Genomic DNA, 57,671 nt, shown 5'->3' on the forward strand with positions numbered 1-57,671 from the left:
TCGCTCACGCATTTTGACCAAAAGGGCGACGCCCATATGGTGGACGTCTCCGACAAGGATGTGACCGCACGGATCGCCGTGGCAGAAGGTCATATCAAAATGGCGAAAACCACTTATGAGACCATCGCCGAGGGCCGCGCCAAGAAGGGCGATGTCCTTTCTGTGGCGCGTCTGGCCGGGATCATGGGGGCCAAGAAAACCGCCGAACTGATCCCGCTTTGTCACCCGCTGCCCATCACAAAGGTCGCAGTAGAGCTGACCCTGGACCCCGACCTTCCGGGCGTGCGTGTCGAGGGTACAGTCAAAACCACCGGCCAGACCGGCGTCGAGATGGAGGCCCTGACGGCAGTCTCGACCGCCTGCCTTACGGTCTACGACATGGCCAAGGCAGTGGATAAAGCAATGGAAATCGGCGGCATCCGCGTCATGTTGAAAGACGGCGGCAAATCCGGTCGTTACGAGGCGTAGATGGCAACCCTTGGCCGCTCACTCGAACTCTATTTTGTAGATGGGCACCCGGATGGAATGCTCACTGCCGAAGTCTTCAATTGGACCGGCCATGTCCTTCGCATCCCTCGCACCCAGCTGGCCGAGGGGCTGTCTCGCCCGCAAGCGAAACAAACAGGGGTCTATCTGCTTCTCGGTCAGGGTGACACAGGCACAAAAGGCTACATCGGCGAAACCGAAAATATGAGCCAGCGCATTGCCCAACACGCCAGAGAGAAGGATTGGTGGGACATCGCGGTTTTGATCACGGCATCCGGCGACGCGCTACACAAAGCGCATGTGAAGTACCTCGAAGCGCGCCTGCTGGAGGCTGCATCTGCCGCGAAAAACGGGGCTGTGGAGAATGGTAATACTCCCCTTGGTGCCTCTCTGAATGAGGCCGCAACCGCAAATATGGAGAGTTTCTTAGAGACCCTTCACATGATCCTGCCTGCGATCAAAGTCGATTTCTTTCAGTCGCGCACGCGCCCGGTCTTGCAAACATCGCAAACCCCTAGAGGGCTAGAAACCGAGCCTAGGTTCTTTCTGTCGCTCCCAAAACACGGGATTGAGGCTAGCGCAGTCCTCGTGGATCAGGAGCTGGTGGTTCAGGTGGGCTCTGGTGTCAGGGCCAAATGGGTCGGGGATCGAAAACACGCTTCAAACTATCGAAAACTTCATGAAGAGCTTTCTGACGGTGGCATAATTTCCTCCAGGGATAACGGTTGCGCGACATTCACCCAGAATTACGCTTTCTCCAGTCCTTCCGCTGCGGCCGCAATAATCTGCGGTCGTTCTGAAAATGGGCGAACAGCTTGGAAAACCAAGGATGGCTCTACTTACGCCCAATGGGAATCCAAGAAACTAGAGGAAACTCAACCGTGATCTCCGTCTCTGAGGCCCGCGCGGCACTGCTTGATCTTGTCTCTGCCGTGGATGTTGAGACCGTCCCCTTGGCGCAAGCGGCGGGCCGTGTGTTGGCACAGCCCGTCACCGCAGGACGCGATCAGCCACCCTTTGATGCCTCCGCCATGGATGGCTATGCGGTGAATGCCGCCGAGGTGGAGCTGCATGCAATGTTCAAGGTGATCGGCGAGGCCGCTGCCGGACACGGGTTTCAGGGCCGGGTCGGTGCCGGTCAAGCGGTGCGGATCTTTACCGGAGCGCCGGTGCCGGAAGGCGCGAGTTTTGTGGTCATTCAAGAAGATGTGGACCGTAAGGGCGACCTCATCACCATCACTGATGATCCGGGGGGCAACGCCAATATCCGCGACCGGGGCCGTGATTTTCGGGCCGGACAAACCGTCGACGCCCCGCGCCTGTTGCGCCCTGCTGATATCGCGCTCTTGGCGGCGATGAACATCGCGGAGGTGCCGGTGCGCCGTCGCCCCGTGGTGGCGCTGATGTCCACCGGAGACGAGTTGGTGATGCCCGGTGAGACGCCCGGCCCGGATCAGATCATCGTCTCCAACACCTTTGGCCTCAAGGCGATGCTCAAGGAGCACGGTGCCGAAGTGCGCATGCTGCCGATCGCGCGCGACACCGATGCCTCGCTGCGCACCGCCTTTGGGCTGGCACATGATGCAGATCTGATCGTGACCATCGGCGGTGCCTCGGTCGGTGATCACGATCTGGTCGCCGGTGTGGCTGAAAGTCTCGGGATGGAACGTGCGTTCTACAAGGTTGCCATGCGCCCCGGAAAACCGCTGATGGCGGGGCGCTTTGGCGCAGGTGCCATGGTCGGGCTGCCGGGCAATCCGGTCTCCGCCATGATCTGTGGTCGGGTCTTTGTGGTGCCGATGCTCTTTGCCATGCTGGGTCTCCCAACAGCGGCAGAGAACCTGATGAGCGCACCGCTTGCAGCCCCTCTGCCCGCCAATGGCCCACGCCAGCACTATATGCGCGCCATGTGGAAGGACGCGGGTCTGCAGGCCTTTGACAGTCAGGACAGCTCGCTATTGTCGGTTCTGGCGCAGGCCGAAGCACTGATCGTGCGCCCGCCGCATGACCCTGCCCGCGATGTTGGTGAGCGTGTAGATTACCTCGCGATCTGAACCTCCACGAGCTGTACCCAACGGCGCACTCAGCAGAAAACCTAGCCTCTACTGCCACTTGATTGAGCATTTTATGTTCTCATTATGATCGGGACCGTTGACACAAAACGAGAACATGAATAGAACATAAACAAAAGGCATCGTGCAGAGGGGACAGCTATGCTGACGAAAAAGCAGCTTCAGCTTTTGGAGTTTATTCACAAGCGTCTGCAAAAGGACGGCGTCCCGCCCAGTTTTGACGAGATGAAAACCGCGCTGGATCTGCGCTCGAAATCCGGCATTCACCGCCTGATTACAGCGCTTGAGGAACGCGGCTTTATCCGCCGCCTCGCTCACCGCGCCCGCGCGATTGAGGTGATCCGCCTGCCCGACAGCCTCGGCGGCAATGCAGATAGTTTCCAGCCCAAGGTCATTGCAGGCGGCAAGGATCAAAACGCTCCAAAAGCGGAATTAAAACCCGTGGCGGACAACGGCGCCACGGAACTCGCCGTGATGGGTCGCATCGCCGCCGGTGTCCCGATTGAGGCGATCAGCCAGGCCTCCGCCCATGTGGCGGTGCCCAATGCCATGTTGTCCAGCGCAGGTCAGCATTACGCATTGGAGGTACGCGGCGATTCCATGATCGATGCGGGCATCAATGATGGCGATGTGGTGGTCATTCGTGAAACAGACGCGGCTGATAACGGTGATATTGTCGTCGCGCTTGTTGAGGGGCATGAGGCGACGCTCAAACGTTACGAGCGTAAGGGCCGTATGATTGAGCTGCATGCCGCCAACCCGGCCTATCCAACCCGCAGCTATTCCGAGGATCAGGTTAAGGTGCAGGGGCGCCTTGTTGGTCTGATCCGTACCTACTGATCCAAACGATCACACCAAAACACTATATGACGCCCGGCTGTACTGCTGCAGCCGGGCGTCTTTGGTTAGCGCGCAGACCATAGGCGGCGCGCGCCCGCATTGGCTGTGATCATTTCGCCCCGCTGCGTATAGGCGATGCTGCCTGTGTCGCGCAGCGCTTTCGGGGTGAGCCAGAGGCATTCCCCATCTGGGGGCTCCGCCTCTACGGAGAGCACGATCACCTCATGCGGCGCGCAGCTCATTTGCCATTCGCTCAACCCGGTTTTGCCCACGACATGCACAAAATGGCGTTCAACGGCCTGAAACGTCTGCACCTTTCCCTGTTGTCGCGCGGGCACGCGATCAAAGGCCTCGACCTGATCCGCGCCATCACCGTCGTTTTCCAGCCAGATACCCGCGACAAAACTCTTGCCGCGCGGTCGAGACAGGGCGCGTCCCTCTGATGTCATGACCCCAACCAACCCACCATCGGCAGAGATCAGAACCTCCGGGCGCGGCGAAGACGGCCAGAAGAACAGCGCCACGCCGATGGGCGCAAGTCCGACCCAACGCAACCGCCCCTGCCACAGCAGCACCAGCAACGCGCTCATGACCAGCACCGGCAACATCCATGGCTCTGGTGCGACCACCTGACCGCGGGCACCGGGCCAGCCGGCGACAGTGTCGGCGACGGTCAAAATCCAGCTGATCCCTTGTGACATGATCCAGAATCCAACCGCGCTGCCCCCAAAAGGCGCAAGGCAGATCGCCAGAACCGCGCCCGGCACCACCACCGCGCCCATCACAGGTACTGCTGCGAGATTCGCAATCAGCCCGTAATGCGAGACCATGTTGAAATGGGCCGCGGCAAACGGCGCTGTCGCCACGCCCGCTACCAGCGAGGACACCACAAGTGCCCCAATCCAGCGCAGCGCGCCTCCCAAGTGACCGCCGCGTCCCGGTCGAAACATCGGCTGCACCGCCCGAAACACCACCACCAGCGCCAGTGTCGCAGCAAAGCTCATTTGAAACCCGGCGCTCAGCAGGCTTTCGGGGCGGCGCAGCAGTACCAGCACCGCCGCAAATGCCACCGCCCGCACGGATATCGCGCGCCGGTCCATCAGCACCGCCACCAGCATCACCGCCACCATCAAGAACGCCCGTTCGGTGGCGACGTTTGCCCCGGACAGCAGCAGATAGCCAAAGCTTGCGACCAGTGCGACGGCGGCAGAGATTTTCTTGACCGGCCATCGCAACGCGATTCTGGGCCAAAGCGCAAAACCTCGGCGCAGGCTGGCAAAGATCACGCCAGCAAACAGACCCATGTGCAGCCCGGATATGGCCAGAAGATGCGCCAGATTGCTGGCGCGCAGATCTTCGCTCACATGTCTTGGCACATGGGCGCGATCCCCGGTGATGAGCGCGGTTGCAACGCCGCCCGTCCGCTCTGGCATCGAAGCGCGCACCCAATCGGAGAACCGCGCCCGGATGGTGGCCACCGGCAATACCTCTGGCGGGCCGCTGCGCAAAACGGGCACCCGGCTATAGCCGACCGCCCCAAGCCCTAAAAACCATGCGTGCCGCCGAAAATCGAACCCTCCCGGCTCTGCCGGACCTTGCGGCGGGGACAGATGCGCGGTGGTCATCACCCATGATCCCGGCTCTGGTGGGGCGCCGTCAAACAGTGAGATCCGCACCCGATTTGGCGTGCGCGCAGGTGACATATCCCTTAGACGCACCTGCCCCAGCGTGATCCGCATTGCGTCCGAGGCCGAACGATCCACCGAAAGAACCTGCCCCTCGACGGGACCATAGTAGCGAAACGTCAGCACAGGCGCACCCACCTGATGCGCCCTCAGTCCCATGTAGCAAAAGCCCATTCCGACCAGTACCAGCGCCCCCGCCAGTAGCCCCAGCCCATCACCGCGCCGCGCGCAGAAACCAAGCACCAACGAGACCACAAGAACACCTGCATAAATCTGCAGAGTTGGTTCGTTCGACACGAGAAAATAGAGCCCGATGCCCAGGCCAAAACACACCGGAACCCAGGGAAACAGATGTCCCCGCTGGGCCTGTAGCATTGCATCAAGAGCGCCTGAGATGCGCACGCTTGCTCCCTGCCTTCTGGCTCGGTACACAGGCGTCAAACGTTGAACCCTCAAGGTTTCCAAAAGGTAAATGCCCCACATGTCCCAACCGGTCGTCACCCGCTTCGCTCCCTCGCCCACCGGCTTTCTGCATATCGGCGGTGCTCGCACCGCGCTGTTCAACTGGCTCTATGCACGCGGACGTGGCGGCAAGTTCCTGTTGCGCATTGAGGATACCGACCGGGCGCGTTCCACCCCCGAAGCCACTGCTGCCATTCTGCAGGGCATGGCGTGGCTGGGTCTGGATCATGACGGCGAGGTGGTAAGCCAGTTTGAAGGTGCCGCGCGTCACGCCGAGGTCGCCCATCAGTTGCTCGCCGAGGGTAAGGCCTACAAATGTTTCTCCACACAGGACGAAATCGCGGCCTTCCGCGAAGCCGCCAAGGCCGAGGGCAAATCCACCCTGTTTCATTCGCCGTGGCGCGACACCCCCGAATCTGAACACCCGGACGCGCCTTTTGCGATCCGCATCAAAGCTCCCAAAGATGGCGAGACCACCATCCGCGACGAGGTTCAGGGCGATGTGACCATCAAAAATGCGCAACTGGACGATATGATCCTGCTGCGCTCGGATGGCACGCCGGTCTACATGCTGGCCGTGGTGGTGGACGATCACGATATGGGTGTGACCCATGTGATCCGCGGTGATGACCACCTGATGAATGCCGCGCGCCAGATGATGATCTACGAGGCCATGGGCTGGGATGTCCCGGTCTATGCCCATATCCCGCTCATTCATGGCTCTGACGGTAAAAAACTCTCCAAACGCCACGGCGCACTCGGGGCGCAGGAATATCAGGCCATGGGCTACCCGGCAGCAGGTATGCGTAACTATCTTGCGCGTCTGGGCTGGTCACATGGCGATGACGAATTTTTCAGCGATACGCAGGCCAAAGAGTGGTTCGACCTGAGCGGAATCGGCAAAAGCCCTGCCCGCTTTGACACCAAGAAGCTGGAGAACCTCTGCGGCCAACATATTGCAATTGCTGAGGATGCTGCATTGCGGCAGGAGATTGAGGCCTATCTGGAGGCTGCAGGTCAGCCCGCGCTAAGTGACGTACAGTCACAAGGGCTGGAACGCGCAATGTTCTGCCTCAAGGACCGGGCAAAGACTTTCCCTGAACTCCTTGAAAAAGCCCATTTTGTGCTTACTTCACGTCCATTGGATCGCGATGCAAAGGCAGAAAAAGCACTCGATTCAGTATCCCTTGGTATACTGGGCGAATTGACGCCGCATCTGCAAAATGCTAGCTGGTCGCGAGACGAACTAGAGGCCGCCCTGAATGAATTTGCCGCGGCCAAAGACACGAAGTTTGGCAAATTGGCTGGCCCCCTTCGGGCCGTGCTTGCAGGCCGCGCGGTAACGCCTTCGGTCTTCGATATGATGATTTGCTTGGGCCGCGAGGAAACACTGGCCCGGCTCAAGGACGTAACAGGCTAAGCGCCCGCAAAAGATCTGTCGTTAAGGTCTGGGTAAGCCCGTTCGTATAGGACTGCGCCTGCGTCGCCAATGACGCGGGCGCCCCGCTGCGCGGGACGGGCCACCCGCCCTCTCTGCGCCTGTAACAGGAAGGGACATCTATGACCGATACACAGAAAACTGCCCAGCTCAGCCTGAATGGTGAGACTTACGATCTTCCCATCTTCTCGCCGTCTGCAGGGCCTGATGTTCTGGACATCCGCAAACTCTACGCGCAGGCCGGAGTTTTCACCTATGATCCGGGTTTCACCTCGACCGCGAGCTGTGACAGCACCATCACCTATATCGACGGTGACGAAGGCATCCTGCTGCATCGTGGTTACCCCATCGACCAACTGGCGGGTAAATCCCATTACCTAGAGGTCTGCTATCTGCTGCTCTACGGTGAGCTGCCGACCGCGACCCAGCTTGAGGATTTTGAGACCCGTGTGACCCGTCACACCATGGTCCACGAGCAGATGCACAACTTCTTCCGTGGCTTCCGCCGTGATGCGCACCCGATGGCAACGCTCGTGGGTGTTGTTGGTGCCATGTCCGCGTTCTACCACGATTCCACCGATATCGCCGATCCGTGGCAGCGCGAAGTGGCGGCCATCCGTCTGATCGCGAAGCTGCCGACCATCGCGGCGATGGCCTATAAATACTCCATCGGCCAGCCGTTTGTGTATCCGCGCAATGATCTGGATTATGCCGCGAACTTCCTGCACATGTGTTTCTCGGTTCCGGCAGAAGACTACAATGTCGACCCGATCCTGAGCCGTGCGATGGACCGCATCTTTACCCTGCATGCGGACCACGAGCAGAACGCCTCAACCTCGACCGTGCGTCTGGCATCCTCCTCCGGTGCCAACCCGTTCGCCTGTATCGCCGCTGGCATCGCCTGCCTCTGGGGTCCCGCACATGGTGGTGCCAACCAAGCCTGCCTTGAGATGCTCAAGGAAATCGGCTCGGTTGATCGCATCCCTGAGTTTATCGCGCGCGCCAAGGACAAGAACGATCCGTTCCGCCTGATGGGCTTTGGTCACCGTGTCTACAAAAACACCGACCCGCGCGCCAAGGTGCTGAAGCAATCCGCCGACGAGGTGCTGGAGCTTCTAGGTGTTGAGGACAACCCGCTCCTGCAGGTTGCCAAGGAACTGGAGCAAACCGCGCTCAACGATCCTTACTTCATCGAGAAGAAACTGTTCCCGAACGTGGACTTCTACTCGGGCATCATCCTTGAGGCGATGGGCTTCCCGACCTCCATGTTCACCCCGATCTTTGCGCTGTCGCGCACCGTCGGCTGGATCTCCCAGTGGAAGGAAATGATCGGTGATCCACAGAACAAAATCGGCCGTCCGCGCCAATTGTATCTCGGTGAGACACAGCGCGATTATGTCGACATCGAAAACCGCTGATTACATTTGGTAATCTGCACGCCGCGCCGCCCGATCCCTTCGGGCGGCGCAATTCATTAAAGCACTGAAAACAAACACATCTAGACATTCTGAATTATCAATTCGAAGAGATTGTTGTCAGTTTGGAAACTTTTCGTTTTCTTAAATGAAGCATAAAATTGTCCGCGCATCAGAGTTTTGCCGTAAACAATTCATGAATTTGCCAGCTATGCCGCAGCGACGCGGTGGACCTGGGCACTGATTTTTCTTGAACCGGCCGGATTTGCGAATAGGCCAGTGGAGTAAACCAATGTTGATGCTTGCAATGATCGGCACGCTTGCCGTTGTGGGCGCGTTCATCGCGCTGGATGACGATGGGGATGACCTCAACGAGGATAACACCCCCGATAACATCTTGAACGGGACCGCAGAAGGCGAACAACTTGACGGCACCGAAGGGCGGGATCTGATTTCGCTCGGTGAAGGGGATGACCGCAGCTTTGGCGGTGATGGCAATGACACCATCAACGGCGAAGAAGGGGCGGACGCGCTTCACGGCGAGAACGGGGCCGATGACCTGTACGGCGGCGAAGGAACCGACGATCTCTATGGCGGCGCAGGCGATGACTTCATCTCTGGTGGCGCGGATGCCGATATCCTCGAAGGTGGGTCCGGCGATGACCGGATGACCGGTGGCGGCGGCCTTGATGTGCTGCGCGGGGGCGAAGGAAACGACACCATGAACGGTAGTCTCGGTCAGGATCTCCTCACTGGCGACGAAGGCAACGACAGCCTCAGCGGTGGCTATGGTTCCGACGGTCTCTATGGCGGCACCGGCGCCGATACGCTCGATGGCGGTGCTGGTAATGATCTGTTGAATGGTGGGGACATGCTGATCGATCCAGCAAGCGCCTCCTCAATCACATTGCGCCAAATGTTCCTTGAGGGCGGCGCACCAAGCCAACTTGGCCTCGCGATTGAAGACGATGGCGAGAGCGACGTCCTGACCGGTGGCGATGGCGACGATACGCTGATCGGTGGTGCGGGTGACATCCTCACAGGCGGTAGCGGCGTGGACGAGTATCGGCTTGGCGATTGGATGGACGCCGGAGAGGCTGCCATCATTCGTGACTTCGACGTGGAAGAGGAGGTTGTGTATTATGAATTTTCCGGCAGAGCACCGGATTTGGACTATACCCGTGTCGTTAATTCCGACGGGACATCCGATATCGAAGTGACCGTGAATGGCGAGGTTGTTGCCTACCTCGAAAACGCGGCTGAAGGCTTTGATTTGGCGTCCAATGTTCGCTTGGTTCCGGCTTGATCCAAACGCCTGATTTCAAAACAAAAGCCGCCCTCAATCGGGGCGGCTTTTTCGTTGTTTTATAAAAGGTGGCTCAGCGCCCCTCAAAATCCGGTTTGCGCTTGTCCACAAAGGCGGTGACGCCTTCCATAAAATCCCGACTGCGGCCCAATTCACCCTGCAAATGCGCCTCCAGCGACAATTGATCAGGCAGGCTGTTGTTGGTGGATTGACGTAGCGCTTGCTTGATCGCGCCAAAGGCCTTTGAGGGCCCGCTGGCCAGATAGGATGCGCGCGCGCGCCAATGCGCCGCAAACTCCGCATCAGGCACCGCTTCCCAGATCATGCCCCAGTCGCTGGCCTGACGGGCCGAGATCTTATCGGCAAACAGTGCCGCCCCCATGGCCTTGGCCAGTCCCATCTGGCGCGGCATGAACCACGTCCCACCTGCATCCGGCATCAGCCCGATCTTGGCAAAGGCCTGCAGGAAATAGGCGCTCTCATTGGCGATCACCACATCTGCGGCCAGTGCCAGATTGGCGCCTGCACCAGCGGCGGGTCCGTTTACCGCAGAAATCGTTGGCACCGGACAGTTGTAGATCGCCTCCAGCATGGGGGTATATTCATCGCGCAGGGTGCGCTCCAGATCGATTTGGTTGCCGCTGGAGGATGCATCTTTAAGATCCTGACCGGTGCAAAACGCATTGCCCGCCCCGGTCAGCACCACCGCACGCGCCTCGGCTGCGGCCGCTTTCATCGCATGGGTGATCTCCGCCCGCATCTGGCTGGTGAGCGCATTCATGCTCTGCGGGCGGTTCAAGGTCACGGTCGCCAGCCCGTCTGCAAGCGAATACTGAATGTCGCGGTAGTCCATGCGTGAAATATCCCTGTTCGAGTTATGCGCATGTTGACCTAAGCATCCGCCTGCGAAAAGACAAACGCCGCGTCAGGCAATCTGTGGCTTTTCTTGCGCTTTTTGCCGCTCTGCGAGGACTGACAGCAGCGCCGCGCCATGTGCATCCATCGGTGTTTCGACTCGCGCATAGTCTGACCCATCGCGATTGCGGGTCAAAAGCTGCATCTCGATCAGGCTGCGCCGGATCTGAGCCGCATCGTGAAAGCTACAGTTCTCGTCAATCAGCGCCGAGATTTGCCGCTCGCTCCAGCGTTCACGGGCCGGCAGTCGCGCCCAGATCACCCAGAGGCATAACTCTCGCACCCCGCGCCGTGTCGGCCAGCTTTCCCAACGTCCACGACTGTCGAAATAGCGCGCCGCCCGCGCGATGCGCTTGTGGTCAATCTCTGGCGTGGGCGGGTTCTGGCTGCGCAGGTGCTGGAAATTGCGATACCCTGCAGCGCGGGCCACATGGTTCAGCATCTCCACATGGCCTGGTGCCTCGGTGAGGGCGTTGCGCAGCTGTTTGGCAAAATCTGACACATCGGGAATGGTCAGACGGATCACATCCTTGGACATCATGTCCTCCATTTATGCAGGATGCCGGGTATGGCTCAGGCCATACGGATGTCCGCCCTTGTCCAAAGGCACCCCGATCAGGAGTCCAATGACATGATGTTTAACGCAGGTTTAGCGCGTGGCGGAGCCTTGGTGAACTGCGGACCAGGTTCTCTTTAGCAAAGTGTGCCGATCGAGGCAATCCGCCCGCGTCCCGCTATCAGATGTCAGTCCTTGAGGATTTCCTTGAGGCGCGCCTCTTCGTCCTCTGTCAGGCCGTTGGACTCTGCCCCGCCCGCCGCCGTGGCGCGTTTGCGCAGATATAAAAGTGCGATCAGCAGCGCCAGCACCAGCATCATCGGTCCCGCCGCCCAGAGAATCCAGTTGGCCCCGCGCACCGTCGGTTTCAACAGCACATATTCGCCGTAGCGATCAACGATGAAATCTACGGCCTCTTCGTCGCTGTCTCCCGCCACCAGACGCTCGCGCACCAACAGGCGCAGGTCGCGAGCCAGATCGGCGTTGGATTCATCGATGCTTTCATTACGACACACAAGACAGCGCAGCCCTTCCGAGAGGGAGCGTGCGCGCTCTTCCAGCACCGGATCCTCCAGCACCTCATCCGGCTGCACCGCGTATGCAGGCGACAGGCTAAGGAGCAGGATTGCAAGACTTGCCTTGATGAAACGTATCATTCGGCGGGCACTCCCCGTGCGGGGGCTTTGCGTACACCGGCGGCGACGCGGAACCGGCGATCTGAGAGGCTTAGCAACCCGCCAAGCGCCATCAGGAGACAGCCCCCCCAGATCCAGTTGGCAAAGGGTTTGATATAGGTGCGCATGGTGAAGCCGCCGCTGTCCTGCGCATCGCCCAACACCACATAAAGATCACGGGTGAACCGGTAATCAATCGCCGCCTCGGTGGTGGGCATCTGCGCCACTGGGTAGACCCGCTTTTCAGGCCGCAGAGTGGCCACCTTGCTGCCGTTTCGCGATACCTCAACCACGCCCATAGTGGTAAAATAATTGGGGCCTCGCCCCTCTTCGACCGAGGTCAGCACCATATCGTAAGAGCCAACACGGAAGGGTTCATTCAGGTTGGCGACACGGATGTCCTCGGTCTGCCATGCTGTGAGTCCCGCGATTGCAAAGATGGTCACACCAAGCCCCGCATGGGCGACGGCCTTACCCCAATCCGCGCGCGGCAGACGCATCAGGCGCGACAGGCGATCAGAGCGCCCTGCCCGCTGCAACAGATCCGTTGCCGCTCCGCTGACGATCCACGCACCAAGCATCGCGCCAACCGGGCCAAGCAGGCTCTTTTCGGTTTGCATCGTCCACGCCAGCCCGGCAACCGCCAGCGCCAGCGCAATCCCGTAGCGCAGGGTCCAGAGCGTCTTGGCCCCTTTGCCCCGTTTCCACGGCAGCATCGCACCAATCGGCAACAGCACCCCAAGCGCCACCATGAAGGGTGGGAAAGCCGCATCAAAGAACGGCGCACCAACAGAAAGTTTGCGGTCAAACGCCATCTCGGCCACCACTGGCCAAAGCGTGCCAACAAAGACCACAAAGCAGCTCACCGCCAGAAGCAGGTTATTGGCCACCAGCGCGCTTTCGCGGCTCACCATGGAGAAGACACCCTTGGCCTCCATCGCCTGCGCGCGCAGTGCAAAGAGCAAGAGCGCGCCGCCGGTGAAAACAGCAAGGATCGCAAGGATCACCACGCCGCGCTCCGGGTCATTGGCGAAGGCATGCACCGAGGTCAGCAGACCGGAGCGGACAATAAATGTCCCGATCAGCGAGAACCCAAAGGCGAGGATCGCCAAGAGGATCGTCCAGCTCTTCAGGCTCTCGCGCTTTTCCACCACGATGGCCGAATGCAGCAGGGCCGCCGCCAAGAGCCACGGCATGAAGGAAGCGTTCTCGACCGGATCCCAGAACCAGAAGCCCCCCCAGCCGAGTTCATAATAGGCCCACCACGATCCCAGCGCGATGCCGATGGTCAGGAAGATCCACGCCGCCAAGGTCCAAGGCCGCACCCAGCGCCCCCATGCCGCATCAACACGCCCCTCGATCAAGGCCGCGACCGCGAAGGAAAACGCCATCGAGAGGCCCACATAGCCGAGGTATAGAAATGGTGGATGGAAGGCGAGGCCCGGATCTTGCAGCAGCGGGTTCAGATCCTGCCCGTCAAATGGTGGATTTACCAGCCGCAGGAACGGGTTGGACGTAAACAGGATAAAGCCGAAAAACGCCACGCCAATCGCTGCCTGCACACTTAGCACGCGCGCCTTCAGCGTCGGCGGCAAGCCTCCGCCAAACACCGAGGCCGTGGCGCCAAAGAGGCTCACAATCAGCACCCACAGCAACATGGAGCCCTCGTGGTTCCCCCATGTGCCGGAAATTTTGTAGAGCATGGGTTTGGCGGAATGGCTGTTGAGCGCAACAAGCCGCACCGAGAAATCCGAGGTTACAAAGGCCCACATCAACGCGCCAAAGGAAAAGGCGGTAAACAGGAACTGCGCCTGCGCGGCGGGTTCTGCGACAGCCATCCATCCGGGCCAGCGGTTGTGCGCGCCAATCAGGGGCACGACCATCTGAACGATGGCGATCATGAAGGCTAGGATAAGGGCGAAGTGACCGAGCTCTGTAATCATACCTGCTTCTATATCCGTCTCTCAGATCATCGCCAATCACATTCGCCCGCGTCCCCGCGCCGCAGGGGGTGGGCTTCATGCACCGCGATTTTGATGCCATTCCACGAGCGCGGGATTATCAGCACTGTCGTTTTCTCTTTTCTTATCAGAAGACCGCGCGACTGTTTTCAACTGCTCGATATTCTCAACCGCCTGCGGCACCCGCGCAAGGCTGCGTGCGATGCCTTCTTGAAAGGCTTGTGTCTTGGCCTGACTGCGCGCGCCAAAATAAAACGACACCACGATCCCCAAGAGCCACCAAAGGGGTTCGGGCACTAGGGCCACGCCCTGCATGCGGGCCGCAAACCACAGCGGGTCCACCATCGCCGCCACCATCAGCCCCAGCGTCCCCAGCGCCAGCATCGGGCGCGGCAGACGGTTGACCCCATCCATAAAGCGATCAAAGCCGCTTCTCTGCCCTGTAAATTCGGCTGCGAACTGCGCCAGCGCTGCGCCTTGCAGGTCATGCGCCCGCACCGCCGCCTGTTCGCTGTTTTCGCGAAAGACCTCTGCGGTCTCGCGGATCACATTGCGCCGATTGCCAAAGAGCATCTCCCAAAGTGTTGAAAACATGAAACCTCCTTCACGACCAATGCGCTGTGCGGGACTGAAACTCTGCCGAGGTCATGTGATAGCGCGGCGCGATGAAGTCTTCGGCGCGACGAATCCAGCCGCCCTTGCCGCCCGCCCGGGTGCGGGCATATTTGCGGCTGCGTGGGCGGCGATCCGCAAGATCAAAGTAGTAGTTCCGGCGCGCAATCCCATAGGCATTGACCAACGCCTCCATATTGACTTGCCCTGCGGCCTGCGCCGCCTTGGCCGTCTGCGGCCCCATGGCGCCATCAACCCGCAGGTCATAGCCCATCTCGCACAACAGCTCTTGCAGGATGCGCACCGCGTTGGCGCCCGCGTTGACATGCATGTCAAAGACGCTGGCCTGAAGCGGCTCTGGCAGCAGATGCAGACGCGGGCGGCGGAAGTATTCGCGCAGGAAAATCTCTTCGGCTTGCGCGCGATCCAGCGCCTTGACGTCACGCCGATCCACCGCGCCGTCACCGGTCAGATCAAGGCCAAGCCGGCGCAGCGTGTGAATAGTCACGCCATGTTTGGTCGCCCCGCCGGGATCGTCGGGGTCATTCACATAGCCGCCTTCACGGGCGACAATCTCTCGGGTGATTTTTGCGACATCCATGCAAGATCCTCCAATCGGGAACTGGCAGGAAGACTAGCATTGGGGCCTTGAGAACAGGTGCGGTCGGCGTGCGCCAGATACGCAACGCGCCCGTGCGAAGACCGCCGGACGCGTTATAAAACCAGAGGCATGCATCGAGAAAATCAGCTCTCGTCTTCGCGGTAGACACCCTGTTCCTTCAGGGCATCCACCACTTCTTTGGGCATGTAGGTTTCATCATGTTTTGCAAGGATTTCAGAGGCTTCGAAGACACCGTTGATATAACGCCCGGTGCCCACCATGCCCTGGTTTTCCTCAAACAGATCCGGCAACACCCCGGTGAATGTCACCGGCACGCTGGCCCCGCCATCGGTCACGGAAAACAGCACCGCCTCACCTTGACCGCGTTGCAGGCTGCCTTCTTCGACCAAACCGCCGATGCGAAAGGTCTCGGTCGGATCGGGCGGCGTCTCCATCACCTGACTGGGCGAACGGAAGTAGTTGATGCCATCGCGCATCGCATATCCGATGAGCGCCGTGGACCCGATTAGGGCCACGGTCGCAAGCGCTATGATCTGGATTCGCCGCTGCTTCTTCAGGGACTTCATCTGGACCTCTTGTTCAAGGGAACAGCGGTGCCATCATCAGCCCGGCTGTTTCCTCTTCACCTAACATCAGGTTCGCATTCTGCAAGGCCTGACCGCTGCTACCTTTTGTCAGGTTATCAAGCGCCACGATGACAATTGCCCGCCCGTCGATGCGATCCCCCGTCACCCCGATATGAACGAAGTTCGAGCCGCGCACATGGTGGGTCGAGGGGGCCTCGCCAAAGGGCAGCAGCTCGACAAAGGGCTCATCGGCATAGGCCTTCGCAAAGGTCTCATAGATCTTTTGCGCATCGCCTTTGACATAGGTGGTCGCCAAGATCCCCCGGTTCACGGGCAGCAGATGCGGTGTGAATTGAACCTGCACGGGACGCCCCGCCAGCAGAGAGAATTCCTGATCGAACTCGCCCTGATGTCGGTGGGTGCCGCCAATGGCATAGGCGTTGTAGCCCTCGCTCAGTTCCGCGTGCAGCAGGTTTTCCTTGAGCGCCCGCCCGGCGCCGGAGACTGCGCATTTCATATCCAGAATGATCTCATCCAGATCAATGACGCCCGCCGCGATCAGCGGCCGCAAGGCGAACTGCCCGGTTGCGGCGTTGCAGCCGGTGCCCGCCACCAGCCGCGCCGATCTGATCTCGTCGCGGTAGAATTCGGTGAGGCCATAGACCGCTTCTTTTTGCTGCTCCAGCGCCGCATGCGGGTTGCCATACCATTTTTGATAGGCGTCAGGGTCGCGCAGCCGGAAATCCGCCGATAGATCGACGATTTTCAGATCACCGGGCAGTTTGGCGATCACCTCCTGGCTGGTCTTATGCGGCAGCGCACAGAAACACAGATCGATCTGTGAGAAGTCGATTTCGTCGATCTTGCAAAGGGTTGGCAGCGAAAGGTGACGCAGATGCGGGAACACATCTGCCATCTCCATGCCTGCCTTGCGCTCGGCGGCGAGCGCTTTGATGGTGATGTTCGGGTGCTGAGAAATCAGCCGGATCAGCTCTGCGCCGGTGTAGCCGGACGCACCAAGGATTGCCACGTTATGGGTCATGTCGAGACCTCGAATTGTTCATGTGTCAGTAGGGCCTGCGTCAGTCGCAGACAGGAAATCAAGTTGGACGTGAGGGTATAATCCCTCAGGCCGCTTCAAAAGTGATTTCTCGTCGCAAGAACTGCGTCGCGCGGCTGCTGACACGTCCGGCATTCCCGGTGGTCAGATAGCCTGCGGCACCGCCACCGATCATCTCGGGACGACGCTCCAGATAATGCGCGAGGCTGTCGGCCACCAGACGGCCCTGGCTGAACACCTGCACATCCGGCCCCAGCGCCTTTTGAAAGATGTCCTCCATCAGCGGATAATGGGTGCAGCCCAGAATCGCCGCCTCGGGACGGGGCATCTTGCGCAACAGCGCGTCGACGTGGCTTTTGACCAGCGCCTCAGCGAGGATCATGTCGCCGTCCTCGATGGCATCCACGACGCCACCACAGGCCTGCGCTTCGACGTCGACGCCGATGGCGCGGAACGCCAGCTCGCGCTGGAACGCGCGGCTTGCCACGGTGGCGGGGGTTGCAAACAGCGCCACATGTTTCACGGCCACCTCACGCGGGGGCGAATTGTCGCCCCACTGGCGTTCGGTCAGCGCCTCGATCAAGGGCACAAACACGCCAAGCACCCGCTTGCCCTCGGGCACGCCGGCCTCTTGCATCCGCCGCAGGGCCGCCGCCGAGGCGGTGTTGCAGGCAAGGATCACCAGATTGCAACCGCGATCCCACATGTCATGCACGGCCTTGTGGGTCAGCTGATAGATATCTTCGGCATCGCGCACCCCATAAGGCGCGTGGCTGTTGTCGCCATAGTAGAGGAAATCCACGTCCGGCAGGCGCTTTTGCGCCGCATCCAGAACCGTGAGACCACCTAGACCGGAATCAAAAATACCAACTGCCATGTCACACTGCCTTTGGGTGTGCGGACCCGTTCAGGCCCGGTGTTTTTCTTCGAACTCAAACCCGTAGTCATAGGATTTGAGCGGTGTTGGAGACAGCTCATACGTGGCTTTGCGCAGGAAATCCATCATTGCTTTGGAGTCCTTGGCCAGCGGGTCCAACACATCACGGCCAATCGGGTCGCCGACTACCACCCGGACCGGGGTGCCAACGCGCTTTCGAAACTCCTTGATCAGAAGCCCCATACGCAGCGTGTAATGCAGATGCGAGGCAATCTGGAACAGCCGCGAGGTATGGCCGTCAAAATACAAAGGCACCACAACCGCATCGGATTTGGCAACCATCCGCGCGGTAAAGCCGCGCCAGCCCGGATCCATCGGGTGGGCAAAGGGTTTGGACGCCGTAGAGACTGTGCCGCCCGGAAAGATTCCAATCGCGCCACCCTGCCCCAGATACTCCAGCGCGTCCTTGCGGGTCTGCAGATTGACCTTCATCGCCTCTTTGGTTTCGGCAAAATCGATCGGCAGGATCGCTTTGTTCAGATCCTCAGCCTTGCGAAACACCTGATGCGCCAGAATGCGAAAATCGCCCCGCGTGCGCGACAGGATATGCCCCATCATCAGCCCATCAAGGATACCGTAGGGGTGGTTTGCAATCAGGATCACCGCCCTGTCGCGCGGGATATTGTCGAGACTGCCACCCACCACATCAAGGCTGAGACCGTAGCGTTCGACGATCACGTCCCAAAAACTGCGCCCCGAGGCCACCTCAGAATCATAACCCTTGGCGCGCTTTATCAGCCGCAAACGACCGGTGGTGTTTTCCATCAGTCGGATCATGATCCGACCCGGCCGCGTCTCGGCGGAGTGGGAATACGAGATATCGCGCGCGATATGGCGACGCTCAAGCATGTCTTTGTGATCTCCGTAAAGACAAGAATATTACGCCTGAATGACAGGCCTCAGCCTGCCTAAGGCTGGGCGCGCATTTAGCCCAGCCTTGGTAACACATTCATGACATTCGCTCAAAACCTGAGTGGCGTATCCTGCCTTATTCAGCGGCTGATTTTAGTGCATCTGGCCCCTGTTTGAGCGCGATCAGCAATTCCTCGCGCCGTTTGGCGGCTTGCTGTTCGCTCTTTCGCTTTACAGGGCCAAAGCCGCGGATCTGTAGCGGCAGCTCTGCCAAGGCGACAAGCGCGTCCCTATCGACCCTCTCAGCCTTGGGCAGCCACGCTTTCATGTCGGCCTCATATTGCTTGATGAGTGCGCGCTCCATCTTGCGCTCGGCTGTGTAGCCAAAGGGATCAAGCGGCGTGCCGCGCAGGGACTTAAGCTTGGCGAGGATACGGAACAGCCGCTCCGTGCTTGGGCCAAATTTGCGCTTCTTGGGGCGACCACTGGCATCCTTGCCACCCAAGATAGGCGGTGCGAGATTGTAGGAAATCTTCAAATCGCCCTCAAACTCCGCTTCGGCTTTTTCCCGACTGCTCAGCAAAAGTCGCGCAACCTCATACTCGTCCTTATAGGTCAGGAGTTTGTGATAACCCTTTGCTACAGCTTCCTTTAGCCGCACATCAGAGATACCGCTCAGCAGCTTGTCGTAGCGTTTCACCAACCGCTTGCCTTGGTATTCCACCAAGCGTGCGCGGCGATAGGCGATCTTATCATCAAGCGATTTTGGCAGTTGCACCACGCTGGGCGTCAAGAGGCGTGCAGCATCCTCCGGATAAAGCACCGCCCAGCGACCAATATCAAAGGCACGCAGGTTTTTCTCAACCGCCGCACCGTTAAGTTCAATGGCCTGCTTGATCGCATCAAAGCTCACCGGGATCAGACCCCGCTGCCACGCCGCGCCAAAGACCATCATGTTGGAGAAAATCGAATCTCCCATGCTGACACGCGCCAATTCCGATGCATCGAACAGGTCCACCCGGTCCCGCAATCGTGCCTGAAGGGCGACCTGCAACCTATCGCTTGGCAAGGAGAAATCGGTATTTCGGGTGAATTCCCCGGTGATGATTTCATGGCTGTTGACCACCGCACCGGTGCGCCCGGTGGAGGTCAGGCCAAGGGTCTTGGCCCCCGCGCTCACCACCAGATCACCGCCGATCAGCGCATGCGCCTCGCCGGTGGCCACGCGGATGGCGCTGATGTCTTCGGGACGGTTGGCGAGGCGGCAATGGATATGCACTGCGCCACCCTTCTGGGCGAGCCCCGCCATTTCCATCATGCCCGCACCCTTGCCGTCAATCTGCGCCGCCTGCGCCAGCACTGCGCCGATGGTTACCACGCCAGTGCCACCAACGCCGGTGATGACGACGTTATGGGTGCCATGGATTTCGGGCAGTTGCGGCTCGGGCAGATCCGGCAGCTCCAGACTGGCGGTTGCGCTCTTCTTGATCTTGGCGCCCTCAATACTGAGGAACGACGGGCAAAACCCGTTGAAGCAAGAGAAATCCTTGTTGCAGCTGGATTGATCAATCGCCCGTTTGCGGCCCAGTTCAGTCTCTTTTGGCACGATGGAGACGCAGTTGGATTGCACGCCGCAATCGCCGCAGCCCTCGCAGACGTCAGAGTTGATGAACACCCGTTGATCCGGGTCCGGGAACAGGCCCTTTTTGCGGCGGCGACGTTTTTCTGCGGCGCAGGTCTGGATGTAGATAATCGCCGAAACGCCCTCCACATCCTCAAACTCACGCTGAACCTTCATCAGGTCCGCTCGTTCATGCATCCGCATGCCGCTTGGGAACAGCTTGGCGTCCACGTCTTCTTTTTCGTCATAGACCACGGCAATGGTCTTCACCCCCATCGCGGTCAATTCATGCGCGATCTGGTGTGCCGTGAGGCCCCCTTCGGCTTGCTGGCCGCCGGTCATCGCCACCGCATCATTATAGAGGATCTTATAGGTGATATTTGTGCCTTCAGCGAGTGCTGCGCGGATCGCCATCACCCCAGAGTGGTTGTAAGTTCCGTCGCCAAGGTTCTGAAACACATGGTTTCTTTTGGAAAACGGCGCCTCACCAATCCAGTTGGCACCCTCACCGCCCATATGGGTAAAGCCCACGGTTTCGCGGTCCATCCACTGCACCATAAAATGACAGCCGATGCCCGCATAAGCGCGCGAGCCTTCAGGCAGTTTGGTGGAGGAGTTATGCGGACAGCCGGAACAGAAATACGGCAGACGCGCGGCGATTTCCTCGGCATTGTCAGCCCGTCTCGCATCATCGAGCTGCGCCAGACCCGCGCGGATCGCCTCGGCGTCGCGGCCTTCTTCGATCAGGATATTGCCCAGTTTTTCGGCAATCATGATCGGATCGAGCGCGTATTTTGTTGGAAACAGCTCCTCGCGGTGCATGGTACCCGCACCGCCCTTGTACCAGCCATAAACCCGGCGGCCGCGCCGGTCGTCAAAGATGGCTTCCTTGATCTGGATCTCGATCAGCTTGCGCTTTTCCTCGACCACCACGATCAGGTCCAACCCCTCAGCCCAAGCGTTAAAGCCCTTCATATCCATCGGCCATGTCTGACCCACTTTATACGTGGTGATGCCCAGACGCTCGGCCATGTTTTCATCGATATTCAAAAGGCTTAGCGCATGAACCAAATCCAGCCAGTTCTTACCGGCGGCGACAAAACCAATCTTGGCACCGGGTTTACCCCAGACCCGTTTGTCCATCTTATTGGCGTGGCTGAAGGCCTCAGCCGCGAACCGTTTATGGTCGATAATACGGTCTTCCTGACGAAAGCGGTCATCGTCAAGGCGGATGTTCAAACCATCGGCGGGCAGGTCGATGTCCGGTGTCTTCAGCGCAATCCGGTTCGGATCGCCATCCACCACGGACGTGACCTCAATCGTATCCTTCATCGTCTTGAGGCCAACCCATAGGCCGGAAAACCGTGATAAAGCATAACCATAGATGCCGTAGTCCAGAATTTCTTGTACACCTGCGGGGCTGACAATCGGCAGGTAGCAATCCAGCAAGGACCATTCGGATTGATGCAACACGGTGGAGCTTTCACCGGTGTGGTCGTCGCCCATGGCAACCAATACGCCGCCGTGTTTCGATGACCCCGCCATATTGGCATGGCGCAGCGCATCGCCTGAGCGGTCGACCCCCGGCCCCTTGCCGTACCACAGACCAAAGACGCCGTCGTATTTGCCCTCACCGCGGATTTCCGCCTGCTGCGCCCCCCAGAGCGCGGTGACGGCAAGATCCTCGTTCAGACCGTATTGGAACGTCACGTCAGATTGCGTCAGCAGTTTCTCTGCGCGCTTCATGTGCATATCCACCGCACCAAGCGGCGAGCCGCGATACCCGGTGACCAAACCAGCCGTGTTCAGCCCCGCAGCCACATCACGGGCCTTTTGCATCAACATCAAACGCACCAGCGCCTGAGTCCCGTTTAGCAAAATTGGCGTCTTTTCCAGATCATAACGGTCATTGAGCGAGATCTTTTGCGTGCTCATCCGGTCCTCCTCAACCATGACTTGCTAGCATTTTGACCAGATAATAGGTCATAAGTGCTGACCTGTATATCAGATTGTTTAAAGTTTCGGTGTCAGACTCCGGTAAGGTTTGAAACTTAGCCTCATCATCATGTAGTTTGAGGCAAAGAGGCAGAAAGAGTAAAAACAATGGATTGGGACAAGCTCAGGATCTTTCACGCGGTTGCGGACGCAGGCAGTCTGACCCATGCGGGCGACCGGCTAAATCTGTCCCAATCTGCCGTTTCTCGGCAAATTCGGGGCCTTGAGGAGAGTTTGAACGCAACTCTCTTTCACAGACACGCCCGCGGGTTGATTCTGACCGAGCAGGGTGAACTGCTGTTTGACGCCACCAAAACGATGGCAAAACGTCTGGAAACCGCCTCCGCACGGATTCGCGACAGCGAAGAAGGCGTGTTTGGCGAATTGCGCGTGACCACCACCACGGGCTTTGGCACATTGTGGCTCGCACCACGGCTGATCAAACTCTATGAACAATACCCCAACCTCAAGATCGACCTGATGCTCGAGGAACGGGTGCTCGACCTGCCGATGCGCGAAGCCGATGTCGCCATCCGTATGAAAGAGCCAAGCCAGGCCGACCTGATCCGCAAACGGCTGATGACCGTTCAGATGCGCCTTTATGCGTCGCGCGGCTATATTGATAAATTCGGCTGGCCGGAAACCATCGAGGAAATCTGCGACCACCGCCTGATCTGTCAGAGTCTGCGGTCCGCGCAAGTTGGGTCCGCTGCGGTCATGGTGCAAAAGCTGATGACGCATAACCCAAAATCCATGCTCACGGTGAACAACTACTTCGGCGTGTTGCAGGGGGTGTTGCAGGATCTTGGGATCGGGGTGTTGCCAGACTATGTGACAGAGGATTTCCCCGATCTGGTGCAGGTCCTGCCCAATGAGGATACCAATGGCGTGCCCGTCTATCTCGCCTACCCAGAAGAGTTGCGCCATTCGCAGCGGGTTTCCGCCTTCCGTGATTTTGTGCAGAACGAGATCATCGCCCACCGTAAGCACATGAAAGAACTGGGTAAAATATAACTCTCAGCTGCATTATATGCGTGGCGCGCAAAAGCTATGCATATAGTGCATGGCAGGCTTGAGTTAACATGTGTTTCAAAACACTTGCGGCAGCGCAGCAGGCACCCTAAATGACCCTCATGGAGACGCGGCAAGCGCCGCACTTCATACCTCCCTGTTGGACTACGGCCGAGCTTAGTGCTCGGCCTTTTTTTTGGCCCTTTGTCTGCCGCCTGTTTGACCAGAGCATGTGACGACTGCGTGGCTTTTGTCCTTGTTTGTCGTGCGCGCACGGTCTGCGCCAGACAAAAACGCCAACCTCGCAGGAATTGCAGAACGACACAGGCGCGATGCCCTATGTTCAGGCAAGCGGTGCAGGATTTGCCCAAGGAACGGGCATTTTCTGCACGTCGATGATGCCCCCTTCCCCCGCCGCGGGCGTTGCTCTAAAAGGCCGACAACATGAAGCGACCCGGGGGGCCATCTAGCGCCATGCAGGAACCAGCCATTACGCCTGAAGTGATCGAAAACCACGGACTGAAACCCGATGAGTACGATCTGATCCTTGAGATCATTGGCCGCGAGCCGACCTTCACCGAGCTCGGCATTTTCTCCGCCATGTGGAACGAGCACTGTTCCTATAAATCATCGAAGAAATGGCTGCGTACTCTGCCGACCTCCGGCCCGCAGGTGATCTGTGGCCCCGGTGAAAACGCCGGTATCGTGGACATCGGTGATGGCGACGCGGTCGTCTTCAAGATGGAAAGCCACAACCACCCCTCCTACATCGAGCCCTATCAAGGTGCCGCCACCGGTGTTGGCGGCATTTTGCGTGATGTCTTCACCATGGGTGCGCGGCCTATCGCGTCGATGAACTCGCTCTCCTTTGGTGAGCCTGCGCATCACAAGACCCGCCAGTTGGTAAACGGTGTGGTTGAGGGCGTCGGCGGCTACGGCAACTGTTTTGGTGTGCCTTGTGTCGGCGGCGAAGTGCGCTTTCACCCCGCCTACAATGGCAACTGTCTGGTGAACGCCTTTGCGGCGGGCCTCGTCAAAACCGACATGATCTTCTATTCCGCCGCCTCTGGTGTGGGCATGCCGGTTGTATACCTCGGTGCCAAGACCGGCCGCGACGGGGTTGGTGGTGCGACCATGGCGTCGGCAGAATTCGACGACACCATCGAGGAAAAGCGCCCCACCGTTCAGGTCGGCGACCCTTTCACCGAAAAACGCCTGATGGAAGCGACGCTGGAGCTGATGCAGACCGGTGCCGTGATCTCCATTCAGGACATGGGCGCGGCGGGTCTGACCTGCTCCGCCGTGGAAATGGGCGACAAGGGTGGCCTTGGCGTGCGACTGGATCTGGAAAAGGTCCCGCAGCGCGAAGTCGATATGACCGCCTACGAGATGATGTTGTCGGAGTCGCAAGAGCGCATGCTGATGGTGCTGAAGCCCGAGCTTGAGGCCGAAGCCAAAGCCGTCTTTGAGAAATGGGATCTGGATTTTGCCATCGTGGGCGAAACCATTGCCGAAGACCGCTTCCTCATTATGCACAACGGCGAGGTCAAAGCCGACCTACCGCTGTCAAAACTCTCCTCCTCCGCGCCGGAATACGACCGCCCATGGATTGAGGTCGAGGCCCCAGAAGCGCTTACGGATGCGGATGTGCCGACCATTGATCCCATCGATGGCCTGAAGGCGCTGATCTCCAGCCCCAACTACGCCGGCAAACAGTGGGTCTATGAGCAATATGACACCACCGTGATGGGCGACACCGCGCGTCGTCCGGGTCTCGGTGGCGGCATGGTCCGCGTGCATGGCACCGACAAAAAACTGGCGTTTACCTCTGACGTGACCCCGCGTTACGTCAAGGCGAACCCGATTGAGGGCGGCAAACAGGCGGTGGCTGAGGCCTATCGCAACCTCTGCGCCGTTGGGGCCAAGCCTCTGGCGACCACCGATAACCTCAATTTCGGCAACCCCGAAAAACCCGAGATCATGGGCCAGTTTGTCGGCGCACTCAAAGGCATCGGCGAGGCCGTCTCGGCGCTGGATATGCCGATCGTTTCGGGCAACGTCTCTCTTTATAATGAGACCGACGGCCAGGCGATCCTGCCCACCCCCACCATTGGTGCGGTGGGTCTGGTTGCGGCGGGCGAAGAGCCGATCCTTGGCGAGGCCCGCGACGGTCACGTGCTGCTGCTGGTGGGCGAAACCACCGGTCACCTCGGCCAGTCGGCGCTGCTGCACGAGGTCTTCAACCGCGAAGATGGCGATGCGCCTGCGGTGGATCTGGAGGCCGAAAAACGCAATGGCGAATTCATCCGCAACAACCGCGATTTCATCAAGGCCTGCACCGACATCAGTGATGGCGGGCTTGTTTTGGCTGCGTTTGAGATGGCCGAAGCTGCCGGTGTGGGCGTGCAGATTGACGCAAGCGACACCCCGAGCCTCTTTGGTGAGGATCAGGCGCGCTACCTCGTGGCCTGCAATTTTGATCAGGCCGAGGCACTGATGATTGCTGCGGGCCAGGCAGGTGTGCCGCTGGAAACGGTTGGGAAGTTCACCGGTGACACGGTCAAAGTCGGCGGCTCCGAGGCCACGCTCGAAGAGCTGAGCCAGATCTTCCGCACGAGCTTTGCCGAAGCCGTCGCCTGAAGTAAAAGAGCGGGGAAACTCCCGCGCCCGCAGGTGCCTTAGCTGTTGCTAAGCCCCCTTGGCGGCCTTGGGCCCGGCACCGCGCCCGCGCGGTGCCGGGCCCAACTGTGTTGGGCGGGCCCCTTGGGGGCCAGTCCATAAGCAGGCGGGAGCGCCCCCGTCCCGTTTCACATCGGTCGCGACAAAACAGACCTTACAATCACGGTAGAGTTGCTTGCGTCCCCCGCATTGCAGCCCTACATTTTGGCAAAAGAACACCACAGCAAGGATGCGCCCCATGCCAATGCAGGCCCATGAAATCGAAGCCCTCCTGCGCGAGACCTTCCCGGATGCGCAAATCGAGGTGGGCGGCAGTGATGGCGTTCACATGTCCGCCATGGTCATCGACGAGAGCTTTCGCGGCAAGAACCGCGTGCAGCAGCAACGCGCCGTTTATGCCGCGCTCAAGGGCAAGATGGATGGCCCCAGCGGTGAACTCCACGCCCTCGCCCTGACCACCAAAGCGCCGGAGTAGCATCCAGTATGGAGGCAATCTGGATCATAGGCGGCGCGATTGCGATCTTTGTCGCGGTCGTCCTCTTCTCAGATATTCTCCATATTCGCGAGAAGCTCAGACAGCGCCAGATGCCGCCGTTGACGCCCGAGGAACAAGAGATGCAGCATGAAAAAGAAGAGCGCATGCAGGATATGCTGGAGCGCGCGCAGCGCCGTCATACCGGAGATTTCTTTACAAAACCATGGCGTTAGATCGGAAACAGACATTCAACTACGCTGATCTGAAACCGCAATGATACCGAGCGCTGCAACCTCGTTGCTCGGACCCAAAACCACAGTTTTCCGCGGCTCTATGAACCAAGGGCCAGACCGAAAGGACCAAAACCATGACCGACGCGAAGACCCGCATCGATGAAACCGTCAAAGCCAATGATGTTGTGCTTTATATGAAAGGCACCAAGGAAATGCCGCAGTGCGGGTTTTCCTCGCGCGTGGCGGGCGTGCTCAACTACATCGGCGTCGATTACACTGACGTCAACGTGCTTGCGGATGAGGACATCCGTCAGGGCATCAAGGAGTATTCCGACTGGCCGACCATCCCGCAACTCTACATCAAGGGCGAGTTTGTCGGCGGATGCGACATCATCACCGAGATGACCCTGTCTGGCGAACTCGACGGTATGTTTGAGCAAAACGGCATCAGCTTTGACAAGGATGCCGCAGACAAGATCCGCGAAGCCAACGCCTGACCTATTGCCCACGCAGAATAAAAAAGCCCGCTAACCTCTCGGTTTAGCGGGCTTTTTATCGTGTGCAGCGATCTTTCTTCAGATCAGACCTGCTCGGAAACTTCGTCTTCGCTGATCGGGTCGGAAGCAGGTGCGTCATCCGTCACGCCAGCATCCACCTCTTCCTCGTCGTCATCATCGTCGGGTGCGGCTTTCTCTTCGATTTCACCGGCCAGCGCCTCGGCGCGTGCTGCCAGCTCCGCCAATGTTTCGGCAACCTGCGGCGGCACCACGGGAACCTCAACCTGTTCGGCAGGCGGTGGCGGCGCATTGCGCAGCTCTTCAAGCTCGGCCTCACGCTCTGCGATGAGGGCGTCTTTTTCTGCGATCTTGGCTTCGACTTCCTTGATCCGGTCCTCGACCGCCGCGGTTTTATCCGCAAGCATGAGGCCAGCCATCAAGAGCATGCGCGCCTCGGGCATGCGCCCGATCTGGTCCGACAGCACCTGCGCCTCATCGTCGAGCATCCCTGCCGCCATCTCCAGAAAGCTCTGTTCGCCTTCCTGACAGGACACCACAAAATCGCGGCCTCCGATGTGAATTGTCACTTCCGGCATCAGGCTTCTTCTCCTTCTGGCAGATTGGGGGCAGTGGCAAGAAGCGGCTCAAGGCGTGCCAGCACCGCGTTGACCTCGGCCTGATCGGTGGCGCGCGCGGCTTTCAGCCCCTCCACCTCGGCTTCGAGGCCAGAGTTTATCAGCGCGGGGTCCGCGACCCCTTCGGCATTTGCCGCACGCAGGGCCGCATTGGATTGGCGCAGTTGATCGTTGCTGGCGCGCAGGGTCTGCAACTCCCCGTCCAATTCGCTCAGGCGCAGGTCCAGTTCTTCGCTGACACCCTCATCGGCCAGCTCGGCTGTGGCAGGCGCTGCCTCGGCAGCCTCAGCGCGGGCGCGTAGCTCTTCCACTTCGCGGCGCAGGGTTTCCAACTCGGCTGTATCACCGGCCTCAGTCCCGCCCTCCGCAGCAGGCTGCGCGGCAAGCTGAGCTTGCAATTGTTCATTCTGGGCCGTGGCTTCGCTCAGGTCATCCTCGAGCTTTTCACGCTCACTTGCGGCCTGATTGCGTGCGGCTTCCAGATCTTGTTTCAGACGGGTCACTTCGGCCTTGAGCGCCTCAGCCTCGACCGAATTTCCGGCCTCGTTGCGCAGCAGCTCAAGCTCGGCCTGCATGGCAATCAGATCGTTGGCACCGTCCACGGCGGCGACCTTCTTTTCCATGTCTTCCAGCCGACCATGCAGCAGTTTCAGCCGCTCTTCGAGCTGCGCATTGGCCATTTTCTCATCATCGAGATCCGCCAAGAGCTCCGCATGCTTTTGCATGTCCAACTCTTCCAGCGTCGGCACTGGCCTGTTGGCATGCTTTTGCTCCAACGCTGCGACGCCGCCATATATACGGTGCAGCGCGGTCTGGATGCGGCCCTGTAATTCTTCTAACTGCTCCATGCGTTCCTCTTCACCTCGTCTCCTCAGAACTGTGAACGGAGCCTGTTTCCGTCCAGCACGCCCTGAGCCGATCTTTCGCCGTTTCGCGATGCGTCCTGTTGGGTCATCGGTTCCGGCACACGGTAAACGGACACGAATCAACCCGGCAGCAATCAGCTTCGCTCAGCTTATCGTATGATGGGGTAAAACACCCCCCCATTGCTTTCAAGCACTTGCGCAGTCTAGTTACGGGCAGCTTCCTGCGAAACCCTGCAAAACAAGCCCGGAAAGCTTGATCTTTGCTTTAAGACTGCTATCCAGCGGCAAACCCCTGCGAACCCAAAGAGGAACAGTTCAGTGGATCTGACAGCCCTGCGCTCTGAAAACCCCGATCATTGGAACAAAGCCGCCGCTATCCGTGCTCTCACGCTGGATGCGGTTGCGGGTGCAAACTCCGGCCATTCCGGCATGCCGATTGGCATGGCTGATGTTGCGACCGTGCTGTTTGAAAAGCACATGAAATTCGACATCACTGCCCCCAAATGGGCCGACCGTGATCGCTTCATCCTGTCGGCGGGCCACGGCTCCATGCTGATCTATTCGCTTTTGTATCTCATGGGCGATGCGCAGGTAACGCTGGATCAGATCAAGAACTTCCGCCAGTCCGGCGCGCTCACGGCGGGCCACCCGGAAAACTTCCTTCTGGACGCAGTAGAAGTCACCACCGGCCCGCTGGGTCAGGGGATTTCCAATGCCGTGGGTTTTGCCATGGCCGAAGAAAGCCTGCGCGCCCACTACGGCAAAAAGGTCGTCGATCACTACACTTACGTGATCGCGGGTGATGGCTGCCTGATGGAGGGCATCAGCCAGGAGGCCATAGGCCTTGCCGGGCGGCACCAACTGGGCAAACTGGTGGTGTTCTGGGACAACAACAACATCACCATCGACGGCACCGTTGATCTGTCTGACCGCACCAATCAGGTACAGCGTTTCAAGGCGTCTGGTTGGCATGTGCAGGAAATCGACGGCCACAACCCGGCCGAGATCGACGCTGCCATTGAGGCCGCGAAGAAGACCAAGAAACCGTCGATGATCGCCTGCAAAACCCATATCGCTCTGGGTCACGCGGCGCAGGATACCTCTAAAGGGCACGGCGCCTTGACCGACGCCGATCAGCTGAAAGCTGCCAAAGACGCCTATGGCTGGACCGGTGGTGCCTATGATGTTCCCGCCGAGATCAAATCCCAGTGGGAAGAGATCGGCAAGCGCGGCGCAGCGGCGCGGGCCGAATGGGAAGGCCGTTTTGCGGAACTCTCATCGCAAAAACAGGACCGGTTCAACCGCGCCTTTGCGCTGGAGGCCCCGAAAAAGCTCTCCGCCACCATCAAGGCGCTGAAAAAACAGATTTCCGAGTCCCAGCCCAAGGTCGCCACCCGCAAGGCGTCGGAAATGGCGCTGGAAGTCATCAACCCGATCATGCCGGAAACCATTGGTGGCTCTGCGGACCTCACCGGTTCCAACAACACCAAGACCGGTGATCTGGGCGTGTTTGACACGGATAATCGCAAGGGCCGCTATGTCTACTGGGGCATCCGCGAGCATGGTATGGCGGCGGCGATGAACGGTATGGCGCTGCATGGTGGCATCCGCCCCTATGGCGGCACCTTCTTCTGCTTTACCGATTATGCGCGTCCGGCGATGCGTCTGGCCGCCCTGTCGAAGATCCCCACCGTGTTTGTCATGACCCATGACTCCATCGGTGTGGGCGAAGATGGCCCGACCCACCAGCCGGTCGAGCATCTGGCAATTTGCCGTGCGACCCCGAACACCTATACGTTCCGCCCGGCCGATGCGGTGGAAACCGCCGAAGCCTGGGAAATCGCGCTGACTTCAAAAGAGACCCCGTCGGTGATCGCCCTGACCCGACAGGGTCTGCCCACCGTGCGCACCGAGCACAAGCTGTCGAACCTCACCGAGAAAGGCGCCTATGTGCTGGCCGAGGCCGAAAGCAAGCGCCAGGTGATCCTGATGGCATCCGGGTCTGAGGTCTCCACCGCGATGGCCGCAAAAGACATCCTCGAAGGTCAGGGCATCGGCACCCGTGTTGTCTCTGTGCCGTGTATGGAACTGTTCCACGCACAGGACGAGAGCTACCGCCGCAAGGTTCTGCCCGCAGGTCCGGTGCGCGTGGCCATCGAGGCCGCCGTACGCGATGGCGGCTGGGATCGTTTGCTGCTGGGCGAACGTGGTCAGGAGAAAAAAGCGGGCTTCGTCGGCATGCAGGGCTTTGGCGCCTCTGCCCCGGCGGGCGAGCTGTTCGAGAAATTCGGCATCACCGCCGAGGGCACCGTTGCCAAGGTCAAAGAGCTGTTGGGCTAAATGGCACATGGGGTTTGGGGGCGCTGCCCCCGACCCTTTCGGGTCTCGCCCGGGATATTTTGAGTTAGAAGATGAAAGGGCGCTCCGAACTGGGGCGCCCTTTTATCGTTTTAGGATTGGTTTAATGCGCAGCTTTTGCGCCAAAGAGCGGTGCGATCAGCTTGGTGGCGATGGGGATCAGGATTAGCCCCACGACAAAACCCAAGATACCGTCAACCACCGCTTTGACCAGCCATTCCACCAGACCGTCGCCTTGGGCGATGCTCTTGGCGAAGGCGTAGATGGTCTCCTCGGGCCAGTACCATCCCATCTGCGCCACGGAATGCACAATGATCGAGCCCCCAACCCAGAGCATGGCGGCGGTGCCGACAATAGACAGGAGTTTCAGGAACCACGGCATGAAAGCCACAATACCACGGCCAAGCGCACGGGTGGCGCTGGTGCGCCCCACCTCTGTGAGCCAGAGGCCCACATCATCCATTTTTACGATGATGGCGACGACACCATAGACCACGATGGTGATCATGATGCCCACCACGGCCAGTGTGGCCGCCTGAATCCACAACACATCGCTCTCGATTGTGGACAGTGAAATTGTCATGATCTCGGCCGAGAGAATGAAATCGGTCTTGATCGCGCCCTTGACCTTTTGTTCCTCAAGCTGGGTTGGATCGCCCACAGCATGGCTGCCATCTGGCCCGCCGGACTGATCGTCATGGGGCATCAGCACATGCACGATCTTTTCGGCACCCTCAAAACACAGGTAACAACCACCGAGGATCAGCAAGGGCGGGATCAGCCAAGGCGCGAACTGCGACATCAAGAGTGCGACGGGCAGCAGGAACACCAGTTTGTTGATGAAGGAGCCGCGCGCGATGCGCCAGATCATCGGCAGCTCTCGTGCAGGCTGAAAACCGGTCACATATTTTGGCGTGACAGCGGCATCGTCGATCACGATCCCCGCCGCCTTGGATCCTGCCTTCATCGATTGCGTCGCCACATCATCCACCGAGGCGGCAGCGACTTTGGCAATTCCCGCTACATCGTCTAACAAGGCCAGAAGACCGCTCATAACTCACCTCTTTGCGCATTGGCATTCATTCACGCATGTGTAGCCTGCGGGTGGGGAATCATTCAAGCATGCGGCGGCGCAGCATCTGCACTGAGATGGCTACCCACAGTTACCGCAAACGCGCATGCGAGTGTTAACGCAACCATCAAGGTTTTGCGCTAACAGTCTGTGTTTACTCTAATTTCTTCTTTTTCCCGAGGTTAATGCCCGCTATAGGCTGCCCCTAAGACAGCCTTTTCGTGGAGACGACAGAGATGACCATCAAAGTTGGAATCAACGGCTTCGGACGTATCGGCCGCTGCACCCTCGCCCATATCGCCGGCAGCTTTCGCAACGATATTGAGGTGATCAAGGTCAATGCCACCGGCCCGATCGAGACCGCCGCGCATCTCATCAAATATGACAGCGTACATGGCCGCTTTCCCGGTCAGGTCGATTTCAGCGAAGGGCGCCTGAACCTCGGTCGTGGCGACATGCAGGTTTATTCCACCTACGACATGGACACGCTGGACTGGGAAGGCTGCGACGTGGTGCTGGAATGCACCGGCAAGTTCAACGACGGTCTAAAGGCGAAAAAGCACCTGGAGCGCGGCGCTGGCAAGGTGCTGCTGTCCGCACCGGGCAAAAACGTCGACCGCACGGTGGTTTACGGCGTCAATGACGAGGATCTGCTGGCCACCGACAAGATGGTCTCCAACGGGTCCTGCACCACCAACTGCCTCGCACCGCTGGCCAAAGTGCTGGATGAGGCTTTTGGCATCGAACATGGCATCATGACAACCATCCACGCCTATACCGGCGACCAGCCGACGCTGGATCGGCGTCACGATGATCTCTATCGCGCCCGCGCTGCCGCGATGTCGATGATCCCGACCTCCACCGGTGCCGCCAAGGCCCTGGGCGAAGTGCTGCCCAACCTCAAGGGCCGTCTGGATGGCTCCGCGATCCGCGTGCCCACACCGAATGTCTCTGCCGTGGATCTCACCTTCCGCGCCGGTCGCGACGTGAGCGCCGAAGAGGTGAACGCTGCGGTGGAAGAGGCCTCCAAGGGGCACATGTCGCGCGTTCTGGGCTATGAGCCCGCGCCGCTGGTGTCGACCGATTTCAACCACACCGAAGAAAGCTCGATTTTTGCGCCCGATCAGACCCGCGTCGTTGACGGTCGCATGGTGCGGGTGCTGGCGTGGTACGACAACGAGTGGGGCTTCTCCGTGCGGATGGCTGATGTTGCCACCGCCATGGGCCGTCTGAACTAACCCCTCTTCCTTGTGAGGCTTGAGATTTTGCGCCCGGTCAGGCATAGCTGACCGGGCGTGTTTTATCGAGCAGTTCCCATGACCAATACCATTGCCGTCGCCTTTGGCTTGTTTCTGCTCACCGCATTGGCGGTGGATGTGCTCTTTTTTGGCACCGGGCATGTGCTGTTTCTTAGCAAGAAACTGTTTGAACTGATCGAATGGCTGGCCTTCTGGCGCTAAAGCCGCAAACAAATAACCCGGCACCGCTTTGCAGGCCGGGTTTATTTATTTTCAGAACTTTGCGTGATGTCAGCGACCGCCCAGTCGTTCCATCAGCCTGTCGCGCACCAGCGGGGTGACAAATTTGCTGACGTCGCCATCCAGACGCGCAATCTCTTTCACCAGTTTGCTCGCAATGGCCTGATGCCGTGCTTCAGCCATCAGGAACACCGTCTCAATACTGTCATCCAAGGCGCGGTTCATACCGACCATCTGGAATTCATACTCAAAATCCGCCACCGCGCGCAACCCGCGCACGATCACCTGCGCGCCCACATCGCGGGCACAGTCAATCAGCAGGTTCTCGAACGGATGGGCGATAATCTCGGTGCCGGTTTGCTCGGTGAGCTTGGCACATTCCGCCTCGATCATGGCGACGCGTTCTTCGAGATCGAACAACGGCCCCTTGTCGCGGTTGATCGCCACGCCGATCACCAGCCGGTCCACCAGCATGGCCGCCCGGCGGATGATATCGATATGACCCAGCGTGATTGGGTCAAAGGTTCCGGGATACAAGCCAATGCGCATGGGCCCCTCCTGCCTGCGTCACATTTTTGGGCACGCAATCATGTTGCGCCGCGCAATGCAAGTGCGTGAGAATACTGAATCTTCAATGATCACACATTCGCCGCAGCGCAACGCCCCAGACCCGCAGGTCAGTGACCCATAATCATGCCTTCGAGCGCAGTTTTCTCCATCGCCACCTCGTTGAGCTGCGCTTTGACCACATCGCCCAATGAGATGATCCCGACCAGCGCCCCGTCCTCGACAACAGGCATGTGACGAAACCGGCCTTCGGTCATCGTGGCCAAGGCCTCTTCTGCGACGCTGTCTTGGGTGCAGGTCACCACGTCACGGGTCATATAGTCTTCGACCTTGTGACCGAGACAGACCGAGCCAACCTTGGCCAGTTTGCGGACGATGTCCCGTTCCGACAGAATACCCAGCGGTGTTGAGTTATCCGCTGAAACCACAACCGTACCGATGCCATGCTCCGACAGAAGTTGCGCCGCCGCCTCCATTGTGGCGTCAGGTCTGATCGTGACAACCTCGGAGATTTCCTTGGACTTCAGAATCGACTTTACGAGCATTTTGCGCACCCTTGAAATTTTCTTTCACTCCCTCAAGGTTTGCCGCAAGATCGCATCAAGTCAAGCTCTCCAATCTTTCAACCTCCGCGCGAATGCCAGATGACAGCGCTTCCGCAAAGCGGTTGAGCCGGTCGCTGCGCTGATCGCCCTGGTGACGCACGAGGTAAAAACTGCGCGTGAGGCTGAATTCATCCTTCAAAACCTTACGCAAGGAGCGGTGGCTGGGCAGGGAAAAATCATGTACCACGCCGACAGCACTCCCCTCGGCCAGCATCTTGATCTGCACCGAAACGGAGTTCGACGCCAGCGAGACCCGCTCCACCCCAAGGTCATTGAGGTAATCCAACTCGCGATCAAAGATCATATCGGGGATGTAGCCGATCATCCGGTGATCCCGCAGATGTTCCAGTTTTTCAATCGGATGGTGGTCGCGCAGATAGTAGCGCGATGCGGCCAGATGCAGATGATAGTCGGTGATCTTCTGCACCAACAGCTTGCCGGCGGTGGGAGCGCTGACGGTCACTGCCATATCGGCCTCGCGCCGTGACAGGTTGATGACCCGTGGCAGGGCCACCACCTGAATGTCCAGATCCGGGTTGTCTTTGGAGATCGCCGCACAGACCTGCGGCAGGATGTAATTTGCGCAACCATCCGGCGCGCCGATACGGATCTGTCCTGATAATGTATCGCTGGGACCGGTGAGCGCCTCTTCGCCTGCGCGCATCGCAAGCTCTGCCGCTTCGGCATGACCCAAAAGCCTGTCTCCGGCGGCGCTCAACGCATAGCCCTGCGGCGATTTTACAAACAGCGATGTTTTCAGGGCCGCCTCGAAACGCGCCACCCGGCGGCCTACCGTGGCCGGGTCCATCTTCAGGACCCGCCCCGCACCAGAGAGGCTGCTCTCTCGCGCAACCGCCAAAAACACCTTCATATCGTCCCATTGGGGTTCCATCTGACGGGATCCTCCAGTCTTTTGCGCATTCTGCTCTGGGTAAACCTACATTAACCATTTGCGTTAATGCAAAACCTATTTGAAGCCTTTCCTCTTTTACGTTCGTTTTTGCAATCCTAGGATACGCGGGACTCGAGATCAGAGGAGGACTGCACATGCAGGAACTGACCCACTACGTGAATGGCGAGAAAGTTGCCGGAACCTCCGGCCGTTTTGCTGATGTTCTGAACCCCGCCACCGGTGAAGTGCAGGCCAAGGTGCCGCTCGCAACCAAAGCCGAAATGGACGCGGTGATCGCCAAAGCTGCCGAGGCACAGGTCGGCTGGGCCGCCACCAACCCTCAAAAACGCGCCCGCGTGATGATGAAGTTCGGCCAGCTCATCAACGAACACATGGACACGCTCGCAGAACTGGTTGCCCGTGAACACGGCAAGACCCTGCCCGACGCACGCGGCGATGTGCAGCGTGGCCTTGAGGTGGTTGAGGTCTGCATGGGCACGCCGAGCCTCCTGAAAGGGGAATTCACCGACAGCGGCGGACCGGGCATCGACCTTTATTCCATGCGTCAGCCTCTGGGTGTGGTTGCGGGCATCACGCCGTTCAACTTCCCGGCAATGATCCCGCTGTGGAAAATGGCCCCTGCCCTGTCTTGCGGCAACGCCATGATCCTGAAACCCTCCGAGCGCGTGCCCTCCACCTCGCTGTATCTGGCGGAGCTTCTGAAAGAAGCCGGTCTGCCCGATGGTGTGCTGCAGGTTGTGAACGGCGACAAAGAAGCTGTTGACGCGATCCTCGACAATGAGACCATTCAGGCCGTCGGCTTTGTGGGCTCCACCCCGATCGCACAGTATATCTATGGCCGCGCCGCAACCAACGGCAAGCGCGCGCAGTGCTTTGGCGGTGCCAAGAACCACATGCTGATCATGCCCGACGCGGATCTCGACAAGGCTGCGGACGCTCTGGTCGGTGCCGGGTTTGGCGCAGCAGGCGAACGCTGCATGGCGATCTCCGTTGCGGTTCCGGTCGGCAAAGAAACCGCCGATGGCCTTATCGAGCGTCTGCTGCCCCGCATCGAGAAGCTCAAGGTCGGCCCCTACACCGCCGGTGAGGACATCGACTACGGTCCCGTGATCACCGCGCAGGCAAAAGCCCGCATCGAAGGTCTGATCGACAGCGGTGTCGAGCAAGGCGCAAAGCTGCTGACCGATGGCCGTGGCCTGACGCTTCAGGGCTATGAGAACGGTTACTTCGTTGGCCCGACCCTGTTTGACAACGTCACCGCCGAGATGGACATCTACAAAGAAGAAGTCTTTGGACCGGTTCTGTCGACTGTTCGCATGGACAACTACGAGGACGCGCTGAACCTCGTGAAGGACAACGCCTACGGCAACGGCACCGCGATCTACACCGCAGATGGTGACACCGCGCGTGACTTTGCCAACCGCGTCAACGTGGGCATGGTCGGCATCAACTTCCCGATCCCGGTGCCGCTCAGCTACCACACCTTCGGCGGCTGGAAGAAATCGGCCTTTGGTGACCTGAACCAGTATGGCCCCGATGCCTTCCGGTTCTACACCCGCACCAAGACCGTCACCCAGCGCTGGTTCTCCGGCATCAAAGAAGGCGGCGAGTTCAACTTCAAAGCCATGGACTAATCACCACTCACGGATTTAGTTCAGGCCGCCCGGCATCGTCGGGCGGCCTTTCTCGTTTTGTCCCTCGGCTGATTTTTGCCAGTTTCGCTGCTCTCGCGCGGCTCACGCAAATGTCACCCGAGGTCTGGCGGCAGGCCACTGGCGTTGGCACGCCCGCTCTCATATGGTCTCGCAAAGAGATCGAGCAATTAAACCGAATGAGGATGGGCCAATGTCCGACTTCACCAAATCCCGTTTTACCCTTTCACGACGCGCATTGATGACAGGCGCCGCAGCGACGCTGGCAACCCCGAGCTTGCTGCGCGCGCAGTCCACCGACGCGTTTCCCACCACCGTCGAGGCGATTCACGACCAAGTTCCCGTGAAGCGGAACGTGTCCTCTTTCCAGCAACAGCGCTGGCAGGATCACTTTGAAACGCTGGGCGTTGGCTGTCTGCTGGCGGATATCGAAAGCCGCGCATTACATTATTGGGGGGGCGATGGCGAAACTTATGTGCTGTTCCCGTCCTCAGTGCCGATGAGCGAAGAGCTGACCCGTCGCGGCTATTCCAAAATCGTGCGCAAGCGGGAAAACCCCAGTTGGACGCCCACCGCCAATATGCGCGAGCGCGATCCCACACTGCCGCAGCGCATCGAAGGGGGTGTGCCTAACAACCCGCTTGGAACCCGCGCGCTTTATCTGGATTGGCCCGCCTACCTTGTGCATGGCACGCATGACACCCGCAAAATCGGCCGTCAAAGCTCCTCCGGATGCATCGGACTTTATAACCAACACGTCGAGAAGCTTTATCCGATGGTGAAAATCGGCACGCAGGTTCGCCTGCTCTGAGCGAGCGTGTTGCTGAAGCGACTGACAGCCGCGCCTCTTTATGAGACGCGGCTTTTTTATTGACAACAGCGCCTGAACTCAGGCTGCCGAAATCCCCATGCTACGCGGTGCATTGCCATCCAGATAGTTCTGGAACGCCCGCTCCATCAGCCTTTCAAAGTCGCGGGTATAGCCTTGGGTATCAAACAGAGGTGAGTTGGTGTGAGACGCGGCCAGACGCATGCGGATATCTGCCAGATAGTCCGGATCCTGCGCGATCCGCAGCGCCACATCATGATATTTTTTCTCGGTCGTAGTCACCAGATCCTCTAGCCCGGCAGCTGTCAGAATGCTGCCTGCAACCCGCGCCGCAAATTGCTCACCGGTTTTGGTGACCAGCGGCAGGCCCGCCCAAAGCGCATCGCTTGCGGTGGTGTGGGCGTTGACGTTGAAGGTATCCAGAAACAGATCCGCATGTTTCAGACGTGCAAGGTGATACTCTGGCTGCATCCGTCCGGTCGGAATGATCCGCGCACCATCAACGCCGCGCGCCTCTGCCTCCTTGCGCAGCCTGTCGATGATATCCGCATTGGAGACATAGTACCAAAGCACGCTGTCCGGCACCTCCTTGAGGAGGTTCATCCAGATGTCGAACTCGCGCGGGGTCACCTTATAGGGGTTATTGAAGGTGGAGAACACAAAGCTCTCTTCCGGCAGGTCATGGCTCTCGCGGCTGTCATCCATCTGCGCGATGTAGCGGCTCTCATCGTTGGGCTGATAACAGTTCGGCATATAAAGGATGTTTTCGGTGTAATGCTTGCGCAGATGGGACGGGATCGTGATCCGGTCCGCCACCATATAGTCCATTGATTTCAGGCCCGAGGTGCCGGGATAGCCCAGATAGGCCACCTGCACCGGCGCCACGCGACTGTTGAACATGTCAAGCCGCCCGCCCTCGGTGAAACCTTTCAGATCAACCGCGATATCCAGACCGTCACGGGTCGCCAGATCCACAATCTGCGCTGTGGTCATATGGCGAATATCATGGAACACGTCTGCGCTCTGACGGGCGCGGTGGTGTTCGTGGTCGCGCATTTTGGAGCCGTAGTCATAAAGATACAGCTCAAACCTGTCGCGGTCGTGGTTCTCCAACAAACCACCCATCAGATGCATGGTCGCGTGGTTGTAATAGTCGTTGGAAAAATACCCAATCCGCAGTTTCTTCCCTGCAGGGCGACCACCAGTATAAATCGGCGCTTTGACCGGATTGGTCAGCTTTGCCCGCACCTGAGAGAGGGAGCGCTGTTTCTGGAATTCCCCGTCATCGCACAGGGACAGGAATGCAAAGGGGTCCGACAGAACGCGCGTATTATTGAATTGCTTGAGGTAGGTCGGGATCTTTTCAAACCCGTCCCAGCGCGCGCGATGCGCCTTGATGTGCATCATGCGAGAAAGCGCGATGTAGTTTTTAGGGTCAAACTTCACCGCGATTTCAAAATAATCGATCGCTTCCTCGAATTTCTGCAACCGCATCAAGAGCGTTCCGATCAAGGCGTAATGGCCGCCAAATGTCGGCTCCAGCTTGACCGCTTGCATCAGGCACGACAGCGCGTCCATCAGCCGGGCACTGTCCTTCATCAGAACCTCGCCCAATAGCGCATGCATGCTGGCGTCTTTAGGCTCCAGCGAGATGGCCTGCCGCAGTACCGTTTCTGCCTGCTTGTTCTCATGCTTCAGGATCAGCGCCCGCGCCTTTTTCAGGAGTTTTTGCGCGGTGTCCTTTGGTTTTTCGTCCTTTGCGCGATTGTTGCGCAGCCCGTGCTTCATCTCATAGGCGAATTTCGCGCGCTCCTGCGACTTGATGGACTCGGCAAATTTTTCGAACTCTGGAAACTGCGGTTTTGCATTCTGCATCACGGCGAGTTTGCTGGTTTGATTGGGCTGCGACACGAGGATCACGCTCCTTCTCAGACTGTGAATTTGCACCTGCTCCCTGCTGAAACAGTAGTGCGTTTGGTCCAAAGTAGTGGCGCAGAGGTCTTAAAATTTCCCTCAAATCCCGTATGAATTCGTGGAAAAATTGTGACCGATCCCCTGTAATTTGCACGGATTGCCGCAACCATGCAGGATCATCTTGCAGTTCCGCATATTGAAGTGCTGCCCCGAGCCGCGTAATAAATAAACAGTTGTTCAATTCTTGTGGCCCGCACTGCGGCCGCACATGAAACGGGGAGGAGAGCCCATGGACTTCGCAATGACAGAAGAGCAGACGGCCATTTTCGATATGGCTTATGGCTTTGGGCAGGAAAACATCGCGCCGTTTGCCCGCCAGTGGGAATCTGAGGGCACCATCCCAAAGGATCTGTGGCCCAAGGTCGGCGAATTGGGCTTTGGCTCCCTTTATGTGAGCGAAGAGACCGGCGGTTCTGGTCTGTCGCGCCTTGATGCAACCTTGGTGTTTGAGGCGCTGTCGATGGCCTGCCCGTCAGTGGCGGCGTTTCTGTCGATCCACAACATGTGCGCCAAGATGCTGGATATGTTCGCCAGCGACGAGTTGAAGGCGCGCGTCATGCCCGACGTGATGAGCCTCAATACGGTGTTGAGCTACTGCCTGACGGAACCCGGTTCCGGTTCCGATGCGGCCTCGCTCAAGACCCGCGCCGCCCGCGACAACGAGGGCTATGTGCTGAATGGCACCAAGGCTTTCATCTCCGGCGGCGGCTATTCCGATGCCTATGTCTGCATGGTGCGCACGGGCGAAGATGGCCCCAAAGGCATCTCTACCGTCTATGTGGAGGATGGCACGCCGGGTCTGTCCTTTGGCGGGCTTGAGGACAAGATGGGCTGGAAGAGCCAACCCACCGCACAGGTCCAATTCGACGACTGCCGCGTTCCTGCAGGCAATCTTGTGGGCGAAGAGGGCCATGGTTTCAAATACGCCATGAAGGGTCTGGATGGCGGACGCCTGAATATCGCGGCCTGCTCGCTCGGCGCCGCACAAGCCGGCCTCAGCGCCACGTTGCAATATATGTCCGAGCGCAAGGCGTTTGGGAAATCCATCGACCAGTTCCAGGGGCTGCAATTTCGCCTCGCGGATATGGAGATCGAACTTCAGGCCGCGCGCACTTTCCTGCGTCAGGCGGCATGGAAGCTCGATCAGGGCGAACCCGATGCGTCAAAATTCTGCGCCATGGCCAAGAAATTCGTCACCGAGACGGGCTCCAAAGTGGTGGATCAATGTCTGCAATTGCACGGTGGATACGGCTATCTCGCGGATTACGGCATCGAGAAACTGGTCCGCGACCTGCGCGTGCACCAGATCCTTGAGGGCACCAATGAGATCATGCGCGTGATCGTCGCCCGTCATATGCTGGCGGAAAACCACTAAGATTTTCAGGGGAGGACAGGCGCGATGAGCGACATCCACATCCGTATCGAAGGCCGCGCGGGGCGGATCACGCTGACCCGCGAAAAAGCCCTGAATGCGCTGTCATATGACATGTGCCTTGCGATTGACGCCGCACTCAAGGACTGGGCCAAGGACGACACCGTGGCGCTGGTGGTGTTTGACGCGGCTGGTGACAAAGCATTCTGCGCAGGCGGCGATATTGCCGAACTCTACGAGACCGGCACCAAGGGCGATTTCGACTATGGCCGCAAGTTCTGGCGGGACGAATACCGCATGAATGCGCGGATCTTTGAGTATCCCAAACCAGTGGTGAGCTTCCTTCAGGGCTTTACCATGGGAGGCGGCGTCGGCATCGGGTGTCACGGCACCCACCGTATCGTTGGCGACAGCTCCAAGCTATCGATGCCGGAATGCGGCATTGGCCTTGTGCCTGACGTGGGCGGCTCACTTTTGCTGTCGCTGGCACCGGGGCGGTTGGGCGAATACCTCGGCACCACCGGCCATCGGATGACGGCGGGCGATGCGGTCTATGCGGGCTTTGCAGATTACTACATCCCCGAAGATCGCTGGACCTCGCTGATCTCAGCCCTTGCGGAAACGGGCGATGTCGCCGTCCTTGAGACCGCCGCACAGAAAGCACCCGAAAGCGCGCTGAAAGCCATGCAGGACGACATCGACGCGACTTTTGCGGGCGAGACCTCAGCCGATATCCTGACCACGCTCAAAACACGCGATGACGCATTTGCTGCGGAATGCCTCAAGGTGCTGTTGCGCGGCTCGCCGCTCTCTGTGGCGACGACGGTCGAAATGATCCACCGCCTGCGGTCCTCCACCACAACCATGCGCAGCGCCTTGGATCTGGAGTATCGTTTCACCTATCGTGCGATGGAGAAAGGCGACCTTCTCGAAGGGGTACGGGCGCTGATCATCGACAAGGACAAATCGCCCAAGTGGCAATACACCGATGGCACAGTGCCAGCAGTGGCCGTGAGCCAGATGCTCCAGCCGCTCGGGCCGAATGCTCTGAGTTTTGAAGAGGACTAAACACATGAAAATCGGATTTATCGGACTTGGCAACATGGGCGGCCCGATGGCGGCAAACCTCGCCAAGGCAGGCCATGACGTGACCGGCTTTGATATGGCAGATGTCGCGATCGAAGGCGTTGCCATGGCCGAAAGTGCTGCCGCGGCCGCAACGGGTGCCGATGTGGTCATCACCATGCTGCCCAATGGCGACATCCTGCGCCATGTGGCCTCCGAGATTATCCCTGCCATGGGTGCGGGCGCAGCCTTTGTCGATTGCTCCACCGTGGATGTGGACAGCGCGCGCGCTGTGGCAGATCAGGCGGCGGCAGCTGGTCTGCTCGCGGTTGATGCACCGGTCTCCGGCGGTATCGGTGGTGCTGCTGGCGGGACATTGACCTTTATGGCGGGTGGCTCTGCGGAGGCCTTCGCCAAGGCTGCGCCACTCTTTGATATCATGGGCCAAAAGGCCGTGCATTGCGGCGATGCCGGGGCCGGTCAGGCCGCCAAGATCTGTAACAACATGATCCTCGGCGTCACCATGATTGCCACCTGCGAGGCCTTTGCGCTGGCCGACAAACTGGGTCTCGACCGCCAGAAAATGTTCGATGTGGTCTCGACCTCATCGGGCTACAGCTGGTCGATGAACGCCTATTGCCCGGCCCCCGGCGTAGGCCCGCAGTCGCCTGCGGACAATGGCTATCAGCCGGGGTTTGCCGCCGATCTGATGCTGAAGGACCTGCGCCTGTCGCAACAGGCCGCAGGCAGCGCCGATGCCGATACGCCGATGGGGCAACTGGCCGAAGCCCTCTATACCCAGTTCGTCGACAACGAGGATGGCAAGGGCAAGGATTTCTCCGCTATGCTGCCCCGGTTTGAAAAGCGCGGTCGCGGCTAGGACGCACTCAACTGGATGAGCGCCACCCGTGTGGCCTCATCCGCCGGAAACATGCACTCGATCCGCAGTTCCGACAGGGCGATATCCTCGACCGTACCGAACTGCGACATCGCCGAGAAAAACGACAGCACCTGCCCCGCAATCCGATAGCGGGTCGGGATCATCGCGGGCAGCGGTTGCATCGAAAGCACCGCATCCGTCGACACCCGGGATTTCAGCCGCGCCACATGATCCTCGATCACGCTGTCTCGGCCAAAATGCACAAGCTCACTGCGCAACCGCTGCAAGATCAGCCGCTCCACCTCCTCAAGGTTGACGATATTTTCGCGCAGCCGGTCATTCGAAAGCATCGCGTCCAACAGACTGTCACCGACATCCAGTCCCACAGGCGACATAAGCCTCTGTGCCGGTGCGTTCACACGTTGCAGTCGCCAATGGCGGTCCAAGGCTATCGCCGGATAGGGCGCGTGGCGCTCCAGCATCCACTCCACCGCCGCCCGCACTGGGGCCATCTGCGCATCGCCTAAATCCCGCGCACCATAGATAGGCGCATAGCCCGCCGCCGCCAACAGAGCGTTGACCTCCGCCTGCGGCAACTGCAATTCCCGGCTAAGACGCAGAACCATCTCGCGGCTGGGATTCGCCCGTCCGGTTTCCAGAAACGAGACATGTCGCGCCGAAACTTCCGCCGTAAGCGCCAGATCCAGCTGACTCATCCGGCGCAGCTGTCGCCAGTCCTTCAGCTGCGTTCCAAAATCACCCATGCTCACCTCGGTGTTCTTCCCTAATGGGCATACAGTTACCTCAGAGGTAATTGAAACACCTCCCTCATTTCCAGAATGCTTGGCGCAATGACGCATCAAAAGGGAAATAGCGATGTCACCTAAACGCGCCGCGCAACTACTGCGCCTGACCTCTGCGGGCACAGTGCTCTTTGGCCTGATGCTCATGCTGGCGCCGCATAGCCCGCTCAAGCCCGCGGGGCTGGTATTCGTCGATCTCGCGTTCTTGCCGCTGGATCACACCCAAGACATGGATCACGAGGTCGCGCAGTTGATGATGGCGATTTCCGGTGGGCTGCTGTGCGGGTTGGGCGTGCTGATCTGGCAGATCACCACAAGGCTCTTTTTACAAAACCCAACCCTCGCGCGGCGGGTTCTGATCCCAGCGCTTTTGGCATGGTATCTCCCCGACAGCCTTGGCTCCATGCTCTCTGGCGCCGGGTTCAATGTGGTGATGAACACCGTCTTTCTGGCGATGTTCATGCTGCCACTGCTGCTCAGCGCCCCTGCATCGCCTTCAGAGGCACAGTTTAGTCGTCAAAGCTGATATTGCCGCCGCTGGAACTGCGCACCTCACGCTGTGCCGGCTGCCCCTCGACGGAAATATCACCCCCGCTACTGGCATCGCCCTGCAGGCGGGTGGTGGCGGTGACATCCACATCCGCCCCGCTAGAGGCCACAACGCGCACGTCTTGACAGCGCAGATCCTCCAGATCCACATCCGCACCGCTGCTTGCGGTCACGTCCAATGTGCTGCAGCGACCAGAGATCTCCAGATCCCCACCGGAGCTCGCGTGAACGCGCACCAACTCACTGTCCAGCTGCGACGCCTCAAGCTGGCCGCCGCTGTCCACGTTGAACACCACCGTCTGCGCGGCCTTGCCCGACACGCGCGCCAGCGCCGCCGAGTCCACGGTTAATTCCTTCAGCTCGGGCAGATCGACATAGACCCGCAGTTGCCCGTCCAATAGCCCCATCATCGGCGACCAGCGCTCGGTGCGCTCAATCTTCAGCGTGTCCCCCTCCTGCTTCACCTGCAGGCGCGCCGTCCCGGATAGCCCCCCGGCCTCACCGCGCACAGCATAGGCCTCCGCACCGGTGGTCACCGTAAGCTCAATCGCCTCCGAAAGGACAATCCTGTCAAAATCCGTGAATTCAAACTCGGTCACCTCCGCCCGCGCTGCAGTTCCAGCAGCAAGAATGACAGCAGCAAGACCCAAGCCCCGTGCAGAGATCGCTCGCACTCCCATGACAATACCCTCAATGTTAAAACGCTTTACTTAATTGAGGTGCGGATCACAGCTATTCAAGAGATGCGGGATAAATCTCTCACGCCCCGTCCCTCTTCTAACGGTAAATATCCCGGGGAGCGCGAGGGGCAGCGCCCCTCGCCCTTTGGCCCTTACTCGGCCGCGACTTTCTTGCGCGCCTTGGCCGCCAGCATCGGTTTCAGATAATGGCCCGTATGGCTGCGCGGCTCCTCAGCCACTTGCTCTGGGGTGCCCGATGCCACGATCTCACCGCCGCCATCACCGCCTTCGGGACCAATATCGATCAGCCAGTCGGCGGTCTTGATGACATCGAGGTTATGTTCGATCACCACAACCGAGTTGCCCTGCTCCACCAATTCATGCAGCACTTCCAACAGTTTGCGCACATCCTCGAAATGCAGACCCGTGGTGGGCTCATCGAGAATATAGAGCGTCCGACCAGTGGAGCGCTTCGCCAGTTCCTTGGACAGCTTCACCCGCTGCGCCTCACCGCCCGAGAGCGTCGTGGCCTGCTGGCCCACCTTGATATAGCCAAGACCCACCCGCATCAGCGCGTCCATCTTGTCGCGGATCGAGGGCACGGCGGCAAAGAACTCCTGCGCGTCTTCCACCGTCATATCCAGCACATCGGCAATGCTCTTGCCCTTGAACTTGATCTCCAGCGTTTCACGGTTGTAGCGCGCGCCCTGACAGGTCTCACAGGTGACATAGACGTCGGGCAGGAAATGCATCTCGACCTTCAGCACCCCGTCACCCTGACAGGCCTCGCAGCGCCCGCCCTTGACGTTGAAAGAGAACCGCCCCGGTTTATACCCGCGCGCCTTGGCTTCGGGCAGACCGGCAAACCAGTCACGGATCGGCGTGAAGGCCCCGGTATAGGTCGCCGGGTTCGAGCGTGGCGTACGCCCAATCGGGCGCTGGTCGATGTCGATCACCTTGTCCAGATGCTCCAGCCCCTTGATGGTCTCGCAAGGCGCAGGCGTCTGGCGCGCACCGTTGAGGCGCATGGAGGCGGTCTTGAACAGCGTCTCGATGGTCAGGGTCGATTTGCCACCGCCCGACACGCCGGTGACGCAGACAAATTTCCCCAGCGGGAATTCGGCGGTGACGTTTTTCAGGTTGTTGCCGGTGGCCTTGACCACTTTGATCTTCTTCTTGTTGCCTTTACGACGTGTGGCAGGCACTGCAATTTCACGCGTTCCGGCCAGATACTGCCCGGTTACCGAACCCGCATCGCCCTCAACGGCGGCGGGCGTGCCGTGGCTGACGACCTGGCCACCATGCACCCCGGCACCGGGACCGATGTCAAAGACGTAATCGGCCTGACGGATCATATCCTCGTCATGTTCCACCACGATCACCGTATTGCCCTGATCGCGCAGGTTCTTGAGCGTGGTGATCAGCCGGTCATTGTCACGCTGGTGCAGACCGATGGACGGCTCGTCCAGCACATATAGCACCCCTGTGAGACCAGAGCCGATCTGGCTCGCCAGACGAATGCGCTGGCTTTCCCCGCCTGAGAGCGTGCCCGCGTTGCGCGAGAGGGTCAGATACTCCAGCCCGACATTGTTGAGGAAGCCAAGACGCTCGCGGATTTCCTTAACGATGGCGCGGGCGATTTCTTGTTTCTGCGCGGTGAGGTGGCACGGCACCTCTTCGATCCACGCGAGCGCCTCGCGGATGGATTTCTCCACCACCTGCCCCACATGCAGACGATGCTCGGCGGGGCCTCCCGCCGGGCCGATTTTCACCGCCAGCGCCTCTTCGCGCAGACGATAACCGCCGCAATGGCCGCAATCACGGTTGTTCTGGTACCGCTCAAACTCCTCGCGCACCCAATTGGAATCCGTCTCGCGGTAGCGGCGTTCCATATTGGGGATCACGCCCTCAAAGACGCGGGTCACATTGTAGACACGGCCGCCCTCGTCATAGCGAAAGGCGATTTCCTCATCACCGGAGCCATGCAGGAACACCTGTTTCACATGCGCGGGCAGATCCTTCCACGGCGTGTTCTTGTCGAACTCATAGTGGTTGGCGATGGCCTCGATGGTCTGCAGGAAATAGGGCGATTTGCCCTTGCGCCACGGTGCCAGCGCCCCGTCATAGACCTTGAGGCTCTGATCCGGCACCACGAGGCGTTCGTCAAAGAACAGCTCCACGCCAAGCCCGTCACAATGGGGACAGGCTCCAAAGGGCGCGTTAAAGGAGAACAGCCGTGGTTCGATCTCGGGGATGGTGAAGCCACTGACGGGACAGGCGAAATTCTCGGAAAAGGTAATCCGCTCCGGGTCGCCCTCACGCGGGGCGGTCTCCAGAATGGCAATCCCGTCGGCCAGATCCAGCGCGGTGCGCAAGCTGTCCGCCAGCCGGGTCTCGATGCCTTCTTTGACCACCAGACGGTCGACCACCACGTCGATGTCATGGCGGAACTTCTTGTCGAGCGTGGGCGGCGTATCAAGGTCGTGGAACTCCCCATCCACCTTGACGCGCTGGAACCCCTGCTTCCTCAGTTCCAGCATCTCTTTTTTGTACTCGCCCTTGCGATCCCTCACAATGGGCGCCAGCAGATAGCCGCGCGTGCCTTCCTCCAGCGTCATGATCCGGTCGACCATATCCTGCACCTGCTGCGCCTCGATGGGCTGGCCGGTGGCGGGGCTGTAGGGCGTGCCCGCGCGGGCAAACAGCAGTCGCAGATAGTCGTAAATCTCGGTGACGGTGCCGACGGTGGAGCGCGGGTTTTTCGATGTCGTCTTCTGCTCGATGGAGATCGCAGGGCTCAGACCCGAAATATGATCCACATCCGGCTTTTCCATCATATCGAGGAACTGGCGCGCATAAGCGCTGAGGGATTCAACGTAGCGGCGCTGCCCCTCGGCATAGATGGTGTCAAACGCAAGGCTCGATTTGCCCGATCCCGACAGGCCGGTAATCACCACCAGCTCATCGCGCGGTATGTCCACGTCGATGTTCTTGAGATTGTGCTCGCGCGCGCCGCGCACCTCGATATTCTTCAACTCAGCCATATCGCCCCCAAACTTTGCAATACACATAGGTGAGCTGCCCCGAGTCTCCAAGAGAAAATGCGGAACAAACAGGGAACGACGCGCGCTGTGCTGTCAGAAACTGTCAGCGGCCCAGCGGCGGCGCTGAGAAGCGAGGCTTTGATGCACCACCGCGCCACAGAAAAGTAGCAGCGCCACCGTCAGCATCAACGCGCCATAGCCGCCAAATGCAATCACCGCGACAAACAGCGGCGTGCCGATGGCATTGCCCAGATTGCCCGCCTGCGCCATGGCGCCATTGGCCTCTGATTGCGCGGCGGCGATGTCATTGAGCTGCGGCACGGCGGCAAAGCTAGCGCCCTGCACCAGCCCGAACCCCGCCGCCAGCGCCATACAGGCCAGCCAATGCCCCGGCATGGCCCAAAGCCACAGCATCGCCGCCGCGCCGATCAGAAATCCCATCTGCACCACGGCCACGCCGGGTATCTGCCGCAGCAGCAATGCGCCGATTGTCATCGACACCGCAATAGAGACCAGCGGCATCGCGCCCATCACATGCAGGCGGATGCTCTCGTCGATAAAGGGCGGCAGCACCGTCAGCACCGCCACAAAACAGCAGGTGTAAAACAGCCACCCCGCCGCAGGTGCGGTTTTATAGGGCGAGCGATAGATGTTGAGGTGCAGCGCGGGCAAGGCGCTGAGGTCCGGATAGCGCGTGCGCGCAGGCACTGGCACATCGCGCAACGCCAGATGCAGGATCACCGCCAGCACCGCCATGATCGCCGCATGCACCCCAAACAGCGCCAGCACGCCATAGGCATCGACCAAGGGCCGCCCGGCCCAGCTGAGGATCGCAAAGGTCACACCAAAAAAGGTGCTCCAGATCGTCAGCGCCAATCCGCGCGCAGGGCCATGTGCCAGGATCGCCATCAAGGTCGGCGCGGCGACGACCACACCCAGATGCGAAATCCCCTCGACCATGCGTGTCAGCAGGAACAGACCAAAGGGCAGATGCAGCGCCTGAAGCACCGACATCAGCGATCCAAGCAAAAGCGCGCAGACCAGCGTACGCCGATAACCGAACGCCGACACGAATAATCCTGCCACCACGCCAAAGACGATCCCCAGCACGCCGACCGAAGAAACGGCCCAGCCAATGGCAGCCCCGACGTTTGGGTAAAGCTGAGGCAACCGGTCAAAGGTCACGGCGATCTTGCCGTATTGCGCCGCAGCGCCCAGGCCCGCAGCCCAGATCAGCAGCACCATGACCCAATTCGTCCCACGCTCCTGCTGCAGCATCCCGTCGCCCTCGCCCGCTTAAAATCAGCCGCCACCCTATTCCTGCGCCCGCCGGGACGCCAGACAACAGGACAGCTATTTTGTACCCACACAAAGCGCATGAAAAAGGCCGGGCTTGCCACCCGGCCTCTCATTACTCATCTACGAGGTGCAGATCAGATGTGGATCACCCGGTCAAACGCATCCAGCACGCTTTCATGCATCATCTCCGACAGGGTCGGATGCGGGAAAACTGTGTTCATCAGGTCTTCTTCGGTGGTTTCCAGCTGGCGTCCGACCACATAGCCCTGGATCAGCTCGGTGACTTCGGCACCCACCATATGCGCGCCCAATAGCTCACCGGTTTTCTCGTCAAACACGGTCTTCACCATGCCCTCGGCCTCGCCCAAGGCAATCGCCTTGCCGTTGCCGATAAAGGGGAAACGGCCCACTTTGACCTTGTAGCCCAGTTCCTTGGCCTTGGCTTCGGTATAGCCGACCGAGGCCACCTGCGGATGACAATAGGTACAGCCCGCGATGCTCTCAGGTCTCACCGGATGGGCGTGCTTGCCGGCGATCAGCTCGGCCACCATCACGCCCTCATGAGAGGCCTTATGCGCGAGCCAAGGCGCGCCGGCGATATCGCCAATGGCATAGACGCCGTCGATACCGGTGCGGCAGTATTCATCGGTAATCACATGAGTGCGGTCGATCTTGACGCCGAGTTCCTCCAGCCCGAGGCCCTCGGTATTGCCGACGATGCCGACCGCAGAAATCACCGTGTCAAACTCGTGTTTCTCGACCTTGCCGCCCACCTCGATATGGGCGGTGACCTTGCCGGAGGCACGATCAAGCTGTTTGACCATCGCCTTTTGCATGATCTTCATGCCTTGCTTCTCGAACGCTTTCTTCGCGAATTTCGAGATTTCCTCATCCTCCACCGGCAAGACGCGATCCATCACCTCGACCACGGTCGTGTCCGACCCCAAGGTGTTGTAGAAGCTGGCAAATTCGATCCCGATCGCGCCGGAACCGATGACCAGCAGCTTTTTCGGCATCCGCTTGGGGTCGAGCGCGTGCTTATAGGTCCAGACCAGATCGCCATCGGCCTCCAGCCCCGGCAATTCGCGCGCCCGCGCGCCGGTGGCGACGATGATGTTCTTGCCGGTCAGCTCTTCGGTGCCCTTGTCGGTTTTGACCGAGACCTTGCCCTTGGCAGGAATTGTTGCCGCGCCCATGACGACGTCGATCTTGTGCTTTTTCAGCAGACCTTTGACGCCCGCCGAGAGTTGCTTGGCCACACCGCGCGAGCGTTTCACCACCGCGTTCAGATCGTAGCCAATGTTGTCGGCCTTGAGGCCAAAATCCTTGGCCCGCTCCATCAGGTGGAACACCTCTGACGACCGCAACAGCGCCTTGGTGGGGATGCAGCCCCAGTTCAGGCAGATGCCGCCCAGGTGTTCGCGCTCGACCACGCAGGTCTTCAGACCGAGCTGCGCGGCCCGGATTGCGGCGACATAGCCACCGGGGCCTGCGCCGATTACGATCACGTCATAGGATGCTGCGGCCATTGTGTTCCCTCATGAACAAAGATCCAAAACTAGTTTACCGTTAAACTAATTTCCTCGATGCCGCAACTGTCGAAGCAGAGCAGATACCAGTCTGGCCTCAGACTGCGGCGTCACGTCATGCGACCCTAACAAGCAACACTGCGGGTTCAACCAAAAATCCGACTTCGCGCCGCTAACCGATGGGCCCGCCTATTCAGGAAAAACCTGCGTCAGCGCATCCGAGCGGAGCATCGCACCCACCGTGACGATCTTCTGCGCCGCAACCAAAGACCCGCATTGCGCGCTTGCACAGTCCTGCGACGCATGCGCGGCTGTCAGCACCCTGTCACCCAGTTCAGTGTCAGCAGCAGAAAGACTGGCAAGCGTGACAGGCTCTGCCAGTTTCACCCCGGCGGACATCGCGGCCTCGTAAATCAGTTCTGCGCTGTAATAGGCGTCATTGCCGAGCTGAAACTGAACATCAAAGGGCGCACCAAACGCCACATTCAGCGCATACCGGGCCAGCGGTCCCTGTAATTGCTGGCCATCCTCAAGCGTGCTGGACAGGCTTTCAATGCGATAGACCGCGTAGTCCTCTGGTGTCAGCTCTTCGACAAAGCGGTAGAGCATGACCTCTGTCACGCCCTCCGTCTCATCGACATAGACCACCCGCGGCCCGCCACTGGAGGCACGCAATATCCCGACCGTCGCCCATGGTGAGTCTGACGCATGTTTGAGCACATCATCCGCATCATTCAGACCATTTCGAAAAATCAGATCGCCCGGCCGCCAATCCCATTCTGCCTCCGCCATGAGCCTTGCCCAATCTGGCTCATCCGACATCGCCGCTGAGGCCAGAGCCACGGCTCCCGCGACTATCATCCCGTGCAATTTCATCGCGCGTCCACCTCTCACCTCTGGCACAGAATTACACAGGCTTGCAGATCTCGGACAATCTATTCGCTGCTCTCTCACGGCATGGCAGCTTCTCGCCCATGCAAACGCAAAAGCCCCGCCGGATGGATCGGCGGGGCTTTATAATGCTTCGAGATCAATCAGGTTCAGGCGATGGCCTGCAACTCCCGCACGGTGGAGCCATAGCCACCGGCGCTGACGTAATCCAGTTCCGGCGCGGTGCTGTGGCGGTGCAGCGCCTCGTTTCGATAGGGAAAGCGGCCAAACAGGCGGATAACCTCGCGGTGCGCCCGCGCGTGCAGCAGGTTCTGCGCGCCGCTCTTGTCGAGCCGCTCGTGGATCAGACGCACACAGCGTTCCTGATCGCACAGGCTCTCGGAATGCATCATCGGCAAATAGAAGAACTGCCGTGCAGGTTCATCGATTTTCAGATCCCATTTGCGATCCACTGCCGCCTTGGCCACCGCAAGCGCAATATGGTCGGATGCGAAGGCCTTTGCTTCACCACGGAACATATTGCGCGGGAACTGGTCCAGTAGAATGATATAGGCCAATGTGCCACTGGGATAGGTCAGCCACAGCGAGTAGCTCCCCTCGCAGGCATTGCGCCATGCCTGTTCAAACCGCTTTCGGATCTCTGCGTCCAGCGCATCATCTTGGCGATACCAGCCTTCTTCTCCGACCTCATCGAGCCAGAATTCCAGTATCTCTTCAGGGGCTGCCATTGGTCTTTCTCCACCGGCTGTAAAACTATCGTGACACCCCATGATGAGCCTGATTCACGGGTCGAGTACAAGTGACGTTAAGTTACAAAAAAGGCCACCTCCGTCACTTTTGTGAAGAGATGGCCAATTTTTCAGCGTGTTGGCGCTATCAGCCTGTGGCAGCGGCGTTTTCTTGCTCTTCGAGTTCCGTCTCGATGGCATATTCCTGCGCCACTTCAACCGCGACCGAGGTCACAGAGGGGCTCATGGCAGGCATGACGCCGGTCTCTTCGACGGGAATGGTCGAACGCTGCGTTGCGCGATATCCGGCGTAGGCGACTAAGACCCCCAAGAGCACGGCCATAAACAGGAAGAAGCCGTTGGGGCCAAAGACCGCGTCTGACATCAGCCAACCGATGATCACCGGACCGCTACAGGCCCCCAGCCCGTTGATGAAGATCAAACCGCCCGAGGCCGAGGCCATGTCGTCATGATCGAGGAAGTCATTGGTATGTGCCAGAAGCAGCGAGTAGAGCGGATTGATCAGCCCGCCGATGGTAAAGGCCGCAATCAGCAGCAATATAAAAGAACCGCTGAGCATCATCGCCATCACCGAGGTTACTCCGGCAATCCCGGCGACAAACATGATCAGCACACGCCGATCCATCCGGTCCGACAAGAATCCGAGCGGAAACTGCATGAACAAGGCACCGACATAAAAGCTCGCGGCAAAGAGCGAGACCTGATGTAGTTTCAGCCCGGCCTCGGTGGCGTAAACCGCCGACATACCAAACTGCGCAGAGAACACGCCGCCGATCAGGAACATCCCCACACAGCCCAGAGGGGACGCCTGCATCAGCTCGCGCAGGGTCATCCGCTTAGCAGTGTCAAAGGCGGGGGTTGGTGAAATCGACAGCAAAATCGGCGCAAAAGAGATCGAAACCGCGATAGAGGCAATCACGAAGGGCAGATACCCCGCCGGATCACCGATCAGGATAAAGCCCTGCGCGGCCACCAGCCCCAGCGTCATCACGATCATATAGAGCGACAGCGCCTTGCCGCGGTTTTCATTGTCAGCCGCATTATTGAGCCAGCTCTCCGCCGTCACATACACGCCCGAGAAACAGAAACCGACGATCAGACGGCCCAGCATCCAGATATAGGGGTTCGGCAGTGCCGGATAGATCACCATCACCGCCGAAATCAATGAGGCCAGTGCCGCAAAGACCCGTACATGGCCCACACGCCGGATCATCCCCGGCGCCACCCATGACCCCAGCAGCAGACCGACAAAATAGGTGGACATCACCAGTGACATTGTCAGGGTTGAATAGCCCTCAATGCCACCGCGCACGCCCAGGAGCGTCCCCTGCAGGCCGTTGCCCAGCATCAAAAGGCCAATCCCCAAGAGGAGCGCCCAGGCGCTCGACAGAACTTGCAGCATCTCGTCTCTTCTCCTTCGGTCAGAGTCAGGAGCCCGCGGGCCTCATGCCGCACGGTATTGTCGTAAAAACCCCGGCCCACGCCGAATAAGGAGTGGGGCAGAATGCAAACGCAAACGCCCACGCGCGCCGCAAGGTTCCAGTCATGGTCTGTTTATCGTCACCCTGACCCGGCAATACCGACTCGGGGTGGTCTTGCGGCGACCTTTCGCACAGTCGGAGCATGGGTCAACCCCCTGCCCGGCCAAGCCTGGCGAACAAGGGGAGAAATGCATACTCCGCCCGTGTCAGGGAATCAGCAGCGACGCGTCACCGTAAGAGAAGAACCGATAGCGTTCGGTTACCGCATGGGCGTAAACAGAGCGCATCCGTTCCTGTCCCATCAAGGCCGAAACCAGCATCATCAGGGTGGATTTGGGTAAATGGAAATTGGTCATCAGCGCATCGGCCACCCGAAAGATGAACCCCGGATAGATAAAGATATCCGTCTCACCTTCCCAAGGCGCAATCGCACCGCTGTCTCGCGCTGCACTTTCAATCAACCGCAGCGCCGTGGTGCCCACAGGGATCACCCGCTTGCCTGCGGTTTTGGTGGCGGCGATCTCGGCTGCGGCCTTGGCTGTCACCTGCCCCCATTCGGCGTGCATTTTGTGGCTGGTCACATCCTCGACCTTGACCGGCAGAAAGGTGCCCGCGCCCACATGCAGCGTCACATAGGTGAACTCCACCCCTTTGGCCGCGAGCGCTGCCAGCAACGGCTCGTCGAAATGCAGGCTCGCCGTCGGAGCCGCCACCGCGCCGGAACTGCGCGCCCAGACGGTTTGATAATCGGTCTTGTCCTGCTCATCTGCGGGACGTTTGGCGGCGATATAAGGCGGCAGCGGCATCGCGCCCGCCTCGGCCAATGCGGAGTCGAAATCATCGCCCGCCAGATTAAAGCGCAGCCGCCCTTGGCCCTCGACCACATCAACCAGCTCTGCCGAGAGCGTATCCGAGAAACGCACGGTTTCCCCGATCTTGATTTTCTTGAGCGGCTTCAAAAGACCACTCCAGCAGCCGTCGGCCTGCGGCTCCAGCAATGTCACCTCAATACGGGCGGACACCGGGCCTTGGGCAGAGGTGCGATGCCGCTGCCCGCTCAGCCGCGCGGGGATCACGCGCGTGTCGTTCAGCACCAGCCGGTCACCAGCATTCAGCCATTGCAGCAGATCGGTGACGCGGGCATCGGTGATCCGGTCCTGTTCTGCCACCAGCAAACGCGCCGAAGAGCGCGGCACGGCGGGCCGTGTCGCAATCAGATCCTCGGGCAGGTCGAAATCAAAATCGCTCAGTTTCATGGCTCGCGCGATACTGCGCGCCTGCGCAAAAGTCCATGGGCCATCGCACCGCGTCTCCATGCTTGGCCCCTACAAGAGGTCAGCCTAGCGCGCTTCGCGCCGCCGTATCCGCTCTTCTCGCAGTTCTTCTGCTGTTTTGCGGCGCTCTTCTTTCGGGGGTGGCGTTGCCCCCGGAGCCTTCGGGGCCTCACCGCGAAAAATCTCACGCAAGAATCCCGGCGCAATGCCCGACAGCGGATTGACGGAAACCACCGGATCCGCCGCCTTGCCTTTAACGGTAAAGGAGAACCCAAACAGCCCCTCGCCCTTGCGGGTCAGCACGCTGCCGATCGCATTGACTAGATAGATTGGCGAGAGCACCCCGCGCATGTTCATCTGACTGGTGGTGAGGTCATAAACCCCATCCATCGACAGGCCAATCGACGGCCCCACCGCCGAGGAATTGACCAGTGTCAGATACCGCGACCCAAGCCGGAAATCCGCTTCCATCGAAGTGAACAGAATGCCTTGACCGGACAGCTCATCAAACAGCCCCACAAGGCTGAGCGAGTTGATCAGAGCCGCAATCGTCGGCGTGTTTTTGACCCGGATGTTATTCACCCGCAGCTGACCGTTGTATTCGCCCGGTTGCACCGCTGGCACCATGGTCATCTCAAAACTGCCGCCATAGCCATCGCGCATCACTTCGGCGGCGCGAAATACGCCGCCCGCATCCGCAGAGCGCAGCCGCATGGCCAGCCCCCCGGCCTGTGGCACCACCACCCCTTCGACCGGGGTCAGCGTGTTCAGATTGCCGGTGAAGGAGCCGTTAAAGCCCCCAAGCGTGTCAAAGCGCCCCTGAAACCGCGACAGCGACAACTCTTGTGTCACCTGCAGCCGATCAATCGCCAATGAAATGGGCGTGTTACTGCCGCCACCACCCGCCGAGCGCCCCTCATCCCGGCTGCTGAACGGCGCGCGTTCCAGATCAATCCAGCCCCCCGTCATCGAGAGCGAAGGCGTCGCATTGCCCCGTCCCCTCAGCGTGACCGGACCCTGCAACCAGCCGCCGAGAGACACAGAGGAAAACTGCGCCTGATCCAGACCGCCGTCAGGCTTGACCGTGACCCGCCCCGCGGCGCGCAGCCCTGTGGCCTCGAGCACCAGATTTTCAATTGAGGGCGTCTTTTGCAGCACCGTGTTAAAGGACAACCTGCCCGCGCTGCCTTCGGATTTGCTCCAGCCAAGCTCTGCCAGTCGCAGACCAACCCCTTTGAGATCGCTATTCACCGAAAGTTGCACCGGCTCACCGGGCGGCAAGACCGCCTTTAGGATCGCACGCCCGCTGCCACTGACCATCCCGTCTGGCAACCCGATATTGAGCGCCTTCATGGTGCGTGGCGACAATTCAATATGGCCCTCAATGGTGCCATCCGGCGGGTTGCCGGGCCGGATGCCCTGACGCCATTTGGCCCGAATAGGCACCCCGGCAAAGGTGCCGGGCCCCGAGACGGTCACATGAGCATTGTCGCCAGAGATCGACAGCGCATCGGCGGCAATCGGATATCCGGGCACCAGCACGTCGCTCGCCACCCGCCGCAGCTGGCCTGCGTAGTGATAGTCCACCTCTGCCACATCGAGCTTTTTCTTCAATGGCATCGAGGCGGTTGCGCTCAGCTCCACTTCACCGCTGCCCAGCCCGACCGGCAGGCCGACGTTGCTCAATATGGTCAGCGGTTCACGGTTGAGGAGCGACAGGGCCGCCAATGCAGTGCCTTTCAACTCGGCCCGCAAAATCCCAAGACTGTTGTCCCCTTTCAGCGAAGTATCCGGGATAATGAATGACGTCCCCGCCAGATCCATCTGCCCGCCCTGTCTCGCAGTCACACCGCCCTCGGTGGCGGTCACAACCAGCCGCTTGCCATAGATGCTCAGTTGTCCGGCCGCCCCTTTGAGGAGCGGATAGAATTTATTGAACCTGACGGTGCCGTTTTCAAACCCGAGATCCACCGCCACAAAGGGCTTTTCCGCATCGCGACCGCGCAGCGCAAATTGGGCGTCGCGAATGTCACCCGCCAGCACATTCTCTGCAAACCAGGCTCTTGGCTTTGGCGGCGCAGACGGGGGCCACATTTCCTTGACCATCGCCACATCCAGTTGGTCGGCAGACCCTTG

49 protein-coding genes and 1 pseudogene (2 of these 50 only partly in view) are annotated in these 57,671 nt (G+C 59.5%); 21 read left to right on the top strand and 29 right to left on the bottom strand.

Annotation, left to right across the window (positions count from 1 at the left end):
* From moaC to lexA, 4 genes are all read left to right on the top strand, one after another.
* A protein-coding gene (gene moaC / locus UB90_RS14685; protein ID WP_065323995.1) for a cyclic pyranopterin monophosphate synthase MoaC crosses the window boundary here: on the top strand, nt 1–468 show its 3' portion. It extends 3 nt beyond the left edge of the window; 468 of the gene's 471 nt are visible here — the last part of the coding sequence; its start codon lies off the left edge, out of view; its stop codon occupies nt 466–468.
* Nucleotides 469–1,371 (top strand): GIY-YIG nuclease family protein, encoded by a 903-nt coding sequence (locus UB90_RS14690; protein ID WP_065323994.1) that lies wholly within the window; start codon nt 469–471, stop codon nt 1,369–1,371.
* Nucleotides 1,368–2,540: a molybdopterin molybdotransferase MoeA gene (locus UB90_RS14695; RefSeq protein WP_065323993.1), complete on the top strand. Its 1,173-nt coding sequence runs from the start codon at nt 1,368–1,370 to the stop codon at nt 2,538–2,540. Before UB90_RS14690 ends, UB90_RS14695 begins: the two co-directional genes overlap by 4 nt.
* Nucleotides 2,541–2,699: 159 nt before the next feature.
* The gene (gene lexA / locus UB90_RS14700; protein ID WP_065323992.1) at nt 2,700–3,398 is read left to right on the top strand and encodes a transcriptional repressor LexA; all 699 of its coding nucleotides are present in this window, start codon (nt 2,700–2,702) and stop codon (nt 3,396–3,398) included.
* 65 nt (nt 3,399–3,463) lie between these two features.
* Here lexA and UB90_RS14705 read toward each other — a convergent pair whose 3' ends face one another.
* Nucleotides 3,464–5,485: a ComEC/Rec2 family competence protein gene (locus UB90_RS14705; RefSeq protein ID WP_065323991.1), complete on the bottom strand. Its 2,022-nt coding sequence runs from the start codon at nt 5,483–5,485 to the stop codon at nt 3,464–3,466.
* Between the two features lie 79 nt (nt 5,486–5,564).
* Between UB90_RS14705 and gltX the strand changes: the two genes are divergently transcribed.
* From gltX to UB90_RS14720, 3 genes are all read left to right on the top strand, one after another.
* Nucleotides 5,565–6,965, top strand: coding sequence for a glutamate--tRNA ligase (gene gltX, locus UB90_RS14710; protein ID WP_065323990.1), 1,401 nt, complete (start codon nt 5,565–5,567; stop codon nt 6,963–6,965).
* A gap of 140 nt (nt 6,966–7,105) precedes the next feature.
* Complete coding sequence (gene gltA / locus UB90_RS14715) at nt 7,106–8,401, top strand: citrate synthase (protein ID WP_065323989.1); 1,296 nt, start codon at nt 7,106–7,108, stop codon at nt 8,399–8,401.
* Nucleotides 8,402–8,690: 289 nt separating this feature from the next.
* On the top strand, nt 8,691–9,704 hold the full coding sequence (locus UB90_RS14720; protein ID WP_065323988.1) for a calcium-binding protein: 1,014 nt from the start codon (nt 8,691–8,693) through the stop codon (nt 9,702–9,704).
* 73 nt (nt 9,705–9,777) lie between these two features.
* On the opposite strand, the gene UB90_RS14725 is transcribed toward UB90_RS14720, so the two are convergent.
* From UB90_RS14725 to UB90_RS14775, 11 genes are all read right to left on the bottom strand, one after another.
* On the bottom strand, nt 9,778–10,557 hold the full coding sequence (locus tag UB90_RS14725; RefSeq protein WP_009178789.1) for an enoyl-CoA hydratase-related protein: 780 nt from the start codon (nt 10,555–10,557) through the stop codon (nt 9,778–9,780).
* Nucleotides 10,558–10,629: 72 nt separating this feature from the next.
* On the bottom strand, nt 10,630–11,157 hold the full coding sequence (locus tag UB90_RS14730; RefSeq protein ID WP_065324106.1) for a DUF2087 domain-containing protein: 528 nt from the start codon (nt 11,155–11,157) through the stop codon (nt 10,630–10,632).
* A 206-nt stretch (nt 11,158–11,363) separates the two neighbouring features.
* The gene (locus UB90_RS14735) at nt 11,364–11,831 is read right to left on the bottom strand and encodes a cytochrome c-type biogenesis protein (protein WP_065323987.1); all 468 of its coding nucleotides are present in this window, start codon (nt 11,829–11,831) and stop codon (nt 11,364–11,366) included.
* Nucleotides 11,828–13,792 carry a heme lyase CcmF/NrfE family subunit gene (locus tag UB90_RS14740; protein WP_009178976.1) on the bottom strand — a complete coding sequence of 655 codons (1,965 nt, stop codon included), beginning with the start codon at nt 13,790–13,792 and terminating at the stop codon, nt 11,828–11,830. The genes UB90_RS14735 and UB90_RS14740 overlap by 4 nt, the downstream gene beginning before the upstream one ends.
* 75 nt (nt 13,793–13,867) lie before the next feature.
* Nucleotides 13,868–14,404, bottom strand: a complete 537-nt coding sequence (locus UB90_RS14745; protein ID WP_065323986.1) for a holin family protein — start codon at nt 14,402–14,404, stop codon at nt 13,868–13,870.
* Between the two features lie 10 nt (nt 14,405–14,414).
* Entirely contained in the window at nt 14,415–15,023 is a 609-nt protein-coding gene (locus UB90_RS14750; protein WP_065323985.1) for a holin-associated N-acetylmuramidase, read from the bottom strand.
* 143 nt (nt 15,024–15,166) lie between these two features.
* Nucleotides 15,167–15,610, bottom strand: coding sequence for a cytochrome c maturation protein CcmE (gene ccmE / locus UB90_RS14755; protein ID WP_065323984.1), 444 nt, complete (start codon nt 15,608–15,610; stop codon nt 15,167–15,169).
* A gap of 13 nt (nt 15,611–15,623) precedes the next feature.
* Nucleotides 15,624–16,652: an N-acetyl-gamma-glutamyl-phosphate reductase gene (argC, locus tag UB90_RS14760; RefSeq protein ID WP_065323983.1), complete on the bottom strand. Its 1,029-nt coding sequence runs from the start codon at nt 16,650–16,652 to the stop codon at nt 15,624–15,626.
* Between the two features lie 85 nt (nt 16,653–16,737).
* The gene (locus UB90_RS14765; protein WP_065323982.1) at nt 16,738–17,547 is read right to left on the bottom strand and encodes a glutamate racemase; all 810 of its coding nucleotides are present in this window, start codon (nt 17,545–17,547) and stop codon (nt 16,738–16,740) included.
* 30 nt (nt 17,548–17,577) lie between these two features.
* A complete protein-coding gene (locus UB90_RS14770; protein ID WP_065323981.1) occupies nt 17,578–18,456 on the bottom strand; it encodes a lysophospholipid acyltransferase family protein in 879 nt (292 codons plus the stop codon).
* A 139-nt stretch (nt 18,457–18,595) separates the two neighbouring features.
* On the bottom strand, nt 18,596–22,015 hold the full coding sequence (locus UB90_RS14775) for an indolepyruvate ferredoxin oxidoreductase family protein (protein WP_065323980.1): 3,420 nt from the start codon (nt 22,013–22,015) through the stop codon (nt 18,596–18,598).
* A 168-nt stretch (nt 22,016–22,183) separates the two neighbouring features.
* On the opposite strand from UB90_RS14775, the gene UB90_RS14780 reads away from it, so the two are divergent.
* The 5 genes from UB90_RS14780 (at nt 22,184) to grxD (ending at nt 26,970) form a co-directional block, all read left to right on the top strand.
* Nucleotides 22,184–23,089, top strand: a complete 906-nt coding sequence (locus tag UB90_RS14780; RefSeq protein ID WP_005612069.1) for a LysR family transcriptional regulator — start codon at nt 22,184–22,186, stop codon at nt 23,087–23,089.
* A 471-nt stretch (nt 23,090–23,560) separates the two neighbouring features.
* The gene (gene purL, locus UB90_RS14785; RefSeq protein ID WP_065323979.1) at nt 23,561–25,726 is read left to right on the top strand and encodes a phosphoribosylformylglycinamidine synthase subunit PurL; all 2,166 of its coding nucleotides are present in this window, start codon (nt 23,561–23,563) and stop codon (nt 25,724–25,726) included.
* A gap of 277 nt (nt 25,727–26,003) precedes the next feature.
* Nucleotides 26,004–26,240, top strand: coding sequence for a BolA/IbaG family iron-sulfur metabolism protein (locus UB90_RS14790; protein ID WP_005612075.1), 237 nt, complete (start codon nt 26,004–26,006; stop codon nt 26,238–26,240).
* Nucleotides 26,241–26,248: 8 nt separating this feature from the next.
* Entirely contained in the window at nt 26,249–26,473 is a 225-nt protein-coding gene (locus tag UB90_RS14795; RefSeq protein WP_065323978.1) for a hypothetical protein, read from the top strand.
* 134 nt (nt 26,474–26,607) lie between these two features.
* Nucleotides 26,608–26,970 (top strand): Grx4 family monothiol glutaredoxin, encoded by a 363-nt coding sequence (grxD, locus tag UB90_RS14800; RefSeq protein ID WP_065321698.1) that lies wholly within the window; start codon nt 26,608–26,610, stop codon nt 26,968–26,970.
* A gap of 185 nt (nt 26,971–27,155) precedes the next feature.
* Here the strand turns inward: grxD and UB90_RS14805 are convergent.
* Nucleotides 27,156–27,566, bottom strand: a pseudogene (locus UB90_RS14805) (cell division protein ZapA); the annotation flags it as partial.
* Nucleotides 27,566–28,453 carry a coiled-coil domain-containing protein gene (locus UB90_RS14810; protein WP_065323976.1) on the bottom strand — a complete coding sequence of 296 codons (888 nt, stop codon included), beginning with the start codon at nt 28,451–28,453 and terminating at the stop codon, nt 27,566–27,568. The gene UB90_RS14810 and the pseudogene UB90_RS14805, both read right to left, overlap by 1 nt.
* A 336-nt stretch (nt 28,454–28,789) precedes the next feature.
* On the opposite strand from UB90_RS14810, the gene tkt reads away from it, so the two are divergent.
* Nucleotides 28,790–30,811: a transketolase gene (gene tkt, locus UB90_RS14815; protein WP_065323975.1), complete on the top strand. Its 2,022-nt coding sequence runs from the start codon at nt 28,790–28,792 to the stop codon at nt 30,809–30,811.
* Between the two features lie 121 nt (nt 30,812–30,932).
* Here tkt and UB90_RS14820 read toward each other — a convergent pair whose 3' ends face one another.
* Nucleotides 30,933–31,883, bottom strand: coding sequence for a DUF808 domain-containing protein (locus tag UB90_RS14820; RefSeq protein ID WP_065323974.1), 951 nt, complete (start codon nt 31,881–31,883; stop codon nt 30,933–30,935).
* A gap of 254 nt (nt 31,884–32,137) precedes the next feature.
* Between UB90_RS14820 and gap the strand changes: the two genes are divergently transcribed.
* Entirely contained in the window at nt 32,138–33,139 is a 1,002-nt protein-coding gene (gene gap, locus UB90_RS14825) for a type I glyceraldehyde-3-phosphate dehydrogenase (RefSeq protein WP_065323973.1), read from the top strand.
* A gap of 78 nt (nt 33,140–33,217) precedes the next feature.
* Entirely contained in the window at nt 33,218–33,361 is a 144-nt protein-coding gene (locus tag UB90_RS22940) for a hypothetical protein (protein ID WP_165610553.1), read from the top strand.
* A gap of 69 nt (nt 33,362–33,430) precedes the next feature.
* On the opposite strand, the gene coaD is transcribed toward UB90_RS22940, so the two are convergent.
* The 3 genes from coaD to UB90_RS14840 form a co-directional block, all read right to left on the bottom strand.
* Nucleotides 33,431–33,928, bottom strand: a complete 498-nt coding sequence (gene coaD, locus UB90_RS14830; protein WP_005635360.1) for a pantetheine-phosphate adenylyltransferase — start codon at nt 33,926–33,928, stop codon at nt 33,431–33,433.
* Between the two features lie 128 nt (nt 33,929–34,056).
* Nucleotides 34,057–34,491 carry a CBS domain-containing protein gene (locus UB90_RS14835; protein WP_009178988.1) on the bottom strand — a complete coding sequence of 145 codons (435 nt, stop codon included), beginning with the start codon at nt 34,489–34,491 and terminating at the stop codon, nt 34,057–34,059.
* A 55-nt stretch (nt 34,492–34,546) separates the two neighbouring features.
* Entirely contained in the window at nt 34,547–35,443 is an 897-nt protein-coding gene (locus UB90_RS14840; protein ID WP_065323972.1) for a LysR family transcriptional regulator, read from the bottom strand.
* 155 nt (nt 35,444–35,598) lie between these two features.
* Here UB90_RS14840 and UB90_RS14845 point away from each other — a divergent pair, with 155 nt between their 5' ends.
* Both UB90_RS14845 and UB90_RS14850 read left to right on the top strand, forming a co-directional pair.
* Nucleotides 35,599–37,098: a CoA-acylating methylmalonate-semialdehyde dehydrogenase gene (locus tag UB90_RS14845; protein WP_005635352.1), complete on the top strand. Its 1,500-nt coding sequence runs from the start codon at nt 35,599–35,601 to the stop codon at nt 37,096–37,098.
* 211 nt (nt 37,099–37,309) lie between these two features.
* Nucleotides 37,310–37,927: a L,D-transpeptidase gene (locus tag UB90_RS14850; RefSeq protein WP_065323971.1), complete on the top strand. Its 618-nt coding sequence runs from the start codon at nt 37,310–37,312 to the stop codon at nt 37,925–37,927.
* Nucleotides 37,928–38,005: 78 nt separating this feature from the next.
* On the opposite strand, the gene UB90_RS14855 is transcribed toward UB90_RS14850, so the two are convergent.
* On the bottom strand, nt 38,006–39,856 hold the full coding sequence (locus UB90_RS14855) for an O-linked N-acetylglucosamine transferase, SPINDLY family protein (protein WP_065324105.1): 1,851 nt from the start codon (nt 39,854–39,856) through the stop codon (nt 38,006–38,008).
* 292 nt (nt 39,857–40,148) lie between these two features.
* Between UB90_RS14855 and UB90_RS14860 the strand changes: the two genes are divergently transcribed.
* Genes UB90_RS14860 through mmsB form a run of 3 tightly spaced genes read left to right on the top strand, consistent with a single transcriptional unit; the run spans nt 40,149 to nt 43,236 of the window.
* Nucleotides 40,149–41,294: an acyl-CoA dehydrogenase family protein gene (locus tag UB90_RS14860; protein WP_005635344.1), complete on the top strand. Its 1,146-nt coding sequence runs from the start codon at nt 40,149–40,151 to the stop codon at nt 41,292–41,294.
* Nucleotides 41,295–41,318: 24 nt separating this feature from the next.
* Nucleotides 41,319–42,359, top strand: coding sequence for an enoyl-CoA hydratase/isomerase family protein (locus UB90_RS14865; protein ID WP_065323970.1), 1,041 nt, complete (start codon nt 41,319–41,321; stop codon nt 42,357–42,359).
* Nucleotides 42,360–42,363: 4 nt separating this feature from the next.
* Entirely contained in the window at nt 42,364–43,236 is an 873-nt protein-coding gene (gene mmsB, locus UB90_RS14870; protein ID WP_065323969.1) for a 3-hydroxyisobutyrate dehydrogenase, read from the top strand.
* Here mmsB and UB90_RS14875 read toward each other — a convergent pair.
* Nucleotides 43,233–44,000: a helix-turn-helix domain-containing protein gene (locus UB90_RS14875; protein ID WP_065323968.1), complete on the bottom strand. Its 768-nt coding sequence runs from the start codon at nt 43,998–44,000 to the stop codon at nt 43,233–43,235. The genes mmsB and UB90_RS14875 overlap by 4 nt on opposite strands.
* A 112-nt stretch (nt 44,001–44,112) precedes the next feature.
* On the opposite strand from UB90_RS14875, the gene UB90_RS14880 reads away from it, so the two are divergent.
* The gene (locus UB90_RS14880) at nt 44,113–44,565 is read left to right on the top strand and encodes an excinuclease ABC subunit A (RefSeq protein ID WP_065323967.1); all 453 of its coding nucleotides are present in this window, start codon (nt 44,113–44,115) and stop codon (nt 44,563–44,565) included.
* Here the strand turns inward: UB90_RS14880 and UB90_RS14885 are convergent.
* The 9 genes from UB90_RS14885 to UB90_RS14925 form a co-directional block, all read right to left on the bottom strand.
* Nucleotides 44,549–45,268 (bottom strand): head GIN domain-containing protein, encoded by a 720-nt coding sequence (locus UB90_RS14885; protein ID WP_009178878.1) that lies wholly within the window; start codon nt 45,266–45,268, stop codon nt 44,549–44,551. The genes UB90_RS14880 and UB90_RS14885 overlap by 17 nt on opposite strands.
* A 152-nt stretch (nt 45,269–45,420) precedes the next feature.
* On the bottom strand, nt 45,421–48,312 hold the full coding sequence (gene uvrA / locus UB90_RS14890; RefSeq protein WP_065324104.1) for an excinuclease ABC subunit UvrA: 2,892 nt from the start codon (nt 48,310–48,312) through the stop codon (nt 45,421–45,423).
* Between the two features lie 93 nt (nt 48,313–48,405).
* Nucleotides 48,406–49,590: an MFS transporter gene (locus tag UB90_RS14895; protein WP_065323966.1), complete on the bottom strand. Its 1,185-nt coding sequence runs from the start codon at nt 49,588–49,590 to the stop codon at nt 48,406–48,408.
* 155 nt (nt 49,591–49,745) lie between these two features.
* Nucleotides 49,746–51,140: a dihydrolipoyl dehydrogenase gene (gene lpdA, locus UB90_RS14900; RefSeq protein ID WP_065323965.1), complete on the bottom strand. Its 1,395-nt coding sequence runs from the start codon at nt 51,138–51,140 to the stop codon at nt 49,746–49,748.
* Nucleotides 51,141–51,329: 189 nt separating this feature from the next.
* Complete coding sequence (locus UB90_RS14905; RefSeq protein WP_065323964.1) at nt 51,330–52,016, bottom strand: YiiX/YebB-like N1pC/P60 family cysteine hydrolase; 687 nt, start codon at nt 52,014–52,016, stop codon at nt 51,330–51,332.
* A gap of 164 nt (nt 52,017–52,180) precedes the next feature.
* Nucleotides 52,181–52,759 (bottom strand): DUF924 family protein, encoded by a 579-nt coding sequence (locus UB90_RS14910; RefSeq protein WP_065323963.1) that lies wholly within the window; start codon nt 52,757–52,759, stop codon nt 52,181–52,183.
* A 148-nt stretch (nt 52,760–52,907) separates the two neighbouring features.
* Entirely contained in the window at nt 52,908–54,182 is a 1,275-nt protein-coding gene (locus tag UB90_RS14915; RefSeq protein WP_065323962.1) for an MFS transporter, read from the bottom strand.
* 285 nt (nt 54,183–54,467) lie between these two features.
* Entirely contained in the window at nt 54,468–55,517 is a 1,050-nt protein-coding gene (gene queA / locus UB90_RS14920; RefSeq protein ID WP_065323961.1) for a tRNA preQ1(34) S-adenosylmethionine ribosyltransferase-isomerase QueA, read from the bottom strand.
* Between the two features lie 84 nt (nt 55,518–55,601).
* A protein-coding gene (locus UB90_RS14925; RefSeq protein WP_065323960.1) for a YhdP family protein crosses the window boundary here: on the bottom strand, nt 55,602–57,671 show its 3' portion. The gene runs 1,452 nt beyond the window's last position; the window shows 2,070 of its 3,522 coding nt (coding positions 1,453–3,522); its start codon lies beyond the right edge, outside the window; it ends in the stop codon at nt 55,602–55,604.

The organism is Tritonibacter mobilis (assembly GCF_001681715.1).
Lineage (GTDB): Bacteria > Pseudomonadota > Alphaproteobacteria > Rhodobacterales > Rhodobacteraceae > Epibacterium > Epibacterium mobile.

What these genes read in the sequence shown, in the direction of transcription:
- UB90_RS14875 (WP_065323968.1), bottom strand. Translation starts at nt 44,000, where the DNA reads ATGGGTGATTTTGGAACGCAGCTGAAGGACTGGCGACAGCTGCGCCGG.
- UB90_RS14820 (WP_065323974.1), bottom strand. Translation starts at nt 31,883, where the DNA reads ATGAGCGGTCTTCTGGCCTTGTTAGACGATGTAGCGGGAATTGCCAAA.
- UB90_RS14905 (WP_065323964.1), bottom strand. Translation starts at nt 52,016, where the DNA reads ATGAAATTGCACGGGATGATAGTCGCGGGAGCCGTGGCTCTGGCCTCA.
- UB90_RS14885 (WP_009178878.1), bottom strand. Translation starts at nt 45,268, where the DNA reads ATGGGAGTGCGAGCGATCTCTGCACGGGGCTTGGGTCTTGCTGCTGTC.
- ccmE (WP_065323984.1), bottom strand. Translation starts at nt 15,610, where the DNA reads ATGAAGTCCCTGAAGAAGCAGCGGCGAATCCAGATCATAGCGCTTGCG.
- UB90_RS14745 (WP_065323986.1), bottom strand. Translation starts at nt 14,404, where the DNA reads ATGTTTTCAACACTTTGGGAGATGCTCTTTGGCAATCGGCGCAATGTG.
- UB90_RS14735 (WP_065323987.1), bottom strand. Translation starts at nt 11,831, where the DNA reads ATGATACGTTTCATCAAGGCAAGTCTTGCAATCCTGCTCCTTAGCCTG.
- lexA (WP_065323992.1), top strand. Translation starts at nt 2,700, where the DNA reads ATGCTGACGAAAAAGCAGCTTCAGCTTTTGGAGTTTATTCACAAGCGT.
- UB90_RS14835 (WP_009178988.1), bottom strand. Translation starts at nt 34,491, where the DNA reads ATGCTCGTAAAGTCGATTCTGAAGTCCAAGGAAATCTCCGAGGTTGTC.
- mmsB (WP_065323969.1), top strand. Translation starts at nt 42,364, where the DNA reads ATGAAAATCGGATTTATCGGACTTGGCAACATGGGCGGCCCGATGGCG.
- UB90_RS14810 (WP_065323976.1), bottom strand. Translation starts at nt 28,453, where the DNA reads ATGGAGCAGTTAGAAGAATTACAGGGCCGCATCCAGACCGCGCTGCAC.
- purL (WP_065323979.1), top strand. Translation starts at nt 23,561, where the DNA reads ATGCAGGAACCAGCCATTACGCCTGAAGTGATCGAAAACCACGGACTG.
- UB90_RS14790 (WP_005612075.1), top strand. Translation starts at nt 26,004, where the DNA reads ATGCCAATGCAGGCCCATGAAATCGAAGCCCTCCTGCGCGAGACCTTC.
- gltA (WP_065323989.1), top strand. Translation starts at nt 7,106, where the DNA reads ATGACCGATACACAGAAAACTGCCCAGCTCAGCCTGAATGGTGAGACT.
- UB90_RS14765 (WP_065323982.1), bottom strand. Translation starts at nt 17,547, where the DNA reads ATGGCAGTTGGTATTTTTGATTCCGGTCTAGGTGGTCTCACGGTTCTG.
- UB90_RS14720 (WP_065323988.1), top strand. Translation starts at nt 8,691, where the DNA reads ATGTTGATGCTTGCAATGATCGGCACGCTTGCCGTTGTGGGCGCGTTC.
- UB90_RS14910 (WP_065323963.1), bottom strand. Translation starts at nt 52,759, where the DNA reads ATGGCAGCCCCTGAAGAGATACTGGAATTCTGGCTCGATGAGGTCGGA.
- gap (WP_065323973.1), top strand. Translation starts at nt 32,138, where the DNA reads ATGACCATCAAAGTTGGAATCAACGGCTTCGGACGTATCGGCCGCTGC.
- UB90_RS14850 (WP_065323971.1), top strand. Translation starts at nt 37,310, where the DNA reads ATGTCCGACTTCACCAAATCCCGTTTTACCCTTTCACGACGCGCATTG.
- UB90_RS14740 (WP_009178976.1), bottom strand. Translation starts at nt 13,792, where the DNA reads ATGATTACAGAGCTCGGTCACTTCGCCCTTATCCTAGCCTTCATGATC.
- UB90_RS14840 (WP_065323972.1), bottom strand. Translation starts at nt 35,443, where the DNA reads ATGGAACCCCAATGGGACGATATGAAGGTGTTTTTGGCGGTTGCGCGA.
- coaD (WP_005635360.1), bottom strand. Translation starts at nt 33,928, where the DNA reads ATGCGCATTGGCTTGTATCCCGGAACCTTTGACCCAATCACGCTGGGT.
- UB90_RS14795 (WP_065323978.1), top strand. Translation starts at nt 26,249, where the DNA reads ATGGAGGCAATCTGGATCATAGGCGGCGCGATTGCGATCTTTGTCGCG.
- queA (WP_065323961.1), bottom strand. Translation starts at nt 55,517, where the DNA reads ATGAAACTGAGCGATTTTGATTTCGACCTGCCCGAGGATCTGATTGCG.
- lpdA (WP_065323965.1), bottom strand. Translation starts at nt 51,140, where the DNA reads ATGGCCGCAGCATCCTATGACGTGATCGTAATCGGCGCAGGCCCCGGT.
- UB90_RS14880 (WP_065323967.1), top strand. Translation starts at nt 44,113, where the DNA reads ATGTCACCTAAACGCGCCGCGCAACTACTGCGCCTGACCTCTGCGGGC.
- grxD (WP_065321698.1), top strand. Translation starts at nt 26,608, where the DNA reads ATGACCGACGCGAAGACCCGCATCGATGAAACCGTCAAAGCCAATGAT.
- UB90_RS14860 (WP_005635344.1), top strand. Translation starts at nt 40,149, where the DNA reads ATGGACTTCGCAATGACAGAAGAGCAGACGGCCATTTTCGATATGGCT.
- uvrA (WP_065324104.1), bottom strand. Translation starts at nt 48,312, where the DNA reads ATGGCTGAGTTGAAGAATATCGAGGTGCGCGGCGCGCGCGAGCACAAT.
- UB90_RS14845 (WP_005635352.1), top strand. Translation starts at nt 35,599, where the DNA reads ATGCAGGAACTGACCCACTACGTGAATGGCGAGAAAGTTGCCGGAACC.
- UB90_RS14750 (WP_065323985.1), bottom strand. Translation starts at nt 15,023, where the DNA reads ATGGATGTCGCAAAAATCACCCGAGAGATTGTCGCCCGTGAAGGCGGC.
- UB90_RS14725 (WP_009178789.1), bottom strand. Translation starts at nt 10,557, where the DNA reads ATGGACTACCGCGACATTCAGTATTCGCTTGCAGACGGGCTGGCGACC.
- UB90_RS14780 (WP_005612069.1), top strand. Translation starts at nt 22,184, where the DNA reads ATGGATTGGGACAAGCTCAGGATCTTTCACGCGGTTGCGGACGCAGGC.
- UB90_RS14895 (WP_065323966.1), bottom strand. Translation starts at nt 49,590, where the DNA reads ATGCTGCAGCAGGAGCGTGGGACGAATTGGGTCATGGTGCTGCTGATC.
- UB90_RS14770 (WP_065323981.1), bottom strand. Translation starts at nt 18,456, where the DNA reads ATGCTTGAGCGTCGCCATATCGCGCGCGATATCTCGTATTCCCACTCC.
- UB90_RS14730 (WP_065324106.1), bottom strand. Translation starts at nt 11,157, where the DNA reads ATGTCCAAGGATGTGATCCGTCTGACCATTCCCGATGTGTCAGATTTT.
- gltX (WP_065323990.1), top strand. Translation starts at nt 5,565, where the DNA reads ATGTCCCAACCGGTCGTCACCCGCTTCGCTCCCTCGCCCACCGGCTTT.
- UB90_RS14690 (WP_065323994.1), top strand. Translation starts at nt 469, where the DNA reads ATGGCAACCCTTGGCCGCTCACTCGAACTCTATTTTGTAGATGGGCAC.
- UB90_RS22940 (WP_165610553.1), top strand. Translation starts at nt 33,218, where the DNA reads ATGACCAATACCATTGCCGTCGCCTTTGGCTTGTTTCTGCTCACCGCA.
- UB90_RS14775 (WP_065323980.1), bottom strand. Translation starts at nt 22,015, where the DNA reads ATGAGCACGCAAAAGATCTCGCTCAATGACCGTTATGATCTGGAAAAG.
- UB90_RS14915 (WP_065323962.1), bottom strand. Translation starts at nt 54,182, where the DNA reads ATGCTGCAAGTTCTGTCGAGCGCCTGGGCGCTCCTCTTGGGGATTGGC.
- UB90_RS14865 (WP_065323970.1), top strand. Translation starts at nt 41,319, where the DNA reads ATGAGCGACATCCACATCCGTATCGAAGGCCGCGCGGGGCGGATCACG.
- argC (WP_065323983.1), bottom strand. Translation starts at nt 16,652, where the DNA reads ATGACCCATAACGTGGCAATCCTTGGTGCGTCCGGCTACACCGGCGCA.